Source organism: Streptomyces sp. DSM 106670 (assembly GCF_055792845.1).
Map to the genome: position 1 here is coordinate 6026005 of NZ_CM147704.1, position 57396 is coordinate 6083400.

The 57396-nt window shown below is 72.1% G+C and carries 51 protein-coding genes and 1 riboswitch (2 of these 52 cut by a window edge); of the genes, 33 read left to right on the forward strand and 18 right to left on the reverse strand.

Annotated features, from left to right (window positions below):
* Positions 1 to 949, reverse strand: the 5' portion of a protein-coding gene (locus tag ACSMXR_RS26815; RefSeq protein ID WP_473170094.1) for a S1 family peptidase. Its footprint begins 251 nt before the window's first position; 949 of the gene's 1200 nt are visible here — the first part of the coding sequence; the start codon lies at positions 947 to 949; the stop codon falls past the left edge of the window.
* Between the two features lie 184 nt (positions 950 to 1133).
* On the reverse strand, positions 1134 to 2714 hold the full coding sequence (locus tag ACSMXR_RS26820) for an ABC transporter substrate-binding protein (RefSeq protein WP_473170095.1): 1581 nt from the start codon (positions 2712 to 2714) through the stop codon (positions 1134 to 1136).
* Between the two features lie 428 nt (positions 2715 to 3142).
* On the opposite strand from ACSMXR_RS26820, the gene ACSMXR_RS26825 reads away from it, so the two are divergent.
* Positions 3143 to 3466 carry a hypothetical protein gene (locus ACSMXR_RS26825; RefSeq protein ID WP_137234518.1) on the forward strand — a complete coding sequence of 108 codons (324 nt, stop codon included), beginning with the start codon at positions 3143 to 3145 and terminating at the stop codon, positions 3464 to 3466.
* On the opposite strand, the gene ACSMXR_RS26830 is transcribed toward ACSMXR_RS26825, so the two are convergent.
* From ACSMXR_RS26830 to gcvT, 5 genes are all read right to left on the reverse strand, one after another.
* Positions 3454 to 6267, reverse strand: coding sequence for a helix-turn-helix transcriptional regulator (locus tag ACSMXR_RS26830; RefSeq protein WP_473170096.1), 2814 nt, complete (start codon positions 6265 to 6267; stop codon positions 3454 to 3456). The two genes, ACSMXR_RS26825 and ACSMXR_RS26830, sit on opposite strands and share 13 nt — an antisense overlap.
* 375 nt (positions 6268 to 6642) lie before the next feature.
* Positions 6643 to 8028, reverse strand: coding sequence for an L-serine ammonia-lyase (locus tag ACSMXR_RS26835; RefSeq protein ID WP_473170097.1), 1386 nt, complete (start codon positions 8026 to 8028; stop codon positions 6643 to 6645).
* A 168-nt stretch (positions 8029 to 8196) separates the two neighbouring features.
* Positions 8197 to 9456: a serine hydroxymethyltransferase gene (gene glyA, locus ACSMXR_RS26840; protein WP_137234521.1), complete on the reverse strand. Its 1260-nt coding sequence runs from the start codon at positions 9454 to 9456 to the stop codon at positions 8197 to 8199.
* A gap of 19 nt (positions 9457 to 9475) precedes the next feature.
* Positions 9476 to 9853: a glycine cleavage system protein GcvH gene (gene gcvH / locus ACSMXR_RS26845; protein WP_006127740.1), complete on the reverse strand. Its 378-nt coding sequence runs from the start codon at positions 9851 to 9853 to the stop codon at positions 9476 to 9478.
* 130 nt (positions 9854 to 9983) lie between these two features.
* Positions 9984 to 11099, reverse strand: a complete 1116-nt coding sequence (gene gcvT, locus ACSMXR_RS26850) for a glycine cleavage system aminomethyltransferase GcvT (RefSeq protein WP_364885475.1) — start codon at positions 11097 to 11099, stop codon at positions 9984 to 9986.
* A 176-nt stretch (positions 11100 to 11275) separates the two neighbouring features.
* Positions 11276 to 11373: riboswitch (glycine riboswitch) on the reverse strand.
* Between the two features lie 163 nt (positions 11374 to 11536).
* On the opposite strand from gcvT, the gene ACSMXR_RS26855 reads away from it, so the two are divergent.
* The 3 genes from ACSMXR_RS26855 to ACSMXR_RS26865 all read left to right on the forward strand — a co-directional run bounded on the left by ACSMXR_RS26855 (position 11537) and on the right by ACSMXR_RS26865 (position 14029).
* Positions 11537 to 12229, forward strand: a complete 693-nt coding sequence (locus ACSMXR_RS26855) for an AAA family ATPase (protein WP_137234523.1) — start codon at positions 11537 to 11539, stop codon at positions 12227 to 12229.
* Positions 12230 to 12302: 73 nt separating this feature from the next.
* Positions 12303 to 13073: an enhanced serine sensitivity protein SseB gene (locus ACSMXR_RS26860; RefSeq protein ID WP_359137035.1), complete on the forward strand. Its 771-nt coding sequence runs from the start codon at positions 12303 to 12305 to the stop codon at positions 13071 to 13073.
* A gap of 167 nt (positions 13074 to 13240) precedes the next feature.
* A complete protein-coding gene (locus tag ACSMXR_RS26865; protein ID WP_030079031.1) occupies positions 13241 to 14029 on the forward strand; it encodes an enhanced serine sensitivity protein SseB C-terminal domain-containing protein in 789 nt (262 codons plus the stop codon).
* Between the two features lie 39 nt (positions 14030 to 14068).
* Here the strand turns inward: ACSMXR_RS26865 and ACSMXR_RS26870 are convergent, their stop codons facing one another.
* Complete coding sequence (locus ACSMXR_RS26870) at positions 14069 to 14485, reverse strand: hypothetical protein (protein ID WP_137234524.1); 417 nt, start codon at positions 14483 to 14485, stop codon at positions 14069 to 14071.
* A 294-nt stretch (positions 14486 to 14779) separates the two neighbouring features.
* Here ACSMXR_RS26870 and ACSMXR_RS26875 point away from each other — a divergent pair, with 294 nt between their 5' ends.
* The 8 genes from ACSMXR_RS26875 to ACSMXR_RS26910 all read left to right on the forward strand — a co-directional run bounded on the left by ACSMXR_RS26875 (position 14780) and on the right by ACSMXR_RS26910 (position 22578).
* Entirely contained in the window at positions 14780 to 16450 is a 1671-nt protein-coding gene (locus ACSMXR_RS26875; protein ID WP_218524667.1) for an ABC transporter substrate-binding protein, read from the forward strand.
* Positions 16451 to 16535: 85 nt separating this feature from the next.
* Complete coding sequence (locus tag ACSMXR_RS26880) at positions 16536 to 17540, forward strand: ABC transporter permease (RefSeq protein ID WP_030079026.1); 1005 nt, start codon at positions 16536 to 16538, stop codon at positions 17538 to 17540.
* Position 17541: 1 nt separating this feature from the next.
* On the forward strand, positions 17542 to 18504 hold the full coding sequence (locus ACSMXR_RS26885) for an ABC transporter permease (RefSeq protein ID WP_137234526.1): 963 nt from the start codon (positions 17542 to 17544) through the stop codon (positions 18502 to 18504).
* Between the two features lie 6 nt (positions 18505 to 18510).
* Positions 18511 to 19503 (forward strand): ABC transporter ATP-binding protein, encoded by a 993-nt coding sequence (locus ACSMXR_RS26890; RefSeq protein ID WP_137234527.1) that lies wholly within the window; start codon positions 18511 to 18513, stop codon positions 19501 to 19503.
* Positions 19500 to 20723, forward strand: coding sequence for an ABC transporter ATP-binding protein (locus ACSMXR_RS26895; protein WP_473170098.1), 1224 nt, complete (start codon positions 19500 to 19502; stop codon positions 20721 to 20723). The genes ACSMXR_RS26890 and ACSMXR_RS26895 overlap by 4 nt, the downstream gene beginning before the upstream one ends.
* An 18-nt stretch (positions 20724 to 20741) precedes the next feature.
* On the forward strand, positions 20742 to 21401 hold the full coding sequence (locus tag ACSMXR_RS26900) for a trimeric intracellular cation channel family protein (protein WP_137234529.1): 660 nt from the start codon (positions 20742 to 20744) through the stop codon (positions 21399 to 21401).
* Between the two features lie 80 nt (positions 21402 to 21481).
* Entirely contained in the window at positions 21482 to 22363 is an 882-nt protein-coding gene (locus ACSMXR_RS26905) for a thioesterase family protein (protein ID WP_218524663.1), read from the forward strand.
* Positions 22364 to 22410: 47 nt separating this feature from the next.
* Complete coding sequence (locus ACSMXR_RS26910; RefSeq protein ID WP_473170099.1) at positions 22411 to 22578, forward strand: WCX domain-containing protein; 168 nt, start codon at positions 22411 to 22413, stop codon at positions 22576 to 22578.
* A 16-nt stretch (positions 22579 to 22594) separates the two neighbouring features.
* Here the strand turns inward: ACSMXR_RS26910 and ACSMXR_RS26915 are convergent, their stop codons facing one another.
* From ACSMXR_RS26915 to ACSMXR_RS26925, 3 genes are all read right to left on the reverse strand, one after another.
* Positions 22595 to 23428 carry a MerR family transcriptional regulator gene (locus tag ACSMXR_RS26915; RefSeq protein WP_473170100.1) on the reverse strand — a complete coding sequence of 278 codons (834 nt, stop codon included), beginning with the start codon at positions 23426 to 23428 and terminating at the stop codon, positions 22595 to 22597.
* Between the two features lie 29 nt (positions 23429 to 23457).
* Positions 23458 to 24342: a DUF2268 domain-containing putative Zn-dependent protease gene (locus ACSMXR_RS26920; protein WP_473170101.1), complete on the reverse strand. Its 885-nt coding sequence runs from the start codon at positions 24340 to 24342 to the stop codon at positions 23458 to 23460.
* 85 nt (positions 24343 to 24427) lie between these two features.
* Complete coding sequence (locus ACSMXR_RS26925; RefSeq protein WP_218524660.1) at positions 24428 to 25054, reverse strand: TetR family transcriptional regulator; 627 nt, start codon at positions 25052 to 25054, stop codon at positions 24428 to 24430.
* A gap of 138 nt (positions 25055 to 25192) precedes the next feature.
* Here ACSMXR_RS26925 and ACSMXR_RS26930 point away from each other — a divergent pair, with 138 nt between their 5' ends.
* From ACSMXR_RS26930 to ACSMXR_RS26940, 3 genes are all read left to right on the forward strand, one after another.
* A complete protein-coding gene (locus tag ACSMXR_RS26930) occupies positions 25193 to 25348 on the forward strand; it encodes a hypothetical protein (protein ID WP_030632692.1) in 156 nt (51 codons plus the stop codon).
* 62 nt (positions 25349 to 25410) lie between these two features.
* Positions 25411 to 25770 carry a hypothetical protein gene (locus tag ACSMXR_RS26935; protein ID WP_137234535.1) on the forward strand — a complete coding sequence of 120 codons (360 nt, stop codon included), beginning with the start codon at positions 25411 to 25413 and terminating at the stop codon, positions 25768 to 25770.
* Positions 25771 to 25947: 177 nt separating this feature from the next.
* Positions 25948 to 27117, forward strand: coding sequence for a cysteine desulfurase family protein (locus ACSMXR_RS26940; protein ID WP_137234536.1), 1170 nt, complete (start codon positions 25948 to 25950; stop codon positions 27115 to 27117).
* Between the two features lie 6 nt (positions 27118 to 27123).
* Here ACSMXR_RS26940 and ACSMXR_RS26945 read toward each other — a convergent pair whose 3' ends face one another.
* Positions 27124 to 27897, reverse strand: coding sequence for an N-acetylmuramoyl-L-alanine amidase (locus ACSMXR_RS26945; protein ID WP_473170102.1), 774 nt, complete (start codon positions 27895 to 27897; stop codon positions 27124 to 27126).
* Positions 27898 to 27958: 61 nt separating this feature from the next.
* On the opposite strand from ACSMXR_RS26945, the gene mnmA reads away from it, so the two are divergent.
* Positions 27959 to 29095 (forward strand): tRNA 2-thiouridine(34) synthase MnmA, encoded by a 1137-nt coding sequence (gene mnmA, locus ACSMXR_RS26950; RefSeq protein WP_137234538.1) that lies wholly within the window; start codon positions 27959 to 27961, stop codon positions 29093 to 29095.
* Between the two features lie 44 nt (positions 29096 to 29139).
* Here mnmA and ACSMXR_RS26955 read toward each other — a convergent pair whose 3' ends face one another.
* Complete coding sequence (locus ACSMXR_RS26955; protein WP_218524657.1) at positions 29140 to 29943, reverse strand: alpha/beta fold hydrolase; 804 nt, start codon at positions 29941 to 29943, stop codon at positions 29140 to 29142.
* A 75-nt stretch (positions 29944 to 30018) separates the two neighbouring features.
* Entirely contained in the window at positions 30019 to 30354 is a 336-nt protein-coding gene (locus ACSMXR_RS26960) for a DUF427 domain-containing protein (RefSeq protein ID WP_218524656.1), read from the reverse strand.
* Between the two features lie 133 nt (positions 30355 to 30487).
* Here ACSMXR_RS26960 and ACSMXR_RS26965 point away from each other — a divergent pair, with 133 nt between their 5' ends.
* The 16 genes from ACSMXR_RS26965 (at position 30488) to ACSMXR_RS27040 (ending at position 52211) form a co-directional block, all read left to right on the forward strand.
* Positions 30488 to 31027, forward strand: a complete 540-nt coding sequence (locus ACSMXR_RS26965; RefSeq protein ID WP_137234541.1) for an LOG family protein — start codon at positions 30488 to 30490, stop codon at positions 31025 to 31027.
* A 24-nt stretch (positions 31028 to 31051) separates the two neighbouring features.
* Entirely contained in the window at positions 31052 to 31741 is a 690-nt protein-coding gene (locus ACSMXR_RS26970; protein ID WP_364885449.1) for an SDR family oxidoreductase, read from the forward strand.
* Between the two features lie 45 nt (positions 31742 to 31786).
* Entirely contained in the window at positions 31787 to 32815 is a 1029-nt protein-coding gene (locus ACSMXR_RS26975) for a methionine synthase (RefSeq protein ID WP_137234543.1), read from the forward strand.
* A 32-nt stretch (positions 32816 to 32847) separates the two neighbouring features.
* Positions 32848 to 35079 carry an NAD-dependent DNA ligase LigA gene (gene ligA, locus ACSMXR_RS26980; protein ID WP_381789392.1) on the forward strand — a complete coding sequence of 744 codons (2232 nt, stop codon included), beginning with the start codon at positions 32848 to 32850 and terminating at the stop codon, positions 35077 to 35079.
* Between the two features lie 360 nt (positions 35080 to 35439).
* Positions 35440 to 37608: a putative bifunctional diguanylate cyclase/phosphodiesterase gene (locus tag ACSMXR_RS26985; RefSeq protein ID WP_137234545.1), complete on the forward strand. Its 2169-nt coding sequence runs from the start codon at positions 35440 to 35442 to the stop codon at positions 37606 to 37608.
* A 115-nt stretch (positions 37609 to 37723) separates the two neighbouring features.
* Complete coding sequence (gene gatC / locus ACSMXR_RS26990; protein WP_003966094.1) at positions 37724 to 38020, forward strand: Asp-tRNA(Asn)/Glu-tRNA(Gln) amidotransferase subunit GatC; 297 nt, start codon at positions 37724 to 37726, stop codon at positions 38018 to 38020.
* Positions 38021 to 38025: 5 nt separating this feature from the next.
* A complete protein-coding gene (gene gatA, locus ACSMXR_RS26995; protein WP_137234546.1) occupies positions 38026 to 39528 on the forward strand; it encodes an Asp-tRNA(Asn)/Glu-tRNA(Gln) amidotransferase subunit GatA in 1503 nt (500 codons plus the stop codon).
* A gap of 5 nt (positions 39529 to 39533) precedes the next feature.
* The gene (locus tag ACSMXR_RS27000) at positions 39534 to 39767 is read left to right on the forward strand and encodes a hypothetical protein (RefSeq protein ID WP_030078978.1); all 234 of its coding nucleotides are present in this window, start codon (positions 39534 to 39536) and stop codon (positions 39765 to 39767) included.
* Positions 39768 to 39783: 16 nt separating this feature from the next.
* Positions 39784 to 41292: an Asp-tRNA(Asn)/Glu-tRNA(Gln) amidotransferase subunit GatB gene (gene gatB, locus ACSMXR_RS27005; RefSeq protein ID WP_473170103.1), complete on the forward strand. Its 1509-nt coding sequence runs from the start codon at positions 39784 to 39786 to the stop codon at positions 41290 to 41292.
* Between the two features lie 79 nt (positions 41293 to 41371).
* A complete protein-coding gene (locus tag ACSMXR_RS27010; protein ID WP_364885563.1) occupies positions 41372 to 42631 on the forward strand; it encodes an SLC13 family permease in 1260 nt (419 codons plus the stop codon).
* A gap of 134 nt (positions 42632 to 42765) precedes the next feature.
* Positions 42766 to 44868, forward strand: coding sequence for a phosphocholine-specific phospholipase C (locus tag ACSMXR_RS27015; RefSeq protein WP_473170104.1), 2103 nt, complete (start codon positions 42766 to 42768; stop codon positions 44866 to 44868).
* A gap of 189 nt (positions 44869 to 45057) precedes the next feature.
* A complete protein-coding gene (locus ACSMXR_RS27020) occupies positions 45058 to 47298 on the forward strand; it encodes an MMPL family transporter (protein WP_473170105.1) in 2241 nt (746 codons plus the stop codon).
* On the forward strand, positions 47276 to 47833 hold the full coding sequence (locus tag ACSMXR_RS27025; protein WP_137234551.1) for a GNAT family N-acetyltransferase: 558 nt from the start codon (positions 47276 to 47278) through the stop codon (positions 47831 to 47833). Before ACSMXR_RS27020 ends, ACSMXR_RS27025 begins: the two co-directional genes overlap by 23 nt.
* Before the next feature lie 59 nt (positions 47834 to 47892).
* Positions 47893 to 48600: a hypothetical protein gene (locus ACSMXR_RS27030; RefSeq protein ID WP_473170106.1), complete on the forward strand. Its 708-nt coding sequence runs from the start codon at positions 47893 to 47895 to the stop codon at positions 48598 to 48600.
* Between the two features lie 231 nt (positions 48601 to 48831).
* A complete protein-coding gene (locus tag ACSMXR_RS27035) occupies positions 48832 to 49008 on the forward strand; it encodes a hypothetical protein (RefSeq protein ID WP_319597014.1) in 177 nt (58 codons plus the stop codon).
* Positions 49009 to 49061: 53 nt separating this feature from the next.
* Entirely contained in the window at positions 49062 to 52211 is a 3150-nt protein-coding gene (locus ACSMXR_RS27040; protein WP_473170107.1) for a helix-turn-helix transcriptional regulator, read from the forward strand.
* Positions 52212 to 52238: 27 nt separating this feature from the next.
* Here ACSMXR_RS27040 and ACSMXR_RS27045 read toward each other — a convergent pair whose 3' ends face one another.
* The 3 genes from ACSMXR_RS27045 to ACSMXR_RS27055 form a co-directional block, all read right to left on the reverse strand.
* Positions 52239 to 52589, reverse strand: a complete 351-nt coding sequence (locus ACSMXR_RS27045; protein ID WP_473170108.1) for a DUF6191 domain-containing protein — start codon at positions 52587 to 52589, stop codon at positions 52239 to 52241.
* Positions 52590 to 52627: 38 nt separating this feature from the next.
* The gene (locus ACSMXR_RS27050) at positions 52628 to 53839 is read right to left on the reverse strand and encodes a PQQ-dependent sugar dehydrogenase (RefSeq protein ID WP_308342273.1); all 1212 of its coding nucleotides are present in this window, start codon (positions 53837 to 53839) and stop codon (positions 52628 to 52630) included.
* A 139-nt stretch (positions 53840 to 53978) separates the two neighbouring features.
* Positions 53979 to 54935: an aldo/keto reductase gene (locus tag ACSMXR_RS27055; RefSeq protein WP_473172450.1), complete on the reverse strand. Its 957-nt coding sequence runs from the start codon at positions 54933 to 54935 to the stop codon at positions 53979 to 53981.
* Positions 54936 to 55189: 254 nt separating this feature from the next.
* Between ACSMXR_RS27055 and ACSMXR_RS27060 the strand changes: the two genes are divergently transcribed.
* On the forward strand, positions 55190 to 56287 hold the full coding sequence (locus tag ACSMXR_RS27060; protein ID WP_473170109.1) for a PucR family transcriptional regulator: 1098 nt from the start codon (positions 55190 to 55192) through the stop codon (positions 56285 to 56287).
* Positions 56288 to 56292: 5 nt separating this feature from the next.
* Here ACSMXR_RS27060 and ACSMXR_RS27065 read toward each other — a convergent pair whose 3' ends face one another.
* A protein-coding gene (locus tag ACSMXR_RS27065; RefSeq protein ID WP_473170110.1) for a carboxylesterase/lipase family protein crosses the window boundary here: on the reverse strand, positions 56293 to 57396 show its 3' portion. Its footprint extends 387 nt past the window's final position; only the last 1104 of its 1491 coding nucleotides appear in the window; its start codon lies beyond the right edge, outside the window; the stop codon is at positions 56293 to 56295.

The window sequence follows — 57396 nt, forward strand, 5'->3', positions numbered from 1 at the left end:
TGTTGTACGAGCCGATCGTGCCGCAGGTCCAGCCGGTGGTGGCGCCGGACTTGCAGACCGCGGCGCCGGACGAGGCGCGGGTACCGCCCCGGACGGCGACCGGGTCGGTGTTGCCCCAGGTGCCGACGCTGGTGGTGATGGAGTGACCGGAGTTGATGGTCAGGATGCCCATGTCGACGCTTCGGGTGCCGAGCGCGTAGCGGGTCTTGTAGCCCTGGGCGAACGCCGCACCGTCGTAGCGCAGGGTGTTCGTGACGCAGTGCCCGGCGGTGACCAGGTACTGCTTGCCGGCGCTGTCACGGGCGCCGTAGCCGACGGAGCACCACTGGGTGGTGTTGTTGAACGTCATCTTGCTGCCGGGGTAGATGGCGGCCTTGGCCTCCAGTTTTTCCTGGCCCCGCACGATCCGGACGGCGGAGCCGTGCTCGGCGGCCTTGGCGAGGAAGGCCCTGGCGGCGGCTCCCCGCTCGTTGTTGACCTTCACGGTCACCTGGTCGGCGGGCAGGTCCACGGACCAGGCGACCACACCGGAGGGAGTCTTCCCGGCGGCGAGGCGGTCCAGCTCGGCCTTGATTCTGTCGAGCGCGGCCTGGCCCCTGGCCGGCACGCGGGCATCCAGGCCGGCCTTCTCGATCCGGGCCGCCTCGGCCCGGTCGTCGGCGTTGACGGTCAGTCGGCCCGAGGCGTCGAAGAACGCCCCGTCGCCGGATATGCCCTGCTTCTGGAGGCCGGCGAGCTTGGCCTGCTGGGCGTCCTGCCGGTCCAGCCGGTCGACCGCCGCCCGCTCGCTCACACCGAGCGAAGCGGCCAACGCCCGGACCATCTCGGGCTGGTAGCGGGGAGTGGCCGTTCCGTCCTGCGCCTGGGCCATGCTCTGGGTTCCCAGAACCGTGGCGGCCGAGAGCAGGACGCCCGCGGCGGCAATGCTGTACTTACGTGTGTTGCGCACGCTGATTCCTTCCGGATGACAGCCAGAGACCCGTATGGGGGGTGAAGCGCCGGGCCCTGTCCGACGGCGAGTTCAGAACTCGCCGCGAGCCGAACTATTGAGGCCCGGCGTCCGGCGGGATACCCGGATCGACGCATTCACGGATACGCAGATAATGCGAGGGGATCCGCACCGGCTCCGGGGTTCAGAGCCGGCGGAGTTCCCACAGCCGCCAGATCGCGTCCTCGGCCAGGAGATGTCCGCCCAGGACGGTGGAACGCGTCACCACTTGGCGCTGTTTGTGCCAGACGGGAATCAGGGGAGCGTCCTTCGCGATCGTGTCCTGGACCGCCCGGAACCGCTGCATGGCCTTGCTGCGGTCGGTGAACCGCTGGGTGTCCCTGATGGCATGGTCGACCTCGGCCGACGTATAGCCGTTGCCCAGGACGTTGCCGGTTCCCACCAGCGGCTGGACAAAGGTGTCCGCGTCCGGGAAATCAGGTATCCACTGGTAGAGATGGACGTCGAACTCACCCTTCAGACTGCGCTTCTGATACGTGGTGAAGTCACGCTCCTCGACCAGCTCCACCCGGAACAGGCCGTCCTTCTCCCACTGCTCCTTCAGTTCGCGTGCCTCGACGGCGGCGATACCGGTCTGGTGGCCGAGTCTGATGCGCACCGGAGTGGTGACGCCGGCGGACCGCAGGCGCTCGGCCGCGTACGCGGGATCCGCCTCCGGGTAGCGGTCGAAGAACGCCGTGCTGTGTCCGACGACGCCCTGCGGGACGAGTGAGTACAGCGGCGTCACCGTGTGCTCGAACACCTCGCTCGCCAGATGCCCGCGGTCGACGAGCGCGGCCAGGGCTCTGCGGGTCGCGGGCTGCCCCAACGGCCTTTGCGGGGAGCGCATGTTGAGCACGAGGTAGTGCGCCTCGGCGCTGTCCCCCGCGGAGAGCCGTACGTCCGTGTCACCGGGGTCGATCCCGGCGAGGGTGGCGGCCGGAAGTCCCGCGTAGGCGATGTCGACCGTTCGGGCGTTCCAGGCCTCCTCGACGTTCTGCGATGTCTCGAAGTAATGGACTTCGACCGCGACTCCCCGCTTGGTCACGGCGCCTCGGTAACCGGCGTTCGGTTTCAGCGTGATGGACTTTCCCGCCGTGTAGGACGCGATGACATAGGGCCCCGACCCCGAAGCGCTCTTCTCCTCCCGCAGCCGGTGCGACGGGAATTCCGCCGGGTCGACGATGGACCCGGCGCCCGTGGCTATTTTCGACGGCCAGGTGGCATCCGCGGTCGCGAGATGGAAGGTCACCAGCGAACCCTTGGCGTCCACGGAGAGTAGGTTCGCGAACAGCGGTCCCGGACCCAGCGGATCGCGGATCCGCAGAATGCGTTCGAAGGACCGCTCCACCGCCGTCGCGGTGAGGGGATTCCCGTTGGAGAACGTGATGCCGTCACGGAGCTCGCACCGATAGGTGGTGAGTGCGGCGGAGGTGAACGCGCAGGACTCGGCCGCGTCGGGCTTCGGGGTGGGCGACCCCGGCTCGAAGGTGAGCAGGTTCTGATAGATGTTCGTGAAGACCGCCCAGGAGCCGGCGTCGTACACCCCGGCGGGGTCCAGTCCCGCCAGAACACTGGACGTCCCGATGGTGATCGGCTTTTCGTCCGCGGTCTCGGCCGGAGATAACTGGCAGCCACTGGCGAACAGCAGTGCGAAGGATCCTGCCACGATTCCGGGGCGGATGAATTTCATGGAGGTGCTCATGGGTCCCTTGGTCATGGGCATGGGCATGGGCATGGGCATGGCGATGGTGCGTCGGTGGGTGGAACCTAGTGACCGAGCGTGCGCATTTTTATCCGTAGGCGGGAATCACGGATACGGCGTTGTGCGCCCCGGCCCGCCCGCTCCGGTACGGGGCGCGCCGGGCCGGAGGCGGTGGACACGCCGCCCGCCCGCCGTCGCGGGGCTCCGGTCGCCCGGATGTACGGCGAGCGCGGCCGGGACCACCCGTGGGACGCCGGGGTACGTACCGGACGCGCACGAGATACGTATAGGTGATCGGGTCATTCCGGATATTGAGGACCGGACGCACCTCGTACGTTGGGAGAACCTGCCAGTGGTGGATCCGGCGCGGGGAAACAGGCCCGTCGGCGAGCATCCGTCGCAGCCCGCGCCGGAAGGGCAGGAAACCGCGACACCGAGGAGATGGCGTCATGGGCGAGCTCTACTTCCAGGTCAATGTCCCCACCCGGAACGCTCTGCAGCCCGAGCGGTGCGGCCTGCACGTCTTCACCGGGTGCGCGGAGACCGAGTCGGAGGCCCTGCGCATCGCACGCGAGGCGTGCGACGCGGCGGTCGCCGCACAGAAGGCGGGCTTCGCCATCCCGCGCCGGCGTCCGGACGGCTGGGGAGCGCGCGGGGTGCGGTCCGGCTGGGTGTTCGACTGGACGGCCGCGACCGTGGCCGTATGGGAGCACGACCGGAGCCTCTGGGCAGGCAGGTCCCAGCTGCCCCTGGGGTCTCGTCAGAGCCGGTGAGCGAGATCGCGGCGGGAGAGCGCGCCGGTCTTCCGCATGGCACCGGCGATGTGCTGCTCCACGGTCCGCGGGGAGAGATGCAGCGTCGCGGCGATCTCCCGGTTGGTCAGGCCGGAGGACGCGAGCTGCGCGACCTCCGCCTCCCGGGGGGACAGCTGGTCGGAGTGCGACGGGCGTCCGGGCGGGCGGCCCTTCTTGGCCGGCTGCCGGGTGCGCAGCAGGGCTCTGGCCCGCGTCGCGTCCCAGACCGCGCCCAGGTCGGTGAAGTGCTGGGCACAGGACTCCAGTTCGGCGATCGCGGACGCGGTGGAGGAGCCGTCGCCGACCGGGCCGGCCGAACCGCCCGCCGCTGACGCTCCGGCGCCGTCGGTCTCCGCGCCGCCCTCCGCATCGCCTTCGGTCGCTCCCGTACCGCCCGCCCCGTCGGTACCGCCCGCCGCGTCCGCCGCGAGCACACAGCGTCCGGCGCACTCCGTGGTCAGCGCCTGGCTGTAGGGGCGGGGCAGCTCCGCGTAGGCCGCCGCCGCCTTCCGGTACGACTCCGCGGCCGTCAGCAGACCACTCGGATTCCCCCGGGCCAGCGCCTCGCTCTCGGCGAGGACGGCCCGGCTCCAGACCAGCGCGGCCCTGGCCGCGGGCGCGTCCGCCGCCCCGAGACCCCGGGCGAAGTCGCGGACCATGGCGTGTGCGCCGGTCGTGTCGCCCGCGCGCGCCAGCGCCTCCACGGCCCACGGCGCGAGTTCCGCGGCCCAGGGCCACACCCCCTTCTCGGCCACCACCGTCCACGCGGCCCGCGCCTGTTCCGCCGCGTCCGCCACCTCCTGGCGGGCCAGCGTGAGCCGGATCACCGCGCCGGCCGCGGTCGCGCCCAGGGGCACCGGCAGATTCTCCGTCCCGAAGGTCCCCCGTTGGGACAGCCAGGACCGGGCCTCCCCCCAGTCCCCCTGGGCGACGGCCAGCAGGCCGCGTACGACGTAGGCGTCGGAGGCGAGGAACGGCATGTCCGCGGTGTCGGCGATGAATTCCTCGCACCTCCGTGCCAGGCCCAGCCACTGGCCGGTCCACCACTCCTGGAGCAGCCGGGTCCCCGAGGCGCTGTGCTCCGTGTACGGTGCGCCGCTGCGGGCGGCCAGCTCACGCCCCTCGGCCAGCAGCCGGTCCACGCGCCGGTAGAAGCCGAGCCAGACGGCGGAGTCCGCGGCGTTGCACAGACCGCGCGCCGCCTGCCGGACGCACGCGGGGTCCGTGCTCTGCACGGGCAGCCGCTCCACCAGGTCCCACGCCTCGGGATCGGCCCAACTCATTGCGAGCCCCACATGGTTGGCGAGGACGGCGGTGCGCATGGCCTCGTCCCCGCTGTCGTCCGCCGCGGCCACGGCCTTGATCAGCCACCCCCGGTGGACGTCGAGGGAGGCGCCCGGCCAGTACGGGGTGACCAGGGCCGCCATGGCGCGGGCCGCCAGCACGGACCGCACCTCGCGCAGTTCGGCGGCGGCGATCTCCAGCACCCGCCAGCCGTCGGCGAACCGGCCCATCTGGTTGGAGAGCATCAGCCCCAGGTCGAGTCGCAGCTCACCGCGTACGGCCGGGGGAAGGTCCGCGTCCTGCACGATCTGCGCGAGCACCTCCACGGTCTGGTCCGAGCGCAGCCCGGTCACCGCGTTACGGGCCAGCAGCGGCGCCAGCCGGGCCCGGGCCTGCGGCGGGATGCCGGGGGCGGCGAGCGTCCGCTCCAGGAGGGCGATCGCCTCCTGGTGCCGGCCGGACGCCGCCGCCGACCCGGCCGCCTTCTCCACCGCCCTGAGCCACCGGCGGTCGTCACCGGCCGCCCGGTGGTGCTCGCTCACGGCCGCCCAGGCCACCGGCTGCCTGCGGCTGAGCACACCGGCCGCCCGCCGGTGCAGATCCTGCCGTACGGGCCCGGGCACGGTGTCCCGTACGGCGGCGGCCGCCAGCGGGACGGCGAAGCCGTAGCGCCCCTCGCCCAGCTCCGCCAGGGCCGCGCTCTCCAGGGCCCGCAGCAGCGCGTCGCTCCCGGGTGCGGCCCCGAGCCCCGACACCGCGATCAGCTCGTCCCGGGCGGCGGGCCCGTCCAGCACGGCGGCCGCCCAGACCAGCGGCCGGTGCGCCGAGGGCAACGCGTACGTCCGGCTGAGCACCAGCTCCGCCAGGCGGGTGGGCACCCCGGCCGCGGCCACCTCGGCGGCCGTGCCGGTGAAGGCCGGCCGCTGTTCCCGCAGCATGGCCAGCAGATCGACGACCACCCGGGGAACCCCACCGGTGCGCTCGTGCAGCGTGCCCACGGCCTCGGCCGTACAGCCGCTCTCGCCCAGGACCTCCGCGGCCGCCTGCCGGACGCGTTCCTCGTCCCAGGGCGCCGGCCGGTGCGTCAGCACCGTCAGCCGGAAGGGATAGGCCATCGCCGAACCGCCCAGCGGCAGGCCGGGAACGGGGAGCTCCTCGGGCCGATAGGTCACCGCGGCCGCCGAGCCCGGCTCCAGCCCGGCCAGCACCCGGCGCAGCCGCCGCAGCTCGTCCTCGTCCGCCCGGTGGACGTCGTCCACCAGCAGCAGGGTCGGCTCCCGCCGGAACGCGCCCTCCTCCGGCTGTCCGCCGACGGCCCCGCACCGCCACCACAGGCGGGCCACATCCGGGGTCTCGGGCAGGCCGGCCAGCTCTCGCAGCAGATGACTCTTGCCCAGCCCGGCGGCGCCCTCGACGTACAACAGCACGGGACCGGCGTCCGGGTCGGCGAAAGCGCGGGCGAGCGACCGCAGGGCAGAACCACTCGTCGCGATCACGTCGCCACCCTCGCTCTCCGTCGTCCCGTGGCCCGGACCCACCACAGTGCGCCCAGGCCCATTCTGGGCGAACGACAACGGACGCACCTCTTCACGGACGGTCGCCCGCGGTCACGGTCCGCGCACGGGGAGGATGCCGGTGCCGGGCGTACGGAAGGCCCTTCGGCGGAACGGCGCGCAGCGGAGCACGCCCGGCCGACTGCCACACACAGGGCGCAGTGCCCTTCCGGCTGGGACCCCGAAGGACGACGCGCGCAGGTTCCCTCCGTAAGCCCGGTCACCGCGGCCCGAAGCTATGCCACGGCCGCGCCCCCCGATATCCGAGGAGGCGGATTCACGGATACCCGATCAATGCTCGGCACTCGACGTACAGGCTCAGCACTCGATGATGTTCACCGCGAGCCCGCCCCGCGCCGTCTCCTTGTACTTCACGCTCATGTCCGCCCCGGTCTCCTTCATGGTCTTGATGACCTTGTCGAGGGAGACCTTGTGGCTGCCGTCGCCCCGCAGCGCCATCCGCGCCGCGGTGACCGCCTTCACCGCCGCCATGCCGTTGCGCTCGATGCAGGGGATCTGGACGAGCCCGCCGACCGGGTCGCAGGTCAGGCCCAGGTTGTGCTCCATGCCGATCTCGGCGGCGTTCTCCACCTGCTCGGGGGAGCCGCCGAGCACCTCGGCCAGGGCGCCGGCCGCCATCGAGCAGGCCGAGCCGACCTCGCCCTGGCAGCCGACCTCGGCGCCGGAGATCGAGGCGTTCTCCTTGAACAGCATGCCGATCGCGCCGGCCGCGAGGAGGAAGCGCACGACGCTGTCCTCCTTCTCGGTCTCGGTGCAGCCGCCCGCCGCGAAGTTCATGTAGTAGTGCAGAACGGCGGGGATGATGCCCGCGGCGCCGTTGGTGGGGGCCGTGACGACGCGGCCGCCCGCCGCGTTCTCCTCGTTGACCGCCATCGCGTAGAGGGTGATCCACTCCATCGCGTGGGCCTGCGGGTCGCCCTCGGCGCGCAGCTGGCGGGCCGAGTTCGCGGCGCGGCGGCGGACCTTGAGGCCGCCGGGGAGGATGCCCTCGCGCGACATGCCGCGCGAGACGCAGGCCTGCATGACCCGCCAGATGTCCAGCAGCCCGGCGCGGATCTCCGCCTCGGTGCGCCAGGCCAGCTCGTTCTCCAGCATCATCGAGGAGATGGACAGGCCGGTCTCGCGGGACAGGCGCAGCAGCTCGTCGCCGGTGCGGAAGGGGTGCCGCAGGACGGTGTCGTCCGGGACGATCGGGTTCTCGCCGGCCACCGCGTCCTCGTCGACGACGAAGCCGCCGCCGACCGAGTAGTACGTCTTCTCCAGGACCGGGGCGCCCTCGGTGTCGTACGCGAGGATCGTCATGCCGTTGGCGTGGTACGGGAGCGCCTTGCGGCGGTGCAGGATCAGGTCGTCGTCGAAGGCGAACGGGATCTCGTGCATGCCGAGGAGGTTGATCCGGCCGGTGGAGCGGATCTCGTCGACCCGGCCGTCGGCCGTCTCCACGTCCACGGTCTGGGGCGACTCGCCCTCCAGGCCGAGCAGGACCGCCTTGGGCGTGCCGTGCCCGTGTCCGGTCGCGCCGAGGGAGCCGTACAGCTCGGCCCGTATCGACGCGGTGTGCGCGAGCAGGCCCTCGTTCTTCAGGCGGCGCGCGAACATCCGGGCGGCGCGCATCGGGCCCACCGTGTGGGAGCTGGACGGGCCGATGCCGACCGAGAAGAGGTCGAAGACCGAGATGGCCACGGGAGTACTCCTTGGGGTTGGAAGACGCCGTTGTCTGCCTGGGTGGTGCGGGACAAGCGGGGCAAGCGGAACAAGAAGGATCGGCGGGGACACGGATCGGGGCACCGCGCTCACTCTGTTCAGTGTGCGCGGTGCCCCGCCCGAACGTGCAGAACCGCAGGCCAGGTGTTACTTCAGGCCGGGGTACAGCGGGAACTTCTCGGCCAGCGCGACCACGCGGGCCTTGAGGTCGTCCGCGTCGTAGGACGGCTTGAGGGCGGACGCGATGATCTCCGCGACCTCGGTGAAGTCCTCGGCGCCGAAGCCGCGGGTGGCCAGCGCCGGGGTGCCGATCCGCAGGCCCGAGGTGACCATCGGGGGACGCGGGTCGTTCGGGATGGCGTTCCGGTTGACCGTGATGCCCAGCTCGTGGAGCCGGTCCTCGGCCTGCTGGCCGTCCAGCTCGGAGTTGCGCAGGTCGACCAGGACCAGGTGCACGTCGGTGCCGCCGGAGAGGACGGAGACGCCCACCTCGGTGACGTCCGGCTGGACCAGGCGCTCGGCCAGGATGCGGGCGCCGTCCAGGGTGCGCTGCTGGCGCTCCTTGAACTCCTCGCCCGCCGCGATCTTGAACGAGACCGCCTTGGCCGCGATCACGTGCTCCAGCGGGCCGCCCTGCTGACCCGGGAAGACCGCCGAGTTGATCTTCTTGGCGAGCTCCTGGGTGGAGAGGATCACACCGCCGCGCGGACCGCCGAGGGTCTTGTGCGTGGTGGTGGTGACGACATGGGCGTGCGGCACCGGGTTGGGGTGCAGACCGGCCGCGACCAGGCCCGCGAAGTGCGCCATGTCGACCATCAGATACGCGCCGACCTCGTCCGCGATCCGGCGGAAGGCGGCGAAGTCCAGCTGGCGCGGGTAGGCGGACCAGCCGGCCACGATCAGCTTCGGCTGGGACTCCTTGGCGAGGCGCTCGACCTCCTCCATGTCCACGACACCGGTCTCGTCGACGTGGTACGGGACCACGTTGTAGAGCTTGCCGGAGAAGTTGATCTTCATGCCGTGGGTCAGGTGACCGCCGTGGGCCAGGTTCAGGCCCATGATCGTGTCGCCCGGCTTCAGCAGCGCGAACATCGCGGCGGCGTTCGCCTGCGCACCGGAGTGCGGCTGGACGTTCGCGGCCTCGGCGCCGAACAGGGCCTTGATCCGGTCGATCGCGATCTGCTCGACGACGTCGACGTGCTCACAGCCGCCGTAGTAGCGGCGGCCGGGGTAGCCCTCGGCGTACTTGTTGGTGAGGACGGAGCCCTGCGCCTCCATGACGGCGACCGGAGCGAAGTTCTCCGAGGCGATCATTTCGAGGGTGGACTGCTGACGGTGGAGCTCGGCGTCGACGGCGGCGGCGACGTCCGGGTCCAGCTCGTGGAGGGAGGAGTTCAGAAGCGACATCAGGGGGTCCCTTAAGGTCTCAGTTGCCGGAGAACGCGGTGTACTCGTCGGCGGAGAGCAGATCGGCCGGCTCCTCCGCGACGCGCACCTTGAACAGCCAGCCGCCCTCGAAGGGAGCGGAGTTCACCAGCGAGGGGTCGTCCACGACGTCCTGGTTGGCCGCCGTCACCTCACCGGTCACCGGCGAGTACAGATCGCTGACGGACTTGGTCGACTCCAGCTCGCCGCAGGTCTCACCCGCGGTCACCGTGTCACCGACCTCCGGGAGCTGGGCGTAGACGACGTCACCGAGCGCGTTGGCCGCGTACTCCGTGATGCCGATCGTGGCCACGCCGTCCTCGACGGCCGACAGCCACTCGTGCTCCTTGCTGTACCGCAGCTGCTGGGGGTTGCTCATGACCTGAATTCTCCTGTACGCGGGGGAGTGCTGATGAACGGTGGTCTTACGGTGTGAGACGGAGGTACGTCACTTCTGTGACGCCTGCGTGCGGTGAGAAGGCCCGGAAACTACTGGTTCTTCCGGGATATCACTTCTGGCGCTTGTAGAACGGCAGCGCGACGACCTCGTACGGCTCGTGCGTGCCCCGGATGTCCACGCCCACGCCCTCGGTGCCCGGGGCGGCGAAGGCCGCGTCCACGTAGGCCATGGCGATCGGCTTGCCCAGGGTCGGGGACGGGGCGCCGGAGGTGACCTCGCCGATCACCTTGCCGTCGGCCACGACCGGGAAGCCCGCGCGCGGGACCCGGCGGCCCTCGGCGACCAGGCCGACCAGCTTGCGCGGCGGGGCGGTCTCGGCGCGCTCGGCGGCGGCCTTCAGCGCCTCGCGGCCGACGAAGTCGCCCTCCTTCTCGAACTTCACGACCCGGCCGAGGCCCGCGTCGAACGGGGTCAGCGCGGTCGTCAGCTCGTGCCCGTACAGCGGCATGCCCGCCTCCAGGCGCAGCGTGTCCCGGCAGGAGAGGCCGCACGGGATCAGGCCGTGCGGCGCGCCGGCCTCGGTCAGCGCCCGCCACAGCTGCTCGGCGTGCTCGGGCGCGACGAACAGCTCGAAGCCGTCCTCGCCGGTGTAGCCGGTACGGGCGATGAGCGCCGGAACCCCGGCGACCGTGCCCGGCAGGCCCGCGTAGTACTTCAGCCCGTCCAGGTCGGCGTCGGTGACGGCCTTCATGATGGCGGGCGACTCCGGGCCCTGGACCGCGAGCAGCGCGTACGCGTCCCGGTCGTCGCGCACCTGGGCGTCGAAGCCGCCGACGCGCTCGGTCAGCGCGTCCAGCACGATCTGGGCGTTGCCCGCGTTGGCGACGACCATGTATTCCGTCTCGCCCAGGCGGTAGACGATCAGGTCGTCCACGATCCCGCCGTCCTCCTGGACGATCATCGTGTAGCGGGCCCGGCCGTTGCCGACGGTGGCGATGTTGCCCACCAGCGCGTAGCTCAGGAAGGCCGCGGCCTCGGGACCGGTGACGGTGATCTCGCCCATGTGCGACAGGTCGAAGAGCCCGGCGCGGGTGCGTACGGCGTTGTGCTCGTCGCGCTCACTGGCGTACCGCAGCGGCATGTCCCAGCCCGCGAAGTCGGTCATGGTGGCGCCGAGCGAGCGGTGCAGCGCGTCGAGGGCGGTAAGACGGGGGGCAGTGCTCATGGATACGGCTCCAGGGCATGACGACGTCAGGACGGAAAATCCTCCCCATCTGTCATCGGAACCTGAGAGGTTCGCCGATAGCCCCTGACGGGGTATGCCCCTGGGGGCGCCCCTGTTCACAGGGCTCGGCTTGCACCTTGGGTGGAGCCGCAGGGCGGCTCGCTTTTCAGATCTGCCTCATCCACGCGGTACGGGGCCTGAGAGATTCAAGGGAGGATCTTGCTCCTTCGGCGCCCGGCTCACACTGTGGCCGGAACTCTCCCGCGCGGATTCGAACGGCCGGTATGCAGTTGGCGGGGTCATCATCGCACGCATCGGGGGAGAGTGGGGGGCCCGGTCCCCACCCGGGGGAAGACGGCGAGGTCGGTTGTGCCGTATTGCCTTTTCTTTACACTTCAGGAGCAGGCGTGGGTGACCCGACGGCAGGGGGATGGGCGATGACGTTGCAGCGGTCGGTACCGACCGCGGGGGTCGCGCACGACGCGATGCCCGCACAACCCGGCGCACCCGTAAGAGAGCAGCTCACACGGGGTGCGCCGGTGGTACGTGACCTGCGCGGGCGTGCCCGCTGCGCCCCGTACTGCCTCGATTTCACCGCCGGTGACGTCGTGGTCGTCTCCGGGCTCCCCGGCAGCGGGAAGTCGACCCTCATCCGGCGGGCCGTGCGCGGCCGCGCCATCGACTCCCAGAACACCCGCGACAGCTGGGCCGCGGCCCTGCCCCGCTTACTTCCCTACGCCCTCTACCGCCCCCTGGTGCGCGCCGCGCACTACCTCGGCCTCTGGAACGCCCTGCGCTCCGGCGAATCCGTCGTCGTGCACGACTGCGGCACCCAGACCTGGGTACGCCGCTGGCTCGCCCGGCACGCGGTGAGCCGGGGCCACGCCCTTCATCTGATCCTGCTCGACGTGACGCCCGAGGTGGCCCGGCAGGGGCAGCGCGAGCGCGGCCGCGGGGTCTCCGGCTACGCCTTCGCCCGCCACCGGAACGCGGTGGCCCGGCTGCTCCGCGACACCGAGCAGGGGCTGCTGCCCGCCGGCTGTGCCTCCGCGGTGCTGCTGGACCGGCCGGCGGCGGGGGCGCTCGGACGGATCTCCTTCACGGAGGCCGAGGTCGCCGCGAGCCGCTGAAGGTTAGGGTGCTGGCCGGAGCACGACGGCCGCCGCGCGCGGCGGCCGAGGGTCGAGAGAGGGCACAGAGGCAGTGGACATTCCGGCACCCGCACCGGCGCACCCCCAGCAGGGGTGGCCCGCCAACGAGCTCGAAGAGGTGCTGACGGCCTCGCTCGGCGTCCCGGACGCGGGCGGCCGCCTCGTCGAGGTGCTCGGCCGCAGCTCCGTCTGGGTGCCGCTGCCGAGTGGCGGCAGTCCCGCCAGCGCGGACCTCGACCTGCCGATGATGGAGATCGACGGCGCCGCCTTCGTCCCCGTCTTCAGCTCCGAGGCCCAGTTCCTCAGCTGCGTCGGCAGCCATATGTCCTTCGCCGTCGCGCCCGCCCGCGACTTCGCCCGGGGCCTGCCCCCGCAGGTCGGCATCGCGGTGAACCCCGGCGGCGCGGTCGGCATACCGCTTCCGCCGCCCGCCGTCGCCGAGCTCTGCCGGGCCGGGCGCACCGCCCTGGACGGGCCCGCCACCGGCGGCCGGGTCAAGCTCTACGAACCGGACTGGCAGCACGACCCGGTCGACTTCCTCACCGCCGTGTCCGAGGAGTTCGAGGCCACCGGCGTGGTGAGCACCGCCCGCCGGTCGCTGGCCAGCATCGAGGGCGGCGACCCGGTCCTCTTCGTCGGCGTCGAGTTCGCCACCTGGGACGGGGCGGGCCAGAGCGCGCCCATGGACGCCATCGGCCGGGCGCTGGGCCGGGTCCAGGTGCCCTGGCCGGTCAACCTGGTCCTGCTGGACGTGGCCCAGGACCTCGTCGGCGACTGGATGCGGGAGAAAGTGCGCCCGTTCTACCGGCGCGAGGGCCACTGATCCACCGGTACGAGGCCCGACGGCGGCGACCGGACCGGGTGCCGCCGGACCGTGGCGTCAAGTCGGTGTCAGAAGTGGCGCATAAGCTGGTTTGATGGCGTGGTCGCTCCCGTGTGCCCGGGAGCGGTGGCGCGAACGCGATGGATCGACGAGGGGCGGGACCCAGGGTGAGTGCGTCAGGCACCGCGGCGGCCGGGAAGGTCGAGCACATGCTGCGCCAGGTGACCCCCGGGCGTTACGACACCTACGAGGCGCTGCTCGCCGCGGTCGCCGAGGGCCGGATCTGGATGCTGCTCTGGCACGGCACGGCGGGCTCGCCGGACGCCCAGTACGGCAACATGGAGATCGAGGGCCTGGGGTACGCGCCCTGCGTCACCTCCGCCCAGGAGCTCTCCGCCAGTGGCTGGAACCGTTCCCACGAGCTGGTCACCGGACGCGATATCGCCCGCGCCCTCTTCCCCGACCGCTGGGGCATCTGGCTCAACCCGCACGCCCCGGGCGGCGGCGTCGGCATCCCCTGGCTCGACCTGCGGCGCATCGCCACCGGCCTGGACCGGCTGCCCGCCGGACCGCTCCGGCTCTCCGAACCCGCCATCGAGCTCCCGCAGTTCTACGCCCTGCTCACCCAGAACGCCCACCGCACCCCCGCGATCCGCTCGCTGCGCCGCGCCTGGGTGCACCCGGCGGTCGGCGTGCCGTATCTCGCGATCGGCCTGGACCTCTACGACACCGGCCGCGCCGCCGTCGAATCGGTGCGCGAGATGATGCGGCAGTCGGTCGCGGCGGTCCCCGACGGGCTGCCCGTCTCCACCGTCGCCCTGTCCGACGAGTACGACCCGGTCGGCATGTGGCTGCGCGCGAACGCCCGCCCCTTCTACGACCGCGAGGCCCACGCCCCCGCCGGCCCGCCGCCCCTCGCCGCCCCCGGATACGGCTACCCGCCCCAGCCCCGCTGAGCCCCGGAGCCGCCCTGCCGGCAACCCAGCCGGCCCCGCTCAGGGCTCCTCGACGGCGTTCAGACGGGTGACCTGAGCGGCGTAGTCGGCGGTTCGCAGCGCGGATGTGCCCGAGGCGTACAGCGCGGCGCCGGCCGTGGCCAGGGGGAGGGAGAGCAGGAAGGCGGCGAGCATCGGCCCCCAGTCGCGTTCGGCGGCACAGAGCCTGCGCTCGGTCTCGGAGTGCGACGCCTCGTCGGAGGAGGCGTCACGGTGGAAGGCGCGGGAATCGCACGCGATCGTCTCGGAGCGCACGCCGTACTCGATGGTGAACGAGAAGAAGAGCTGGTAGGCCAGCCAGAGCCAGATGAGGACGGCCACGGCCACCATTCCCCGGCCCCACCCCTGTTCGCGCACTCCGCGCCTGCGGAACTCCCTGTCGTACACCTGGGCGTGTGAACTGATGAGCGGAAGCATGAGGCGAAGCTAGCGCAGGCGGGCCGGCCCCGGACCGGGGTCGAGCGGTCGGGGGCGCCCGCCGTCTCCGTACCCGGGTGCCCGCCGTCCCCGTCCCCGGTCACCCTCCGTCGAACACCCCTCGATGTCCGGCTTGTTAACTTCCCCCGGGAGGATGTCCCGGAACTGGACGGTTTGTTAACTGTCCGGGTCTCGACTAGGTCTCACCGCTATCCGGACTGTTCTCTTGCGGTGGGCACCGTCTGTAGTGTGCGGCCATCAAACCTCACCACATGGCGAACCAGGGGTGGACCCATGCGAATATTCAAGTCCCGGGCTGTCCGGGCGATCACGACAGCGGTCGCTGTCGGTCTGATCGCCACGGGCTGTTCCAGCGAGCGGGACGAAGGCGGCTCCAAGGGGGGCGACAAGGACACCTTCGTCTTCGCCGGAGCCGGTGACCCCGGTTCCCTCGACCCGGCCCTCGCGAGCGACGGCGAGACGTTCCGCGTCACCCGCCAGGCGTTCGAGGCGCTCCTGGAGCACGAGCCCGGTGGGAGCAAGCTCGTCGGCGGCCTCGCCGAGAAGTGGGAGAGCGACCCGGCCGGCAAGGTCTGGACGTTCAACCTGCGCAAGGGCGTGAAGTTCCACGACGGCGAGGCGTTCAACGCCGCCGCGGTCTGCGCGAACTACGACTACTGGTTCAACTGGACCGGTACGTACCAGTCCAGCGCGGTCTCCTACTACTGGCAGACCATCATGGGCGGGTTCGCGAAGAACGAGGACCCCGAGACGCCCAAGGCGAACTACAAGTCCTGCACCGCCAAGGACGACAACACGGCGGTCATCGAGGTCAACGAGCCCTCGGCGAACCTCCCGGGCGGCTTCTCGCTCCAGGCCCTGGCGATCCACTCGCCGAAGGCCCTCAAGGAGTACGCGAAGCAGAACGCGACCGCCAAGGGCGACGCGATCACGTACCCGAAGTACAGCCAGGAGGCCGGCACGGTCGCCGGCACCGGCCCGTACAAGATCGTGAAGTGGAACAAGGGGAACAAGGAAGTCTCCCTGGAGCGCTTCGACGACTACTGGGGCGCCAAGGCCAAGGTGAAGAACCTGGTCTTCCGCACCATCTCCACCGAGGAGACCCGCCGCCAGGCGCTCCAGGCCGGTGACATCGACGGCTACGACCTGGTCGCGCCGGCCGATGTGACGACGCTGGAGAAGGAGGGTTACGAGGTTCCGACCCGTGACGTCTTCAACATCTTCTACGTCGGTATGAGCCAGTCGGCCAACCCGGCGCTGAAGAAGCCCGAGGTCCGTCAGGCGATCACGCACGCCATCGACCGCGAGAACCTCGTCAACACCCAGCTGCCCGAGGGCGGCAAGGTCGCGACCCAGTTCATGCCCGACACGGTCGCCGGCTTCTCGGACAAGGTGAAGACGTACCCGTTCGACACCGCCAAGGCGAAGGACCTCCTCAAGCAGGCCGGCGAGGAGAAGCTCTCCATCGACTTCTGCTACCCGACCGAGGTCACCCGCCCGTACATGCCCGCTCCGCAGGACATGTTCGAGCTGATGAAGGCCGACCTGGAGAAGGCCGGCATCACCGTCAAGCCGAAGGCCATGAAGTGGGCCCCGGACTACCTGGACGCCACCGAGGCGGGCTCCTGCGCCCTGCACATGCTCGGCTGGACCGGTGACTTCAACGACGGTTACAACTTCATCGGCACCTGGTTCGCCGGACCGGACAAGCAGTGGGGCTTCAAGGACCAGAAGGTCTTCGACGCCGTGAACGCCGCTTCCAAGGTCACCGACCCGGCCGCCCGCACCGAGGCCTACAAGAAGGCCAACGAGGTCATCGCGGAGTACGTCCCCGGCGTGCCGATCTCCTCGTCGCCGCCGGCCATCGCGTTCGCCAAGAACGTCAACCCGCCGAAGGTCTCCCCGCTGACGCAGGAGAACTTCGCCGAGGTCTCCTTCAAGTAATCGCACACCAGCGGGTCCGCCCGGCCACAGCAACCAGGTGGCCGGGCGGACCCGCATCGACGCACGTGAGAAAGGGGCATGCGGGGTGCTGCGACTCGTCGTAAGAAGACTTCTCCAGCTCATTCCCACCCTGCTCGGCCTGTCGGTCCTGCTGTTCCTCTGGCTGAACCGACTGCCCGGCGGACCCGCCTCAGCGATCCTGGGCGAGCGGGCCACCGAAGCCGAAGTAGCGAGAATCAACCGGGCACTCGGGCTCGACGAGCCGGTCCACGTCCAGTACTGGCGGTTCCTCAAGCGCATCTTCGAGCTCGACCTCGGAACCTCCACCCAGACCGGCCAGCCGGTGTGGGACGAATTCACCCTGCGCTTCCCGGCCACCGTGGAGCTCAGCGTCGCCGCCATCCTGATCGCCGTGGTCGTGGGCATCCCGATGGGCTACCTGGCGGCCAAGCACCGCGGCGGATGGCTGGACGTCGCCTCCGTCTCCGGATCCCTCCTCGGCATCTGCATCCCGGTCTTCTTCCTGGCCATGCTGCTGCGCGGGATCTTCTCCGTGGAACTGGGCTGGTTCCCGAGCCAGGGCCGGCTGACCACCGGACTCAACGCCACCGACATCACCGGATTCTCCGTACTGGACGGGTTGTTGACCGGCGAATTCGACGCGAGCTGGGACGCGATCATGCACTTGATCCTGCCCGCCGTCGCGCTGGCCTCGATCCCGCTCGCCGTGATCGTCCGGATGACCCGCGCCAGCGTCCTGGAGGTGCTCGGCGAGGACTACATCCGTACCGCCGAGTCCAAGGGCCTGGACAAGAAGACCGTGCGCGGCCGCCATGTGCTGCGCAACGCCCTGCTGCCCGTGATCACCGCGGTCGGCCTGCTGACCGGCAGCCTGCTCTCCGGAGCGGTGCTCACCGAGTCCGTCTTCGACTTCGGCGGCATCGGCTCCTTCATCCGTACCGCGATCGACGGCCGTGACTACCCGGTCCTCGTCGGATTCATTCTCTTCATCGCGATGGTGTACGTGCTCATCAACCTCCTGGTCGACCTCGCGTACAGCATCATCGACCCGAGAGTGCGGGTGCACTGACGTGACGATCATGACCAACAAAGCAGACAAGATCGACCGTCTCGCCGAGCTGACCCAGAGCACCGAGACCGTCACCGGCACCAGCCTGTGGCGCGAGGCGTTCCGCAGGATGCGCTCCAGCAAGATGGCGATCATCGGCGCGGCGATCATCGCCGTGTTCATCCTCGTCGCGATCGTCGGCCCCTGGGTCGCCCCGCACGGGCCCACCGCGCAGAACTGGCGCAGTGAAGTCTTCCCCAACCAGGGCAAGTTCGTCGGCATGCGCGGCGAGAACTGGTTCGGCCTGGACCACCTGGGCCGCGACATGTTCTCCCGCTGGCTCGTCGGAGCCCGGCAGACGCTGCTCGTCGGTGTCGTCTCCATGCTCATCGGCCTGATCGTCGGTGCGCTGGTCGGGGTGCTGTCCGGCGCCGCCGCCACCCTCGGCGGCAAGATCGGCCAGCGCGTCGACACCGTGATCATGCGCTTCACCGACATCATGCTGTCGCTGCCCTCGCTGCTGCTCGCCGTCTCCATCGCCGCGGTCCTCGGCCAGTCGCTGACCACCGTGATGATCGCCGTGGGTGTCGTCCAGATCCCCATCTTCGCCCGCCTGCTGCGCGGTTCGATGCTGGTCCAGGGCGGCGCGGACTATGTGCTCGCCGCGAAGGCGGTCGGCATCCGGCGCAAGCGGATCGTGCTCACGCAGATCCTGCCGAACTCGCTGAGCCCCGTGATCGTCCAGGCCACCCTGAGCCTGGCCACCGCGATCATCGAGGCCGCGGCCCTGTCCTACCTGGGCCTCGGCAACCCCGACCCGGCCGTTCCCGAGTGGGGCGTGATGCTCTCCCAGGCGCAGCGCTTCTTCGACAACGAGCCGATGATGGCCGCCTACCCGGCCGTCGGGATCATCATCACGGCCCTCGGCTTCACCCTGCTCGGCGAGTCCATGCGCGAGGCCCTCGACCCGAAGTTGCGAGGCTGAAGTCCCATGTCACTGCTCTCCGTTGAGGAACTCAGCGTCACCTTCACCGCCCGCGGCCGCAAGGACGCCACGGCCGTGGACGGCGTCTCCTTCGAGGTCGACCAGGGCCAGGTCGTGGGCCTGGTCGGCGAGTCGGGCTGCGGCAAGTCCGTCACCTCGCTCGCCCTGATGGGGCTGCTGCCCCGCAAGGCCGCGAGGATCGGCGGCCGTGCCGAGTTCGACGGCCAGAACCTGCTGACCATGAGCGAGCGCAAGCTCCGCGACATGCGCGGCAGCCAGCTGGCGATGATCTTCCAGGACCCGCTCTCCTCGCTGAACCCGGTCGTCCCCATCGGGATCCAGGTCACCGAGATCCTCCAGCGCCACCGCGGGCTGAAGGGCGAGAAGGCCCGCAAGGAAGCCGCGTCCCTGCTCGACCGGGTCGGTATCCCCGACCCGGACCGGCGGCTCAAGGAGTACCCGCACCAGCTCTCCGGCGGTATGCGCCAGCGCGCGCTGATCGCCATGGCGGTCGCCTGCGCCCCCCGGCTGCTGATCGCCGACGAGCCGACGACCGCGCTGGACGTGACGATCCAGGCGCAGATCCTGGAGCTCCTGAAGGAGCTGGTCGACCAGGAGGGCACCGCCCTGCTGATGATCACGCACGACCTCGGTGTCGTCGCCGGCCTCTGCGACGAGGTCAACGTCCTCTACGCCGGCCGGGCGGTGGAATCGGCGGGCCGCCGCGAGCTGTTCGCCCACCCCACCCACCCGTACGCGCACGGGCTGCTCGGCTCCATCCCGCGCCTCGACGCACCGCGCGGCGAGCCGCTGCACCCGATCCGCGGGTCCATCAACGACAAGATCGCCTGGGCCGACGGCTGCGCGTTCGCACCCCGGTGCGACCACTACACGATGGAGTGCCTCACCGGCACCCCCGAACTGACCGAACCACGCACGGCCGGACACCAGGTGCGCTGCGTCAACCCGGTCCTGCCCAAGGCGGAGGTCCCGGCATGAGCCTTCTCGAACTGGACGACGTCAAAGTCCACTTCCCGGTCAAGAAGGGCCTCTTCTTCGACCGTACGGTGGGCCACGTCTACGCGGTCGATGGCGTCTCGCTGACCATCGAGGCCGGTCAGACGTACGGCCTGGTCGGCGAGTCGGGCTGCGGCAAGACGACGCTCGGCCGGGCGGTCCTGCGGCTGAACGACATCACCGACGGCGGGGTCGTCTTCGACGGCACCGACCTGGCGAAGCTGCCGTCCGAGGAGATGCGGGCCTTCCGCCGCCGCCTCCAGATGGTCTTCCAGGACCCGCTGGGCAGCCTCAACCCCCGGCAGAACATCGAGTCCATCCTGGCCGAGGGCATGGCCGCGCACGGCATCGGCAAGGACGCGGCGGAGCGCCGGGAGAAGATCAAGGACATCCTCGCCAAGGTCGGCCTGCCGTCCAACGCGATGTCCCGCTACCCGCACGAGTTCTCCGGCGGCCAGCGCCAGCGCATCGGCATCGCCCGCGCGCTGGTCCTGGAGCCGGACGTGATCATCTGCGACGAGCCGGTCTCCGCGCTCGACGTCTCGGTCCAGGCGCAGGTCATCAACCTGCTGGAGGAGCTCCAGGAGTCCCTCGGCCTGACCTACCTGGTCATCGCGCACGACCTCGCGGTGGTCCGGCACATCTCGGACGTCATCGGGGTGATGTACCTCGGCGGGCTCGTCGAGGAGGCCCCGAGCGACGCGCTGTACGCGGGGCCCCGGCACCCGTACACCAAGGCGCTGATGTCGGCCGTCCCGGTGCCCGACCCCGAGGTGGAGGACCGCCGCGAGCGGATCCTGCTCCACGGCGACCTGCCCTCCCCGGCGAACCCGCCGACCGGCTGCCGCTTCCACACCCGCTGCCCGTGGGTGCAGGAGACCAAGTGCGCCACGGAGCGTCCGCCGCTGCTGGACACCGGCGACGGGCACAAGGTGGCCTGCCACTACACGGCCGAGATCGAGGCCGGCACGGTGAAGCAGACCCTGGCGACCGGCATCGAGGCGGTCACCGGGACGGAGACGGTGGCGGCCGAGGCGGTGGAGGTGTCGGAGAGCGACACCGCGGTCCCGGAGGCCGACAAGGCCGACAAGGCCGACAAGGCCGATAGAGCCGACAAGGAAGAGTCGGAGGAACCCGCGGCCGTACCGGCTCAGGCCGACGCGGAGGCCGCTGAGAAGGCGGAGGACAGCCGCAAGGTCTAGTACCGGCACAATTGCCCGGTGCTCACCGAACTGTTCACGCCCTCCGTCCAGCATGCGCTCGATCTCGTCGGGATCTTCGTCTTCGCGATCTCGGGCGCGCTGCTCGCCGTCCGCAAGAACTTCGATGTCTTCGGCATCGCGGTTCTCGCGGAGGTGACAGCGCTGGGCGGAGGGCTGTTCCGCGATGTGATGATCGGCGCGATCCCGCCCGCCGCCTTCACCGACCTCGGCTACTTCATCACCCCGCTCTTCGCCGCCGTGCTGGTCTTCTTCCTCCACCCGCACGTGGAACGCATCCAGGTCGGCGTCAACGTCTTCGACGCGGCGGGGCTCGGCCTGTTCTGTGTGACCGGCACGGTCAAGGCGTACGAGTACGGCCTCGGGCTCACCGCGTCGGCGGCGCTCGGCCTGGCCACGGCGGTCGGCGGCGGTGTGCTGCGCGACGTCCTGGCCAACGAGGTGCCCTCGCTGCTGCGCTGGGACCGCGACCTGTACGCGGTGCCCGCGATCGTCGGCGCGACCATGGTGGTCCTGTGCATCCGCTTCGACACCCTCAACGCCCTGACCAGCGGCCTGGCGGTGATCGCCGCGTTCGTCCTGCGGCTGCTGGCGCTGCGCTTCCACTGGCGGGCGCCGCGCGCGTACAACCGTTCCTCCGCGCGGGCCGAGGAAGCCTGAGGTCCGTCGCCGAGTGTGCCGAGTATTGCGGGACCCAAAAAGCTACCGCTCAGTAGGGTGATGGATGTACCGTGCATGCCATGGCACAGGCAGCGACTGAGGCAGTGACCGGAGCGGCGCGGACCGCACCGGCGACCATCGGCGACAGCGAGTTCGACCGGGACACCGCGGTCACCCTGCGCGAGGAGGGCGTCTACGACGCCGAGCTCTCCGCGGGCTGGACCATCATCCACGCGGTCAACGGCGGCTATCTGCTCGCGCTGCTGGGCCGTGCGCTCGGCGAGGCCCTGCCGCACTCCGACCCGTTCTCCGTCTCGGCGCACTACCTCACCGCCTCCGTGCCGGGCCCCGCCGTCGTCCGCACCCAGATCGTCCGCACCGGCCGCACCCTCTCCACGGGCCAGGCCTCCCTCTTCCAGTACGCCGAGGACGGCAGCGAGGTCGAGCGCATCCGGGTGCTGGCCACCTACGGCGACCTGGACACGCTCCCCGACGACGTCCGCACGACGGCCCTGCCGCCCGCGATGCCCGACCGCGACCACTGCCTCGGCCCGAGCGACGGCGCGCCCAGGATCCCCGGCAGCTCCGCCATCACCGACCGCCTCGACATCAAGCTCGACCCGGCGACCGTCGGCTGGGCGATCGGAGCCCCGTCCGGCAAGGGCGAGATGCGCGGCTGGTTCGGCCTGGCCGACGGCCGCGACCCGGACCCGCTGTCGCTGCTGCTCACCGTGGACGCCCTGCCGCCGACCTCCTTCGAGCTGGGCCTGACCGGCTGGACCCCCACCGTCGAGCTGACCACCCACATCCGCTGCCGCCCCGCCCCGGGCCCGCTGCGCGTCTCCATCACCACCCGCAACCTCGCGGGCGGCTTCCTGGAGGAGGACGCCGAGGTCTGGGACAGCGCCGACCGCCTCGTCGCCCAGTCCCGCCAGCTGGCCAAGGCCCCGCGCGAGAAGTAGTCGCGGCACAGAATCGCGGCAACCGGGGATCCGGCCATCATGGACCGGTGAAATCCGACCGGCTGCTCGCGGAGCTGGCCGTGTCGGAGATCAACCGGGCGCGGTCCCTCCTCGCCTTCGGGGCGGCCGTGGAGGTCCTCGACCCGCCCGAGGCCCGCACCCTGCTGGCCGAGTCCGCCGCCCGGGTCGTCGAGATGTACGCGGCCGACGGCTGACCCGGCCCGCCGCCCCTCACTCCCAGCTCGCGGACTCCGGATCGACGCCGTGGGCCCGGGCGTTCGCGGCGATCACCGCGCACAGCCAGTCGTTGAGCCCGGCGGCGATCGCGTCGTAGTACGCGGCGTACCCGGGGTCGGTGACATACGTCCGGCCGATGCAGACCTGCATGGCGTACGTGCAGTCGAAGTACGTCGAGATCTGCGCCCGGTGCCGCTCCGCGAGGGCGTTCGCCCGGTCCGAGCCGGCGGCGACGCCGGTCCGGCAGGCCTCGGCGAGGTCGGCGGTCAGGGCCTCGGTGGCCGCCGCCACGTCCTTCCACTCCTCGGCGCTCATCCCGGCCGCCCGCTCCGTGTACTGCGCCCACTGGTCCGTGCCGCCCCAGCGCTCCTCGGCCTCCTCGGCCCAGCCGGGCCGCCAGTCGGCGCCGAAGATCTCCACCTGCTCCTCGGGCGTCAGCCGGATCCCGGGTTTCGACTCCAGCAGCATCCGGTCCACCGCCCCGACCATCCGCTCCAGCCGGGAGATCCGGTCCGCGAGCTGCCCCCGCTGCCGGCGCAGATGCTCGCGCGCGTCGACCTCCGGGTCGTCCAGGAGCCGCCCGATCTCGGCGAGCGGGATGCCGATCTCGCGGTAGACGAGGACCCGGTGGAGCCGGGCGACGTCGTCGTCCCCGTACACCCGGTAGCCGGAGCGGGTGCGCCCGCCCGGCCGCACGAGACCGATCGTGTCCCAGTGGTGCAGCGTCTTCACACTGACCCCGACGAGCGCGGCGGTCCGCCCGACGGTCAGCCCGTCGGCCGGGCCCTCGGCGGGCGGCTCCCCGGGGCGGCACTCCTCGTTGCTCACCGGCCCAGTCTCCCGCAGCCGGAGCAGGGTCACACGGCGGTCGGCACGCCGGCGGCGGCCAGGATCTCCCGTGCGGACAGGGCCACACTCGCGGCGGCGGTCAGCCCGGTGGCCGCGAGGTGCGCGTCCACGAAGCGCAGCCCGGCCGCGTACCCGGCGAAGTCCGGCAGCCCGACCGGCTCCTGCCCCAGCCGCAGGGTGGTGCGGTCGCCGAACACGTACGGAGAAAGGTTCGCCATGCCCGCCACATCGATCCCGGCCGCCACCTTCACGCAGACCTCGTCCAGCTCCGGGCCGTGCAGGGAGGTCGCCCAGGGGCCCATGGCAGCCTCGCCCGCCAGCTCCCGCACGAACGCCTCGGCCAGCCCCTCGGCCACGACCTGCTCGCCCACCGTGACCGCCATCGGGTCCCAGACCACGTTGGCGTAGCGGACGTTGTGGTGCAGCTCATGGGCGGCGGCGTGCCCGATCTTGGTCAGGCCGGTTCCGGTGGGCCACATCATCAGCAGGATCGCGCCCGGGATGCCGCCGAGGCCGAAGTACCCCTGGTTGAGGCCCAGCTGCGGGTCGTCCGGGTCGCCGAGCATCAGGACCACCTGCACGGTGCCGGCGGTCCGCGCCCCGGGCGCCGCCGCGCCCAGCCGTTCCTGTGCGGCGGCGAGCGACTCCTCGACCCGCTGCCACACCCGGGCCTCCCGCATCCGCTCCAGGGCCGCAAGCAGGCGCGGGTCGTCCCGGTCGAGCGGGAAGCCGCTGCCCGAGCGGTGCGTCTCGACCAGGTCGCCGACCCCCACCGGGGACATCACCTCCTGCAACGGGGCGTACATCTCGCGCAGGGCGTCGGGTCGTTGGGCCACGGGGCGGCCGAGGAGGTCGAGCAGGGCGGAGGCGGTGTCATGGACGACGATCTTCATACCGGGGGACCGTAGAGCCTCCTGTCGCGGGAGGGTCAAGGGCCGCCGCGGCGTCTCCTGGTCTTCCGCCCGGTCCGTGCGTACGTCACCCCTCGTCCAGCCAGTGCGCCCGGCCGATGGTGACCAGCCGCAGCCGCCGCCGGGCCACCCGGACGACCTCCTTCTCACCCTCCGGTCCGGCCTCCAGCAGGGTCGACGTGGTGATCACCATGTGGTCCACATAGAGCCCGCCGAGCATCAGCAGGTCCTCCTCGCTCCACCCGGCCGACCCCGGCTCCTGGCCGAGCGCGCAGGCGACCTCCTCCGCGAACCGCCGCAGCTGGGCCGCGATGGCCTCGCGCACCGGGCCGACCCCGCCGTGCTGCTCGCGGGCGATGAACCGGAAGTGGGCGGGCTGCGCGCCGACATGACGCGCTATCACCTCCACGCTGCGGTCCAGCCGCTCCTCGCTGTCGCCCGTCTCCGCGAGCACCGCGCCGATCAGCCCGTGCAGGCTGCCCAGAGTCTCCTCGACCAGGGCGACGCCGAGCGCGGCGGTGTCCTCGAAGTGCCGGTAGAAGGCCGTCGGCGTGACCCCGGCGGCCCGGGTGACCTCCCGCAGTCCCAGGCTGCTCAGGCTCTGGTGCTCCAGCAGGACGAGCGCGGCGTCCAGGAGCGCCTGGCGGGTCCTGAGCTTCTGGGTCTGGCGGATTCCGACGGGAGTGTGACTCATGCCATTCAGTAAACAACCGTTCTCCGAGTCGAGGGAAGGGTGTGGGGTTTAGACTTTCAAGTCAGTGAACACTCGTACTCCGAATGGCGTTCGGCTCGCTTCCGGACGGCTTTCGTCGTCGCACAGAGAGGTTCCGCCGTGCTCGTCCTCGTCGCCGCGCTGCTCCTGCTGGGGATCGTCCTCGGGACGGTCGCCCATATCCCGCTGCCGCTGACCCTGGCCGCCGCGGCCGTGATCGGCTGCTGGCTGCTGATCTTCGCCGTACGCGAGCGCGCGTCGCGCCGCACCCACTGACCCGCCGCACCCGCACCCGCCGAGCCTGCCGTTTCCCGGAACGATCCGAAGGAGCTCGCACCATGACCCTCACCCTCATCGACCGCACCCGCCGCACGGACGCGGCCCCCGGCAAGCACGGCGTCGACCCGGGCGCGGCGCCGGAAGCGGGGAAGAGCCCCGACCCCGCTCCGCGCCGGGCCGCCGGACGTGAGGCGGACGGTCTCGCCGTCGCCTCGTTCGTCCTCGGCCTCGTCGGGCTGCTGGTCTTCAACATCCTGCTCGGGCCCACCGCGATCGTGATGGCGCTGCTGGCCCTGGCCCGCCGCACCCGCCGCCGGGGACGCGCCTGGCTCGGCCTCGCCCTGGGCGTCGCCGACCTCGCCGTGCTCGCCGTCCTGGTCACCGCCAACGGCACGGTCGCCTGGAGCATCGGCGGCTGACCCGCACCCCCCGACGCGGCCCCGCGAGCCGCTCACCCCGTGCCGGATCGGGCTCCGGACCGGGGCCCCGACCTGCCATCGAGCCGGTCCGCCGCGCCCCGTACGGGCGTGCGCGGGTGCCTGGCCGTGACGCGCCCGGCATGCGCCCCACCCGGGGCTCGTAGAATCGGCCCCATCATGGCCTACCTCGACCACGCCGCGACCACCCCGATGCTTCCCGAAGCGATCGGGGCGATGACCGCCCAGCTCTCCGTCACCGGCAACGCGTCCTCACTGCACGCCGCCGGACGCCGGGCCCGCCGTACCGTCGAGGAGTCCAGAGAAGCCCTCGCCGACGCCCTCGGCGCACGCCCCAGCGAAGTCGTCCTCACCTCCGGCGGCACGGAGGCCGACAACCTCGCCGTGAAGGGCCTCTACTGGTCCCGCCGCGACGCCGACCCCCGCCGTACCCGGGTCCTCGCCGGCCCCGTCGAACACCACGCCGTCCTGGACGCCGTCGACTGGCTGGCCGAGCACGAGGGCGCGACCGTCGACTACCTCCCGGTCGACCGCTACGGCCGGGTGCACCCCGAAGACCTGCGCGAGGCGATCCTCCGCAACCCCGACGACGTCGCGATGATCACGGTCATGTGGGCCAACAACGAGATCGGCACCATCATGCCGGTCCGTGAACTGGCGGAGGTGGCAGCGGAGTTCGCCATCCCCATGCACGCCGACGCGGTGCAGGCCTTCGGACAGCTGGAGGTCGACTTCGCCCGCTCCGGCCTGGCCGCGATGACGGTCAGCGGGCACAAGATCGGCGGCCCGTTCGGCATCGGCGCGCTGCTGCTGGGCCGTGACCACACCCCCGTACCCGTGCTGCACGGCGGCGGCCAGGAGCGGCATGTGCGCTCCGGCACCCTGGACGTGCCCGCCGTCGCCTCCTTCGCGGTCGCCGGGCGGCTGGCCGCCGAGCGGCGCGAGCAGTTCGCCCGCCGCGTGGGCTCGCTGCGCGACGACCTGGTGGCCGCCGTACGCCAAGCCGTGCCGGACGCCGTCCTCGGCGGCGACCCGGACCCGGCCGGACGCCTCCCGGCCAACGCCCACTTCAGCTTCCCGGGCTGCGAGGGCGACTCCCTCCTGCTGCTGCTGGACGCCCAGGGCATCGAATGCTCCACCGGCTCCGCCTGCACCGCCGGGATCGCCCAGCCCAGCCACGTCCTGCTCGCCACCGGCACCGACCCGGACCTGGCCCGGGGCACCCTGCGCTTCTCGCTCGGCCACACCTCCACCGAGGAGGACGTCAAGGCGCTCGCCGAGGCGATCGGCCCGGCGGTCGAGCGGGCGAGGACCGCCGGACTCAGCTGAGAGCCGTCACCCCGAGGCCTTCGCGGAAGAGGAAGCGGAAGCGGAGGCCGAGCCCGAGGAGGCGGGCGTGGGGGAGGGCGGCGCGGTCGCGGCCCGGCGCACCAGCTCCATGTACCGGTCCCAGTCCCAGTGCGGACCCGGATCGGTGTGGTCGGTGCCCGGCACCTCCACATGCCCGATGATGTGCTTCCGGTCGATGGGTATGTCGTGCCGGGCGCAGATCGACGCGGTGAGCCGCGCCGAGGACTCGTACATCGCCTTGGTGAGGTCCTTCGGCCGGTCCACGAACCCCTCGTGCTCGATGCCGACGGCCCGCTCGTTGAAGGAGCGGTTGCCCGCCTGGTACGCCACGTCCAGCTCGCGGATCATCTGCACCACCCGCCCGTCCTGCCCCACGATGTAGTGCGTCGCGGCCTGGTGGGCGGGGTCCTGGAACACCTTCACGGCGCTGTCGAAGCTGCCCTGGGTGACATGGATGATCACGCGGTCGATCGGGAAGTCGTCGGGCCGGTCTGCACGCCGCCAGTTCGCCTCCGAGGCGGCCACCCAGGTCGCCCCCGCGTAATCCAGCTCGCCCGGCTTCCGCGGCTTCTCGATGCCCGGCACCTGCCACCACAGCCGCTTCACCTGGTCGCGCGCGAGCACGGCGACCGTGCCGGCGGCCACCACCGCACCGCCGCCGATCAGCAGCGCGCGCCGGCCGACGCCCTCGGCGGGCTTCTTCCGCGACGGCCTGCCTGCGGGCTTGTTCGACGCCCGGGTGCTCCCGTTGTTCCCCATGTGGTCGTCAACGCATATCCGCGAGCGTTCGGTTCCCGGGGACCCGTACCCTGGAGAGGCTATGACTCAGACTTCCCAGCGCCCCCTGCGTGTCCTCGCCGCGATGTCGGGCGGCGTGGACTCCGCCGTCGCCGCGGCCCGTGCCGCCGAGGCGGGCCACGACGTGACCGGTGTCCACCTCGCCCTGTCCGCGAATCCCCAGTCCTTCCGGACCGGGGCGCGCGGCTGTTGCACCATCGAGGATTCCCGGGACGCCCGCCGCGCGGCCGACGTCATCGGTATCCCGTTCTACGTCTGGGACCTGGCGGAACGCTTCCGCGAGGACGTCGTCGAGGACTTCGTCGCGGAGTACGAGGCCGGGCGCACGCCCAACCCCTGCCTGCGCTGCAACGAGAAGATCAAGTTCGCCGCGCTCCTCGACAAGGCGCTCGCCCTCGGCTTCGACGCCGTGTGCACCGGCCACTACGCCACCGTCGTGCTCACCGAGGACGGCAGCCGTGAGCTGCACCGCGCCTCCGACATGGCCAAGGACCAGAGCTATGTGCTCGGCGTCCTGGACGAGAAGCAGCTCGCCCACGCCATGTTCCCGCTCGGCGACACCCTCACCACCAAGGACGAGATCCGCGCCGAGGCCGAGCGCCGGGGCCTGGCCGTCGCCAAGAAGCCCGACAGCCACGACATCTGCTTCATCGCCGACGGCGACACCCAGGGCTTCCTCGCGAACCGCCTCGGCGGCCCGGCCGAGGGCGACATCCTCGACGAGACCGGTACGAAGCTGGGCACCCACGAGGGCGCCTTCGGCTTCACCATCGGCCAGCGCAAGGGCCTGAAGATCGGCCACCCGGCCCCCGACGGCAAGCCGCGCTACGTCCTCGACATCTCCCCGGTGAACAACACCGTCACCGTCGGTCCCGTCGAGGCCCTCGACGTGACCTCGCTGACCGCCATCAAGCCCCGCTGGTGCGGAACGCCTCCGTCCGGGCCGGGCACGTACACCGCCCAGCTGCGCGCCCACGGCGGCGAGACCGAGGTCACGGCCGAGCTGGTCGACGGTTCCGAGCTGAACGTCACCTTCACCGAGCCGGTCCGGGGCGTGGCCCCCGGCCAGGCGGTCGTCCTGTACGACGGCACGCGTGTGGTCGGCTCGGCCACCATCGCGACGACCGTCCGCCGCGAGCGGGTGGCCGCGGGCGGCTGAGCCCGGTCCGCTGACGGCTCACGGCGCTCGGGCCCGCAGGCGGCTCACGACGCCTGTCGGTACGCGTACACGTCCCTGGCGAAGAAGTCCGTCAGCACCGGGGCGATCACCTGGGGCGCCACTTCGCGCATCTGGCCCGTCAGTGTGCGGTGCCGGCCGCGCGGCAGGGCCTCGGCCAGGGTGCGGGTCGCCGCGCGGGCCGGGGCGCTGCTGAAGCCGCCGCAGATCACCAGCGTCCGGGCGGCGACCGCCCCGAACCGCTCGGCCGGAACGGATCCGTCGCCCAGCAGCGCGTCGTCGTACGCCAGGGTGTGCGCCATCGCCTCCAGCTCCGCCCACGCCGGGGTGCGCCGCAGCAGGGCGGCCGTCTCCGCCGGGACGCCCGTCAGGGACAGGAACAGCTCCACCGCGCCGGCCCGGTCCCCGGCCGCCAGCAAGCGGTGCAGCCGGGCCGTGCAACGGGCCTTGAACAGCAGACCGGAGGCGCCCGGTGTGTAGGGCGGCTCGTACACGGCGAGCAGCTCCACCGGGAGCCCGGCGGCCGCCGCCTCCAGCGCCAGCGCCCCGCCGGACGACATCCCGAAGACCGCCGCGCCCGCCCCGGCCGCGCCGACGACGGCGGCCAGATCCTCGACCTCGCGCGCCACGGTGCAGCGCCCGGCGGCACCGCTCGCGCCCCGGCCCCGGCGGTCGTAGGTGAGCACCGTGAAACGCGGCGCGAGCAGGGCGGCCAGCGGCGCCTCGGCCGCGGCGGTGCTCAGCGCCCCGCCGACCAGCACCAGCGGCGGCCCCTCGCCCTGGCGGCGGTAGGCGATCGGCGTGCCGTCGGCGGAGAGAATCCTGTCCATGGGAGAGGAGACCGGGGCGGCCCGCGAAACTCATCGCTCCGGCGGGAAAAACTTCCGCGGACCGCCCGGAGCAGGTCAGTCGGCGACCGTCTCCGTCGCGTAGAAGCAGAAGTGGTCCTTGATCGCGGCGACTTCGGGCTTCGGGTCCGGATAGGCCCAGACGAGATCGGCGGCCCCGGGCAGCGACCAGTAGGAGGCGTCCCCCTTGAACGGGCAGTGGGTGGAGGTGTCCGACGGGGAGAGCAGCTCGGTACGGACGTCCTCGGGCGGCAGGTAGTAGCGGACCGGACAGCCGGTCTCGCGGAGCACGAGCGGGCGGCGGCTCTCGGCCAGCACCCGGCCCTCGTGCACCGCCCGCACGTGCTCGGTGCCCTGTTCGACGGTGATGCGGTGTCCTCGGGTGGCAGTCATGCCTGTTTCAGCGGCGTACGGGGCCGTCTTCTTCCCGTACGCCGATTCCGTACGCCGATCCCTTACGCCGATCCCGTACGTTGATCCGTCCCCGGAACGGGGGAGTGTCCGAGGCGGGTCGTACGGTTGCCCCATGAACATCTGCGTCTTCCTCTCCGCCGCCGACCTCGACGACCGCTACACCGTGCCCGCCCGGGAGTTCGCCGAGCTGCTCGGCAGAGGCGGCCACACCCTCGTCTGGGGCGGATCGGAGAGCGGGCTGATGAAGGTCGTCGCGGACGGCGTGCAGTCGGCGGGCGGGCGGCTCGTGGGCGTCTCGGTCGACTTCCTCGCCGCGAAGGCCCGGGAGAACGCGGACGAGATGGTGATCGCCCGCGATCTCGCCGAGCGCAAGGCGCTCCTCCTGGAGAAGGCCGACGCCGTCGTGATCATGGTCGGCGGGACCGGGACGCTCGACGAGGCCACCGAGATCCTGGAGCTGAAGAAGCACGGCAAGCACACCAAGCCGGTCGTCCTGCTCAACACGGCGGGCTTCTACGACGGGCTGCGCCAGCAGTTCCAGCGCATGGAGGACGAGGGCTTCCTGCCGCTGCCCCTGACCGACCTGGTCTTCTTCGCCAAGGACGGCGTCGGCGCGCTGGCCTACCTGGAGGAGTCCGCCGGTCTCCAGTAGAAGGCCCGGATCTAGGATCGCCCCATGGCTACCCACCTCATCACCGGCGCCGGATCCGGCATCGGCGCCGCTGTCGCCCGCCGCCTCCTGGAGCGCGGCGACGAACTCGTCCTGCTCGCCCGTGACGCGGGCCGCGCCAAGGAGTTCGCCGACCGCTACCCCGGCGCGCGCACCCTCGTCGGCGACCTCGGCAATCCGGACCGGCTGTCCTGGGCGTTCGGCCAGCAGGCCATGCCCGAGCGGATCGACACCCTGCTGCACATCGCGGGCGTCGTCGAGCTCGGCGAGGTCGGCGAGCTCACCCCCAAGTCCTGGCACTTCCAGATCGACGCCAACCTCATCGCCCCCGCCGAGATCACCCGCCTCCTCATCCCCCAGCTCCGCGCCGCCCGGGGCCACGTCCTGTTCGTGAACTCCGGCGCCGGGCTCAACGCCCACGCCGGGTGGAGCGCGTACGCCGCGAGCAAGCACGGCCTCAAGGCGCTCGCCGACTCGCTGCGCCACGAGGAGCACGCCAACGGCGTGCGCGTCACGTCCGTCTACCCGGGCCGCACCGCCAGCCCGATGCAGGCCAAGGTCCACCAGCAGGAGGGCAAGGAGTACGACGCGGAGCGCTGGATCGACCCGGAGTCGGTGGCGACCACGATCCTGATGGCGCTCGACCTGCCGCGCGACGCCGAGGTCAACGACCTCACCGTCCGCCCCGGCCGCTGACGCCCTGAGGAGCAGCCGCCCCGCCGGTGACCGTAGGCTTCCCGGGTGAGCGAGAAGAGCAAGTTCAGCGGGTGTCCGGCGACCGGCATCGGGTCGATGCCCGGGGGAGACGCGAGGGAGGCGGCGAAGACCGTCACCGGCTCCTTCGCCGACGGCCAGGGCATGCCGTACCTGGCGGAACTGCCCGCGCGCGGGCCCGGCGCCGACATGATCGGCCGGACCATCGGCATGCTCGTAGAGATGTACGGACACGTCGAGCCGAGCGGCTGGCGGATCAGCGACCGGCCCGGCCGCGACACCCGCAGGGCCCGCTCCTGGCTGGGGGAGGACCTGGACGCCCTGGAGGAGTTCACCCAGGGGTACGAGGGGCTGCTCAAGGTCCAGGCCGTCGGGCCCTGGACGCTCGCCGCCGCCCTGGAACAGCGCGGCGGCGAAGCCATGCTGGCCGACCCCGGCGCCTGCCGCGACCTCGCCGGATCCCTGGCCGAAGGACTCCGCGCCCACCTCGCGGAGGTCCGCCGCCGGATGCCCGGGGCGAAGGTCGTCCTCCAGCTCGACGAACCCTCCCTGACCGCCGTCCTGCTGGGCCGGATCCGCTCCGCCAGCGGCTACCGCACCTACCGCGCCGTCGACCGCCAGATCGTCGAGTCGGCCCTGCGCGACGTCCTCGCGGCGGCGGGCGAGGACGGCACGACGCTCGTCCACTCCTGCGCCCCCGAAGTGCCGTTCGCGCTGCTGCGCCGGGCCGGGGCCGACGGCATCTCCTTCGACTTCTCCTTGCTCACCGAGCGTGAGGAGGAGGCGATCGGGGAAGCCGTCGAGGGCTCCACCCAGCTCTTCCTCGGCGTGGTGCCCTCCACGGACGCGGCTTCGGAGGGATTGTCGGACCCGGGCGGTAGCGTCATGGGAGTCAGGACGCTGTGGAGCAGGCTGGGGCTGAATCCGGGGACTCTCGCCGAGTCCGTCACGATCACCCCGTCGTGCGGTCTCGCGGGTGCGTCGCCCGCGTACGCCCGTACCGCGCTCGCCCACAGCGCCCGGGCGGCGAGGTCGCTCGCGGACAACCCTGAGTGACGGGGACGACGGGTACACAGGAGGACGGGACGATGGCGGGCGAACAGCGGGTGGAGCAGGAGAGTTCGGTCCCGGCAGGCGTGCGGGAGACCCACGCGCTGCTGGCCGAGCAGATCGACGAGCACCGCTTCCGGTATTACGTGAAGGACCAGCCGGTCGTCAGCGACGCCGAGTTCGACCGGCTGATGCGTTCGCTGGAGGCCCTGGAGGAGGAGTATCCCCAGCTCCGCACCCCGGACTCGCCGACCCAGAAGGTCGCGGGGCCCTATGTCACGGAGTTCACCTCCGTCGAACACCGCGAGCGGATGCTCTCCCTGGACAACGCCTTCGACGCCGACGAGCTGGCCGCCTGGGCCGAGCGCGTCGCCAAGGACGTCGGCACCCCCGACCACCACTTCCTGTGCGAGCTGAAGGTCGACGGCCTCGCCGTCAACCTCACCTACGAGCACGGCCGGCTCACCCGGGCGGCGACCCGCGGCGACGGCCGCACCGGCGAGGACATCACCCCCAACGTCCGCACGATCGCCGAGATCCCGCACCGCCTGAAGGGCGAGGACATCCCGGCGCTCGTCGAGATCCGCGGCGAGGTCTTCTTCCCCATGGAGGACTTCGAGGAGCTCAACGCCCGGCTGGTCGCCGCCGACGACAAGCCCTTCGCCAACCCCCGTAACGCGGCGGCCGGTTCGCTGCGCCAGAAGGACCCCAAGGTCACCGCCACCCGCCCGCTGCACATGGTGGTGCACGGCATCGGCGCCCACGAGGGCCTGAGCATCGACCGCCTCTCCCAGGCATACGACCTCCTGCACTCCTGGGGCCTGCCCACCGCCCGGCACAACAAGGTCGTCGACTCCCTGGAAGGCGTACGGGAGTTCATCGCGTACTACGGCGACCACCGGCACTCCGTGGAGCACGAGATCGACGGCGTCGTCGTCAAGCTCGACGAGATCCCGCTCCAGGGGCGCCTGGGCTCCACCTCGCGCGCCCCGCGCTGGGCCATCGCCTGGAAGTACGCCCCCGAAGAGGTCAACACCAAGCTGGTCAACATCCGCGTCGGCGTCGGCCGCACCGGGCGCGTCACCCCGTACGCCCAGGTCGAGCCGGTCGAAGTGGCCGGCTCCGAAGTCGAGTTCGCCACCCTGCACAACCAGAACGTGGTCAAGGCCAAGGGCGTCCTCATCGGCGACACCGTCGTCCTCCGCAAGGCCGGCGAGGTCATCCCGGAGATCCTCGGCCCCGTCGTCGATCTGCGCGACGGCACCGAGAAGGCCTTCGAGATGCCGACCCACTGCCCCGAGTGCGGGACGGAGCTGCGCCCCATGAAGGAGGGCGACATCGACCTCCGCTGTCCCAACGCCCGCACCTGCCCGGCCCAGTTGCGCGAGCGGGTCTTCTACCTCGCCGGGCGCAAGTGCCTGGACATCGACCACTTCGGCTATGTGGCCGCCGCCGCGCTCACCCGGCCGCTGGAGCCCGCCGAGCCGGTCCTCAAGGACGAGAGCGATCTGTTCTCGCTCACCGTCGAGCAGCTGCTGCCGATCCGGGCGTACGTCCTGGACCAGGACAGCGGGCTGCCCAAGCGCGACCCGAAGACCGGCGAGGAGAAGATCGCGACGGTCTTCGCCAACCAGCAGGGCGAGCCCAAGAAGAACGCCGTCGCCATGCTGGAGGGCATCGCCGCCGCCAAGGACGCCCCCCTCGCCCGGATCCTCACCGGGCTCTCCATCCGTCATGTGGGCCCGGTCGCCGCCCAGGAGCTGGCCCGTCAGTTCCGCTCCGTCGACCGGATCGACGAGGCGACCGAGGAGGAGCTGGCCGCCGCCGACGGCGTCGGCCCGACCATCGCCGCCTCCGTCAAGCAGTGGTTCGCCGAGGACTGGCACCGCGAGATCCTGCGCAAGTGGCGCGAGGCCGGGGTGCGGATGGCGGACGAGGGCTCCGACGCCGACGAGGGTCCCCGCCCCCTCGACGGACACACCGTTGTCGTCACCGGCACCCTCGCGGGCCACACCCGCGACGGAGCCAAGGAGGCGCTCCAGGCCCTCGGCGCGAAGGTCGCCGGATCGGTGTCGAAGAAGACCGCGTTCGTCGTCGTCGGCGACAACCCCGGCTCCAAGTACGACAAGGCGATGCAGCTGAAGGTGCCCGTGCTCGACGAGGACGGATTCGCGATCCTGCTCGAAGAGGGACCCGAACGCGCCCGGGAGGCAGCCCTTCCCGTACCGGAATCCGAGCCCGCGGCGGCCCCGGCGGACAGCGCGGAGTAGACGCGGAGTAACCGACCGCCGGGCCGCACGTCGCCCGCTGTTCTCCGGATCGAGACGCCTTCGAGACGCTGCCCCGGCGTGGCGCGGCCCGGGCGGGGAAGGAAACGGGGCAGAGGGGTGAAGAAAGGTCGGCCGTTCCCCGAATGGCCCTGGCGCACCACCCGTTCGGGCCATTAGCAGATCGTGACGGGTGGTCGGCTCGCATTCGGGCAAGAGCTGTAGAGCGCTGCCCCTGGAAGCCTTTCGCGGCCTACTGTTGAGAGGTGTGCCCGCCGTGCACGGCTGCTCGACCGGGCCGTGACGTCACAGGAGCGGGCGCCACCGAGGGACATCGGCACCGCCGGCTGTGAGAGGGACGGAATGAAACCGACCGAGAGCGCCGCACCGGTGTCGCGGCTGCAAGGTTTCGTCGGCCTCACGCCCCCCGTGGGCGCCGCCGTCGTGGGGATCGCCGCGTTACTGCTGGTGGTCGGGTCCTACCGGACCGTCCAGCAGGGCAACGCGCTCTTCCCGGACGGGGCGGTGGGCTGGTCGCTGGCCGTGCTCACCGGCATCATCGTCGGCCATCTGGTGGCGCTCGGCCGCGACCGCTGGTGGGGCGGCACGGGCTCCGGGGCCGCCCTCACCCTCGCCGTGCTGCTGCTGTACGGCTGGCTGCCGGCCGTGCTGGTCAGCCTCGCCGTCGTGGTGCTCGTCGGGACCGCCCGCCGACACCGCTGGTGGCAGGGGCTGCTGCACGGCGGGGTCGACATGCTGGGCATCGGCGCGGCCGCCCTGGTGCTGGCCGCCTTCGGCGAGGTGCCCACCGTCGAGGAGCCCTGGCAGCCACTCGACTGGGGCATCGCGGCCGTCCCGGAACTGCTCCTGACGGCGTCCACGTATCTGCTCGTCACCCGCGTCCTGCTGTGGTACGCCCAGGCCCCGCACAACGGCGGGCTGCCCACCATCGCCCGGACCGCGATGCTGCGGCAGGGCCTCGTCGCCGTCGCGCTCCTCGGGCTCGCCCCGCTGATCTGCGCCGTCGCGATGTCCATGCCCGTCCTGCTGCCGCTCTTCGCGGTGCCGCTGATCGCCCTGGACTCCACGCTCTGGATCGCCCGCGCCCGCGCCGAGGAGCAGCTGCGCGACCCGCTGACCGGGCTGCCCAACCGCCAGTGGCTGCTGGAGCGCACCTGGTCGGCGCTGGAGGACGCGGAGTCCATCGGCACCCGCTCCGCGCTGGTCCTCATCGACCTGGACCGCTTCCGCGCGGTCAACGACACCCTGGGCCACCTGGCCGGCGACCGGCTGCTGCTGCAGATAGCGGAACGCCTGCGGCTCGCCCTGCCGCGCGGTGCGGAGGCGGCCAGGCTCGGCGGCGACGAGTTCGCCGTCCTGCTGCCGCACACCGACTCCACCACCAGCGCCCAGCAGGTCGCCCGCCATCTGGTCGCCGAGCTGTCCTCGCCGCTCGACCTGGACGGGCTGACCCTCGTCCTGGAGGCCAGCGCCGGGGTCGCGGTCTACCCCGACCACGCCCTGGACGCCGAGGGCCTGCTGCGCCGGGCGGACGTCGCGATGTACCAGGCCAAGCGGGACCGCACGGGCGTGGAGGTCTACGAGTCCAAGCGGGACAGCAACACCCCCGACCGGCTCGGGCTCCTCGGCGATCTGCGCCGGGCGCTGGACGCGGGCGAGGTCGAGCTGCACTACCAGCCCAAGGTCCGCTTCGACGGGCAGGTCGCCGGTCTTGAGGCGCTGGTGCGCTGGGTGCACCCGGAGCGCGGCCGGGTCCCCCCGGACGAGTTCATCGCCATCGCCGAGTCCTCCGGCCTGATGCCGCACCTCACGGAGTACGTCCTGGAGACGGCGCTCGCCCAGGTGGCCCGCTGGCGGGCGCAGGGCCTGTTCGTACCGGTCGCGGTCAACGTCTCCCCGCGCGACGTCCACACCCCCGGCTTCGCGGGAGGCGTCGCCGCCCGCCTCGCCCGCCACGGCGTGCCCGCGGGAGCGCTCCAACTGGAGATCACCGAGCATGTGCTGCTGGAGGATCCGCAGCGCGCCGCCGACACCCTGGCCGGGCTCACCGCGCACGGCGTGAAGATGTCCCTCGACGACTTTGGCACCGGCTACTCCTCCCTCGTCCACCTGCGCAGGCTTCCGGTCAGCGAGCTGAAGATCGACCGGTCCTTCGTGGCCCGCCTCGCCGTCGACCACGAGGACGCGGAGATCGTCCGCTGCACCATCGACCTGGCCCACTCGCTCGGCCTGGTCGTCGTCGCCGAGGGAGTCGAGGACGACGAGACCTGGGAGCGGTTGCGCGACCTCAGGTGCGACGCGGTGCAAGGCTGGCTGGTGGCGGCCGCGATGCCGCCCCAGGAGACGACGGCCTGGCTGCGGGCGCGCGGCGAGCACGGCTGGCGCAGGCCCGCCGAGCTGAAGGCCCAGGCGGCGGCCGCCGCGGGGTCGGCCACCGCCTCGGCGACCGGCTCGATGAACGGGTCGCTGAACGGCGCGGTGAACGGCGCGGCGGAGACCGACACCCCCTGAAGATCCCGGGGAGCGGAGACCGCGGAGGCGTAGCCCCATCGGGCCGGGGCACCCGTCCCCCGGAGACCCCATAGGATTGGGCCAAAACCACACACCAACCCCTGAGGATCGCTGCATGCCTGGCATCACGCGCGAGGAGGTCGCCCACCTCGCCCGGCTGGCGCGTCTGGAGCTGAAGGGCGAAGAGCTCGATCACTTCGCCGGTCAGCTCGACGACATCATCGGCGCGGTCGCCCGCGTCTCCGAGGTCGCCGACCAAGACGTACCGCCGACCTCCCACCCGCTGCCGCTGACCAACGTCATGCGCGCGGACGAGGTCCGTCCGTCGCTCACCCCCGCGCAGGCGCTCTCCGGCGCCCCGGCCCAGGAGCAGCAGCGTTTCAAGGTGCCGCAGATCCTGGGGGAGGACTAATCGCCATGACGGACATCAGCACCATCATCAAGCTCACCGCGGCCGAGATCGCCGGGAAGATCGCCTCCGGCGAGCTGACCGCCGTCGAGGTCACCGAGGCCCACCTGGCCCGGATCGACGCGGTCGACGAGAAGGTCCACGCCTTCCTGCACCTCGACCGCGAGGGCGCGCTCGCCCAGGCCCGTGCCGTGGACGCCAAGCGCGAGGCGGGCGAGAAGCTCGGCCCGCTGGCCGGCGTCCCGCTCGCGCTGAAGGACATCTTCACCACCAAGGACATGCCGACCACCGTCGGTTCCAAGATCCTTGAAGGCTGGGTCCCGCCGTACGACGCCACGCTCACGCGGAAGCTGCGCGACGCCGACGTCGTCATCCTCGGCAAGACCAACATGGACGAGTTCGCCATGGGGTCCTCCACCGAGAACAGCGCCTACGGCCCCACCGGCAACCCCTGGGACCTCACCCGCATCCCCGGCGGCTCCGGCGGCGGCTCCTCCGCCGCCCTCGCCTCCTACGAGGCCCCGCTCGCCATCGGCACGGACACCGGCGGCTCGATCCGCCAGCCCGCCGCCGTCACCGGCACCGTCGGCGTCAAGCCCACCTACGGCGGCGTCTCCCGCTACGGCATGGTCGCCTTCTCCTCCTCCCTCGACCAGGGCGGGCCCTGCGCCCGTACGGTCCTGGACGCGGCGCTGCTGCACGAGGCCATCGCCGGGCACGACCCGATGGACTCGACGTCCATCGACGCCCCGGTCCCGCCGGTCGTCGAGGCCGCCCGCAACGGCTCCGTCCAGGGCATGCGCGTCGGCGTCGTCAAGCAGTTCCGCGGCGAGGGCTACCAGGCCGGTGTGCTCCAGCGCTTCGACGAGTCGGTCGAGCTGCTGAAGTCGCTCGGCGCGGACGTCGTCGAGCTGGACTGCCCCTCCTTCGACCTGGCGCTCTCCGCGTACTACCTGATCGCGCCCTCCGAGTGCTCCTCCAACCTGGCCCGCTTCGACGCCATGCGCTACGGCCTGCGGGTCGGCGACGACGGCACGAAGTCGGCCGAGGACGTCACCGCCCTCACCCGCGAGGCCGGCTTCGGCGACGAGGTCAAGCGCCGCATCATCCTGGGGACGTACGCGCTCAGCTCCGGCTACTACGACGCGTACTACGGCTCCGCCCAGAAGGTCCGCACCCTCATCACCCAGGACTTCGCGAAGGCCTTCGAGCAGGTCGACGTGATCGTCTCGCCGACGACCCCGACCACCGCCTTCCCGATCGGCGAGCGCGCCGACGACCCGATGGCGATGTACCTCGCGGACCTGTGCACCATCCCCACCAACCTGGCCGGCAACTCCGCCATGTCGCTGCCCTGCGGCCTGGCCCCGGAGGACGGTCTGCCGGTCGGACTGCAGATCATCGCCCCCGCCATGAAGGACGACCGGCTCTACAAGGTCGGAGCGGCCGTCGAGGCCGCGTTCGTGGAAAAGTGGGGGCATCCGCTGCTTGAGGAGGCTCCGTCGCTGTGAGTGCCATGGCAAAGAAGGCCAAGAACTTCAAGAAGTCCAAGACGGGCGCGTACATCGCGATGGGCAGTACCGCGTTCGGCGCCATCAGTGTCGTCAAGCAGGCGAAGCTCGCCCGCAACGACAACGACATCCTGCGCCTCGTCGACGCGGCCGTCTCCGCGGCCGCCATCGTCACCGGACTCGCGATCCTCTATCGCGAACTGAAGCGTCTCGGCGACGACGACGTCCTGCTGGGCTGAGAGGGAAAGTTTCACCGTGACTGTCACTGACCTGGTGTCGTACGAGGACGCGCTCGCGTCCTACGACCCCGTCATGGGCCTCGAAGTCCATGTCGAGCTCGGCACCAAGACCAAGATGTTCTGCGGCTGCTCCACGGAGCTGAAGCAGGACGCCAACTCCCAGACCTGCCCGGTCTGTCTCGGACTGCCCGGCGCGCTGCCGGTGGTCAACGAGATCGGCGTGGAGTCGGCCATCAAGATCGGTCTCGCGCTCAACTGCGAGATCGCCGACTGGTGCCGTTTCGCCCGGAAGAACTACTTCTATCCGGACATGCCGAAGAACTTCCAGACCTCCCAGTACGACGAGCCGATCGCCTTCAACGGCTATCTGGACATCCAGCTGGAGGACGGCGAGATCTTCCGGGTGCAGATCGAGCGCGCCCACATGGAGGAGGACACCGGCAAGTCGACGCACGTCGGCGGCGCCACCGGCCGTATCCACGGCGCGTCCCACTCCCTGCTCGACTACAACCGGGCCGGCATCCCGCTCATCGAGATCGTCACCAAGCCGATCGAGGGCGCCGGCGCCCGTGCCCCTGAGGTCGCCAAGGCGTACGTCGCCGAGCTCCGCGAGCTGATCAAGGCGCTCGGGGTCTCCGAGGCGCGCATGGAGATGGGCCAGATGCGCTGCGACGTGAACCTGTCGCTGCGGCCCAACGGCACCGAGACCTTCGGTACCCGCTCCGAGACGAAGAACGTGAACTCGCTGCGCTCCGTCGAGCGGGCCGCGCGCTTCGAGATCCAGCGGCACGCCGCCGTGCTGTCCTCGGGCGGCACGATCGTGCAGGAGACCCGGCACTTCCACGAGGAGGACGGCTCCACCACGGCCGGCCGCATCAAGGACAACGCCGAGGACTACCGCTACTTCCCCGAGCCGGACCTGGTGCCCGTGGCGCCGGCCCGCGAGTGGGTCGAGGAGCTCCGCAAGGGCCTCCCCGAGCTGCCCCGGCTGCGCCGGGCGCGGCTCAAGGAGGAGTGGGGCGTCTCCGAGCACGACATGCAGTCCATCCTCAACGCGGGCGCGGTCGACCTGATCGTCGCCACGATCGAGGCGGGCGCCCCCGCGGACCAGGCCCGCAAGTGGTGGATGGGCGAGCTGGCCCGTAACGCCAACGAGACCGGCCGCGGTCTGGACGAGTTGCCGATCACCCCGGAGCAGGTCGCCCGGGTGGCCGCGCTCGTCGCCGAGGGCGACCTCAACGACAAGCTGGCCCGCCAGGTCATCGAGGGCGTCCTCGCGGGCGAGGGCGACCCGGACACCGTCGTGGAGAAGCGCGGCCTGAAGGTCGTCTCGGACGAGGGCGCGCTGTCCACGGCCGTGGACGAGGCCATCGCGGGCAACGCGGCCATCGCGGACAAGATCCGCGGCGGCAAGGTCGCGGCGGCGGGCGCGCTCGTCGGCGCGGTCATGAAGGCCACCCGCGGTCAGGCCGACGCGGCGCGCGTGCGCGAGCTGATCCTGGAGAAGCTCGGCGTCGAGGGCTGATCACCCCGATCACCACCCGGAGGGGCGGTGCACCCGTGACACGGGGGCGCCGCCCCTCCACCCGTCCGGAGAGAACCCGCTGAACACCGTCACCGCCGAACTCGTCTCCTTCGCCCTGCTGCTGGGCGTCCTCGCCTTCGCCGTCGTACGCCCCCGGGGCCTGCCGGAGGCGACCGTCGCCGTGCCCGCCGCCGTGCTGGTCGTGGTGGTCGGGGCGGTCTCCTGGCCCGAGGCCCGGGAGCAGGTGGGCGAGCTGCTGCCGGTCGTCGGCTTCCTCGCCGCGATCCTGGTGCTGGCGCAGCTCTGCGCCGACGAAGGGCTGTTCCGGGCCGCCGGTGACTGGGTGGCCCGCGCCTGCCGGGGGCAGACCCGGCCCCTGCTCGGCGGCGTCTTCGTCGTCGCCTCGATCGTCACCGCCGTCCTCAGCCTGGACGCCACCGTCGTCCTGCTCACCCCGGTCGTCCTCGCCACCGCCGCCCGGGTCGGCGCACGGCCCCGCCCGTACGTCTACGCCTGCGCGCACCTGGCCAACTCCGCCTCCCTCCTGCTCCCCGTCTCCAACCTCACCAATCTGCTGGCGTTCACCGCGAGCGGTCTCTCCTTCACCCGGTTCGCCGCGCTGATGGCGCTGCCCTGGCTCGCCGCCATCGCCGTCGAGTACGCCGTGTTCCGCCGCGCGTTCCGGGCCGATCTGGCCGCCGGGGCGCACGCGCCGGATCCCGAGGCGGAGCGCACCCCGGTTCCCGTCTTCACGCTGGTCGTGCTGGCGCTGACCCTGGCCGGGTTCGTCGTGACCTCGTTCGAAGGGGCCGAGCCGCTGTGGGCGGCGCTGGCGGGGGCCCTGGTGCTCGCCGTCCGGGCGCTCGCCAAGCGGGAGACCACACCGCTCGCCGTCGTCCGCTCGGCCAACCCGCTGTTCTGCCTCTTCGTCCTCGCGCTCGGCGTCGTCGTCAAGGCGGTCGTCGACAACGGCCTCGGCGACGGCATCGCCGCCCTGCTGCCCGCCGGCGACACCCTGCCCGCCCTGCTCGGCGTGGCCGTGGTCGCCGCCCTGCTGGCCAATCTGATCAACAACCTGCCCGCGATCCTGGCCCTGCTGCCGATCGTCGCGGCGGCCGGGCCGGGACCGCTGCTCGCCGCCCTGATCGGGGTGAACCTCGGGCCGAACCTCACCTACGTCGGCTCGCTGGCCACGCTCCTGTGGCGGCGCATCCTGCACGCCCACGGGGACGCCCCGGAGCTGGGCCGCTTCACCCGGCTGGGGATCGCGACCGTACCGGCGACGCTGCTCGCCGCCACCCTCGCGCTGTGGGGGTCGCTGCACCTCATCGGGGTGTGAGGAGGACGTCACTCCGGGTTGGACTTTCGGACCGGACCTCTTGGACGTTCACCACCGGGCCGTACGCAGTCCTTCCCGACGCCACCCGGTCTGACTAGCTTCCCGGCTGTAACCACCGGAACCAGGAGGCTCTTTTGACCACGGACATGTCACGGCGACGGCTCTTCGCGCTGGGCGGCGGCGCACTCGGCGCCGCTGCGGCCGGATCGTTCCTGCCGCCGTCGCTCCAGGCCGCCATCGCCGCGCAGCCCGCCCACGCGGGGTCCGGCGGGCTCGGGTCGATCAAGCATGTGGTGATCCTGATGCAGGAGAACCGATCCTTCGACCACTACTTCGGCACCCTGCGCGGGGTCCGCGGCTTCGGCGACCGTAACGCCATCGAGCTGCCCACCGGCTCCACGGTGTTCGAGCAGCCCGACGCGGCCGGCTCCGCCGTGCTGCCCTTCCCGGTGCGCGGCGCGGCCGAGGAGCAGAAGAAGGACCTCCAGTACATCGGCGCCCTCGACCACTCCTGGAACGGCGGCGCGAAGGCCTGGGGCGGCGGCTGGATGAACGGCTGGATCAGCGCGAAGACCGCGGCCACGATGGCGTACTACGACCGCCGTGACATCCCGCTCCACTACGAGCTGGCCGACACCTTCACCGTCTGCGACGCCTACCACTCCTCGATCCACACCTCCACCAGCCCCAACCGCAACCACCTCTGGAGCGGGAAGACCGGGTTCGAGGCGAACGGGAAACGGGCCGTCGGCAACGACGCGTACAGCGAGGGCACCCACCCCGGCTACGACTGGTCCACCTACGCCGAGCGGCTGGAGAAGGCCGGGCGCAGCTGGCGCACGTACACCGAGTGGGAGAACTTCACCGACAACCAGATCGAGTTCTACGCCACCTTCAAGGCGATCGCCCGCAAGGCACTGGCCAAGACCGGCGGCCACACGTACATGGAGGCCTTCTACGCCAAGGTCCGGGGCGCGTCCGAGGCCGAGCGCACCCGGCTCCTCGGGCTGCTGGAGGAGGGCGTCGCCACCCTCACGAAGCAGGAGCGCAGCCTGTTCGAGCGCGCGCTGCGCCGGGTGCCCACCGGAACGCTGGCGGACGAGTTCGCCAAGGACGTGGCGGCCGGGACACTCCCGGAGGTCTCCTACCTGGTGCCCTCGGCGATCGACTCCGAGCACCCGAGCACCTCGTCGCCCGTGCACAGCGCCACCATCGTCTACAAGATCCTCGACGCGCTCGGCAAGCACCCGGACGTCTGGCGGCACACCGCCGTACTGATCAACTACGACGAGAACGACGGCTTCTTCGACCACGTCCCGCCGCCCGTCGCACCGCCCGAGGTCACCGACGAGCAGTGGGAGGGCCGTCCCACCGGCCTCGGGATCCGGGTGCCGCTGCTGGTCGTCTCGCCGTGGACCGTCGGCGGATACGTCTGCTCCGAGGTCTTCGACCACACCTCCGTCATCCGCTTCCTGGAGCGCTGGACCGGGGTGAAGGAGCCCAACATCAGCGACTGGCGGCGGCGCGTCACCGGCGACCTCACCTCCGCCTTCGACTTCACCCGGGCCCGGCGGCAGCCCGCCGTGGAGCAGCCCGGCGCGATCCCGCCGGTCAGCGGACGCTGGCAGCCGAAGCCGCCGGCGGTCCAGCGGCTGCCCGAGCAGGAGCCCGGCGCACGCCCGGCGCGCCCGCTGCCCTACCGGCCGGACGCCCGGGCCCGGCGGTCGGGCGACGCGCTGCGGGTGGAGCTCGACAACACCGGCCGCTCCTCGGCGCACTTCGCGCTGTACCCGTACGCAGGCGAGTTCCCGGCCCCGCAGCACAAGGACGTCCGGGGCAGCGCGCACTGGACCGTGCCGCTGACCGGCGAGGCGTACCGCTTCACGGTCACCGGCCCGAACGGCTTCCGGCGCGAGTTCGCCGGACCGGCCGACGGGGGAGCGGAGGTCGCCAGCCGCATCGACCACCGCGACCGCGACATCCACCTCACCCTGCGCAACACCGGCCGCCGGCCCCTGACCTTCCTGGTGCGGCCGCTCGGCTACGTCGACGAGGACGACGTACGGGACTGGGCCCGCCGGGTCACGGTCAAGCCGGGCCGCGGCCGGTCGCTCGTGCACTCGGCGGCCGACGCCCGCGGCTGGTACGACATCGAGGTCACCGTCGACGGGGAGGACGGCTTCCGGCGACGGCTCATGGGGCACATCGAGAACGGCCGCGCCAGCGTCTCCGGCTGACCGGATCCGAGGGTCGCAGGGCCTGATCCATCCCATGTAGGGAGCAGATCAAGCCCTGTGACCATGGCCACGAAACGGACAAAGGATCACGTTCTGCTGACAGAGTGACGGTCTCAGGTCATGAGACGTTTGCGGGCAGATCACGTTATCTGCGGGTAAAGGTCCACGAACCCGCAGGGAGCTCATCCGTTGGCTGCCATCGCCCGCTGGTGCATCAGGCACCGCCTCGTCGCCGTCCTCATCTGGCTCGCCGCCCTCGGCGGAACCACCGCCGCGGCGGGCTTCGTGGGTTCGGCGTACTCCAACGACTACGAGGTCCCCGGCACGGAATCCGGCCGGGCCACCGAACTCCTCTCGCGCGGCTTCACCGACCTCGGCGGCGACACCGACACCGTCGTCTGGCACACCACCGGCTCCACGGTCCGCGCCGCCGACGTCGAGCAGACCATGACCCGCACGCTCCACGCGATCGAGGGCCTGCCCGGCGTCGGCGGGGTCACCGGCCCCTACGGAGCCGCCGGCCCCGGCCAGATCAGCGAGGACGGCCACACCGCCTACGCCACGGTCACCTTCGACAAGCCCGCCGACGAGATCCCCGCCGCCCAGGCGCAGGCCCTCGTCGACACCGCGAAGGCCGCCGAGGCCGACGGGCTCCAGGTCGAGCTGGGCGGCACCGCCGTCGCCCTCACCGAAGCGCCCTCCGTCCACCTCGCCGAGGGCATCGGCGTCGTCGTCGCGGCCGTCGTGCTCTTCCTCGCCTTCGGCTCGCTCGCCGCCAGCCTGCTGCCCATCGCCACCGCCCTGGTCTCCGTGGGCACCGCCTACGCGGGCATCGTGCTGCTCGGCCATGTGATGACCGTCGCCGACTTCGCCCCGATGCTCGGCATGCTCATCGGGCTCGGCGTGGGCATCGACTACGCGCTGTTCATCGTCACCAGACACCGCAGAGGCCTCCGGCGCGGGATGTCGGTCGACGAAGCGGCGCAGAACGCGGTCACCACCACCGGCCGGGCCGTCGTCTTCGCCGGGGCGACCGTCTGTATCGCCCTGCTCGGCATGCTGATCCTGCGGCTCGGCTTCCTCAACGGCGTCGCCATCGCCGCCTCGCTCACCGTCGTCCTCACCGTGATGGCCTCGGTCACCCTGCTGCCCGCCCTGCTCTCGCTCATCGGGATGCGGGCGCTCAGCCGCCGCGAGCGGCGCGAGCTCGCCGAACACGGACCGCGCCCCGAGCTGCCCACCGGCTTCGCCGCCCGCTGGTCCGCCTTCGTCGAGCGCCACCCCAAGCTGCTCGGAGGCATCGCGGCCGTCGTCATGGTGGTGCTCGCGCTGCCCGCCCTCGGCCTCCACCTGGGCACCTCCGACCAGGGCAACAACCCGGCCACGGCCACCACCCGGCAGGCCTACGACCTGCTCGCCGACGGCTTCGGGCCCGGGGTCAACGGCCCCCTCACCATCGCCGCCCAGCTCGACGGCGCGGACGACCGGCTGGCGCTGGACTCGCTGCCCGAGAAGCTGCGCTCCACCGAGGGCGTCGCCTCCGTCAGCCCGGTCACCTACAACGCGGGCGGCGACACCGCCTTCCTCACCGTCGTACCCGACTCGTCACCGCAGTCGCAGGACACCAGCGAGCTGGTCGACCGGATCCGCGCCGACGTGCTCCCGACGGTCCAGGACGCGACCTCGCTGGAGGCCCATGTCGGCGGGGTGACGGCGAGCTACGACGACTTCGCCGAGATCATCGTCGGCAAGCTGCCGCTCTTCGTCGGCGTCGTCATCGGACTCGGCTGCCTGCTGCTGCTCCTGGCCTTCCGCTCCATCGGCATCCCGCTCAAGGCCGCCGTGATGAACGTGGCCGCCGTCGCCTCCTCCTTCGGCGTCGTCGTGGCCGTCTTCCAGTGGGGCTGGGGCAGCGAACTGCTCGGCCTCGGCAGCGCCGGGCCCATCGAACCCTTCCTGCCGGTGATCATGGTCTCGGTCCTCTTCGGCCTCTCCATGGACTACCAGGTCTTCCTGGTCGGACGGATGTACGAGGAGTGGCTGGAGACCGGCGACAACCGGCGGGCCGTCCGGGTCGGTCTCGCCGAGACCGGCCGGGTGATCAACTCCGCCGCCGTGATCATGATCTCCGTCTTCCTCGCCTTCGTGCTCAGCGGCGACCGGGTCATCGCCATGTTCGGCATCGCGCTCGCCACCGCCGTGGCGCTGGACGCCTTCGTCCTGCGCACCCTGCTGGTGCCCGCCCTGATGCACATGCTCGGCGGGGCGAACTGGTGGCTGCCGGGCTGGCTGGAGCGCCGGCTGCCCAGGATCAGCATCGAGCCGCCCGACTGCGTACCGCTCCATGCGAAGATCCCGGGGGCGCGCGCCACGGAGGAGGGCGCCGCGCACGCCGAGGAGGAGCACGATGTTCGCCATTTCGCTGGGTGACGACACCGCGGAGCTGCGCCCGCTGGAGCCCTGGCAGGCCGTGGAGTTCCTGGCCCACATGGACCGGGCCCGGGAGCTGCTCGACCCGTGGATCCCGTTCGCCTCCTACGCCACCGACCTGGACTCGGCGCGCGCCCTGCTCCAGAAGTACGCGGACAAGCAGGCGGCGGACACCGGACGGCTGTACGGGATCTGGCTGGCGGGCACCCTCGTCGGCGGCGTCCTCTTCCCGTCCTTCGACGCCGAGCGGGGCAACTGCGAGGTCGGCGTCTGGCTGGAGCCCGCAGCCCAGGGCCGCGGGCTCATCACCCGCGCCGCCGAGCGCCTGATCGACTGGGCGGTGTACGAACGCGGCATGCACCGCGTGGAGTGGGACGCCTCTCCCGGGAACACCCGGTCGATCGCGGTGGCGAAGCGGCTCGGGATGACCCGGGACGGAGTGCTCCGGCAGAGCTACTTCTACCGGGGGGAGCGCCACGACTCGGAGATCTGGTCCGTCCTCGCCCCGGAGTGGAAGGCCCGCGCGGGGCGCTGAGGCCCGGCGCACGCCCGGCGTTAAGGGGGCTCTCATCCGGGCCCCCTAGCGTGCGGCGCATGAACACCACCCCCTCCAAGACGACGACCCCGTCCACGACCACCCCGCCCGCCGGGACGACCGACCCCGCCGAAGGCGCCGCCGACGCCGTTACGGAGGACGCGACCGGGCACGACACGACCGGGCAGGACGCCACGGCGAAGGACCCGCTCGCGAAGGACGCCACCGGTACGCCGTCCGACGCGGCCGACGCCACGACCGCCTCCGACGACCTCGCCGACCGGACCGCCGAGGCCGAGGCCGAGGCCGACGACGCCGACGAGGACCTGGAGCCCGACCCCTTCACCGAGGCCCGGCACGGCGTCGGCGCGGGCGCGGCCGCCGTCGTCTCCGCCGCCCTGGGCGTCGTCGCCCTGACCGGCGCGTGGACCGGCCGGGTCGCCGCCGAGCGCGAGACGCTCATCGGCCAGATCAAGACGTCCGGCGGCGGCAGCGCGGCCCAGCAGATCTCCGAGATCTACGGCGACGCCTGGCACACCACCGCCCTGGTCAACGGCGTCTTCGCCGTCCTGGCCCTGCTCGTCGGCGTCTTCGTCCTGGTCCGCCCCGCCTTCGGCGTCCCCTCCGAGAGGCCGCAGCCCGCCTGGGTCCGCGCGGTCGCCCTGGCCGGTGTCGCCCTCGGCGCGCTCGGCGTCCTGATCTCCGTGGGCATGTACTTCGACCTCTTCGCCGCGCTGCCCACCGCGGGCGCCCCGGCCGCCGGCTGACCCGGGCCGCCTCGTACGGCCCCGTACGGCACACGTCTAAGGCCCCCGCTCATCCCTCGGACACGGGGTGGGCCCGCCTAAGGCCCCCACCGCCGCGAAGATGCGGAACTCGCCCGATGCGGCACCCCCTCCTGGCCGACGACAGTGGAGACACAGCGAACACAGGGCCCCGGCCGACCGGCCGGGCACCCCTCCGGTCCGCTGCCACGACCAGGAACCAGGGAGTACCTCATGTACGCGTACGAGCTCTACCGCTACACCTCCGCCGAGCTGATCCGCCGGGCCGACGCCGAGCGCGAGATCGGCCGGGCCCGCCGCCTCCGCCGCGCCGCCCGCCGTACCGGACGCGGCGATCCGGGAGGGAAGGTGATGGAGGCCGACCGCACCCGCTTCGCCCCGGCCGCCTGACCGTGTCCGGGCCAGGGAGGACCGCCGAGCCGGCACCGGACCGCGCCCGGAGCATGATCACCGTCGGCGAAAAACATCCCGCCGCCTCGTACGCGTATGCGATGCTCGGCGGCGTGGAGACCAGGTCAGTGAGCCCCGTGTTCGTCGGGCGCGCCGAAGAGCTCGCCTCGCTCACCGAGGCGCTCGGGCGGGCCGCGTCCGGCGACCCCCAGGCGCTGCTGATCGGCGGCGAGGCGGGCGTCGGCAAGACCCGGCTGGTCGAGCAGTTCGTCACGGCGGCCGAGCGGCGTGACGCCGTGGTGGCCGTCGGGTCCTGCGTCGAGATCGGGGCCGACGGACTGCCGTTCGCCCCCTTCCCGACCGCCCTGCGCGCCCTGCGCCGGGCCCTGCCCGAGGAGATGGCCGCCGCCGTCGCCGGGCAGGAGGGCGAACTGGCCCGCCTGCTGCCCGAACTGGGCGAGGCCCACCGGGACGCGACCGACGAACACAGCACCGCCCGCCTCTTCGAACTCACCGTCCGGCTGCTGGAGCGGATCTCCGCCGACCGGGCGGTCGTCCTCGTCCTGGAGGACCTGCACTGGGCGGACGCCTCCACCCGGCATCTGCTCGCCTATCTCTTCCGCACCCTGAGCACCGGCCGCCTCATGGTCGTCGGCACCTACCGCGCCGACGACATCCACCGCCGCCACCCGCTGCGCCCGCTCCTCGCCGAGCTGGACCGGCTGCGCACCGTCACCCGCGTCGAACTCGACCGGTTCAGCCACGACGAGGTCGGCCACCAGCTCGCCGGCATCCTCGCCGAGACGCCCGAGGCCGCACTCGTCGACGAGATCTTCGACCGCTCCGACGGCAACGCCTTCTTCGTCGAGGAACTGGCCCGCTCCCTGGAGTGCTGCGGCGACAGCTCCGGGCTGACCGAATCGCTCCGCGACCTCCTGCTCGTCCGCGTGGAGGCGCTGCCCGAGCACGCCCAGCGGGTCGCCAGGATCGTCGCCGAGGGCGGCTCCTTCGTCGAACACGAACTGCTCGCCGCCGTCGCCGGCCTCGGCGAGGACGAGCTCGACGAGGCCCTGCGCGCGGCCGTCGGCGCCAACCTGCTGCAACCCGCGCCCGACAGCGACGGCTACCGCTTCCGGCACTCGCTGGTCCGCGAGGCCGTCAGCGACGACCTGCTGCCCGGCGAACGCACCCGCGTCAACCGCCGGTACGCCGAAGCCCTGGAGGCCGACCCCTCCCTCGTACGGGACGACGAACGCGCCACCCGCCTCGCCAGCTACTGGTACGCCGCCCACGACGCCCCCAAGGCCCTGCCCGCCGTCCTCCGGGCGGCCGTCGAGGCCCGCCGCCGCTACGCCTACTCCGAGCAACTGCGGCTCCTGGAGCGGGCGATGGAGCTGTGGGACGACGTTCCCGACGCGGTGCGCGCCACCCTGCGCCCCTTCGACTACGCGGAGGTCTACCCGGCCTCCGCGTGCGACCCGGAGAACACCCCGCTGCGCTACCTGGACGTGATGGCCGAGGCCACCGTCGCCGCCCACTTCGGCGGCGACCGCAAACGCGCCCTGGCCATCTCCAAGAAGGCCATGCGGGTCCTGGCCTCCGAGTCCGACCCGCTGCGCGAGGCCTGGTTCCTGGTGCAGCGCAGCCGGCTGGCGCAGGCCCTCGACAAGGGGGACGGCTGGGAGGAGCTGGCCACCGCGCAGGAACTGGTACGCGGACTGCCGCCGTCCCCCGTGCAGGCCGACGTCCTGACCAACGTGGCCAGTTGGAAGGCGCTGCACCGGCCGGGCCCGGAGGCGCTGGCCGACAGCGACCGCGCGGTGGAGTACGCCCGGCTCGTCGGCGACGAGTACATCGAGCTGCACGCCCGCCTCACCCGGGGCTGGCTCACCGCCGACGCGGGCAGCGTCGAGGACGGCCTCGCCGAGATGTACGCCGTCCGCGACCGCGCAGAGAAACTGCACCTGATGAACCTGCTGGGCCGGGTCAGCGTCAACCTGCCCTCCTCGCTGGAGGCGATGGGCCGCTCGCTGGAGGCCGTCGCCGCCGCCGACCACGGCATCCGGATCTGCCACAGCCACGGTCTGGCCGACTCCGGGGCCTGGGTGTACGCCAACCAGTCCCAGTCCCTGTTCTCCCTCGGCCACTGGACCCAGAGCGAGACCGCCGCCGCCTCCGCCGCCCGGCTGGCGCTGGGCCCCAGGGGCAAGGGCCTCGCCGCCCTCCGCCGTACCGAACTGGCCGTCTCCCGCGGTGACTTCGCCGAGGGCGAGGAGCTGCTCGCCCAGGTCCGCAAGCTCTTCGGGCACCGCGATCCGCAGCACCAGCATGTGATCGACCCCGTCCGGCACGGCATGGTGCTGGCCGCCCTCCAGGGCAGGCTCGCCGAGGCCAGGACCGCGTTCGAGGAGCTGGCCTCGGCGGGCTTCCCGCCCGGCACCCAGCGCTACGCCCTGCCGCTGCTCCAGACCGCCGCCATGATCGAGGCGGACGCCCGCGGGCTGCCCGCCGCCGAACCGGACCGTCCGAGGCTGCTCGCCCTGATCCGCCGGTGCGTCAAGAACCTCCCGATGCTCGTCCCCGTATGGGCGGCCCACGGCGTCTTCATCGAGGCGGAGCTGGCTCGGGCGGAGGGCACGGACACCCCCGGCCACTGGGCCCGCGCCGCCGAGGCCTTCGGCCCGCTGTGCCGCCCGTACCAACTGGCCCAGATCCACCGCCGCTGGGCGGAGTCGCTGCTCATCGCCCCCGGCGACCGGTCCACCGCCACGGCCCTGCTGCACCGCTCCCTGGAGACCGCCCGCCGGCTCGGCGCCCGCCCGCTCGCCGAGGCGGTCGAACAACTGGCGGCCCGGGCCCGCATCACCCTGGACGGCTCCGGCGCGGCGCCCGGCCACGACGACGGGATCCACCCGGCCGTCCTGGCCGCCGAGCCGGGCGAAGCGGGCCGGGAGCGGGCGCCGGGCCAGGAGCAGGACCCGGCCGTCGCCGCCGTGGCGTCCTTCGGGCTGACCCCGCGCGAGCAGGATGTGCACCGGCTGGTCGCGGCGGGGCACACCAACCGCAGGATCGCCGAGGAGCTGTTCATCTCGCCGAAGACCGCGAGCGTGCACGTCTCCAACATCCTGGCCAAGCTCGGCGTCTCCAGCCGGGGCGAGGCGGCCGCCCTCGCCCACCGCCTCCGGCTCTACCCGGCCGCGTAAACCCGGTCAAGATCCGCCGCAAACACCCTAGCCCTTGGGATCGTCCTCGGCCCGGCGCTCCGGCCCGCTCACCGGCTTCCCGGCCCGGGGCCGGTCCAGCACGGCGTCCTGCTCGGGCGCGACCGGCCGCATACGCCCGTTCCGGTGCTCGGCAGCATCGTCCCGGGCCGGCTCACCGGCCAGGACCGGCGCACTGTCCAGCACCGGGTCACCGTCCAGCACCGGGGCGCGCACGGTCACCTTCCCGGAGGTCAGGTCTATCGGCCCCCGGTTCGGATCGCCGATGCCGAGGTCCACCCGGCTCAGCTCCAGCCGCTTCTGCTCGTCGGAGACGTGTTTGCGTCCCGGGGCGAAGAGCTCCTCGAAGAAATTGAACACCGGCCGTGCTCCCTCCGACATGCCGCGCGGGCGAGCGGCTACTCCACTTCCACCAGGAGGACCCTGTCGTCCCCGGGCTTCGGCGTACCCCGTCCGTCCGTGTTGCTGGTGACCAGCCACAAGCGGTCGCTCCCCGCACTCACCACAGTGCGCAGGCGGCCGTGCTTCTCATCCAGGAACGACTGGGGGTCGGCATAAGGTTCCGCCGCCTTCTCGCCCGCCAGCGGAATCCGCCACAGCCGCTCACCGCGCAGCCCGGCCATCCAGATCGAGCCCTCCGCGTACGCGATCCCGCTGGGGGAGGCCTCCGAGGTCTTCCACTGCGCCACCGGGTCGATGAACCCGTCCTCGCCCTCCCGGCCCTCGACCTCGGGCCAGCCGTAGTTCCCGCCGGGCTCGATCAGATTCAGCTCGTCCCAGGTGTTCTGGCCGAACTCGGCGGCCCACAGCCGCTTCTGCGCGTCCCAGGCGAGCCCCTGCACATTGCGGTGCCCGTACGAATACACCACCGAGTCCGCCTCCGGATTGCCGTGCACCGGCTCGCCGTCGGGGGTCATCCGCAGGATCTTGCCCGCCAGCGACTCCTTGTCCTGGGCCAGCCCGGTGTCCCCGGTCTCGCCCGTGCCCGCGTACAGCATCTTGTCCGGGCCGAAGGCGATCCGGCCGCCGTTGTGGATGCTGCCCTTGGGGATGCCGCGCAGGACGGTGTCCGGAGCGCCGAGCTGCTGCCCCGCCGGGCGCTTCTCGTCGTAACTCATGCGGACGATCCGGTTGTCGGACGTGGTGGTGAAGTAGGCGTACACCAGCTGGTCCGCGCCGAACGTGGAGGAGACGGCGAGCCCGAGCAGCCCGCCCTCGCCGGCCGGGGCCACCCCGGGCACCGAGCCCAGCAGCGTCTGCTTCCCGCTCTCGCCGTCGATCCGGTGCACCGTGCCCTCGTCCCGCGAGGACACCAGCAGATCACCGCCCGGCAGCGCGGCCAGACCCCACGGCGACTTCAGCTCCTCGGTCAGCGTCGAGACGACCTTCGCCGACCCCTTCGCGGGCGGCAGATCGGCCGAGCGGCTCGGCGAGGCCGGCGGAGCGGAGCCCTCCGAGGCGGTCGGGGAACCCGCGGGCCGCCCGGACGCACCCCCGTCCCCGTCGGCGGAACACGCGGCCGACAGCAGCAGGGCGGCCGACGCCAGCGCCGCCACCACCCCCCTGCGCATCGCCCGGGGCTGCACAGGTCCGAACTGAGCACCACGCACGGAACCGATTCCTTTCGACGCTTGCCCGACTACCTGCTCCCGCACCCTGTTCCTACACCTCGGCAGGCCCAGGAGTTCCCGATCCGCCCATTCTCCCGCCGTACGGGCCGCGCCGCCCGGTCCACCGGACCCGCCCCTCTCAGTCCCACGATTCACGGGCGGCGGGCAGAGCGTCGATCTCCGCCAGGTCCCGGTCGTCCAGGACCACCCGCGCCGCCCCGGCGTTCTCCACCGCCCACCGCTCCCGCTTCGCCCCCGGCACCGGCACCACATGCGGCCCCTGGCGCAGCACCCACGCCAGCGCCACCTGGGCCACGGTCGCCCCCCGGCGCTCCGCGACCCGCCGCAGACCGGCCACCACCGGCTGGTTCGCCGCCATCACCTCCGCCGTGAACCGCGGATGCCTGGCCCGCAGATCCTCCGGCTCGAAACCCTGGCCCGGCTTCAGCGTCCCGGTCAGATAACCGCTGCCCAGCGGCATCGCGGCCAGCAGCCCGACCCCGCGCGCCACACACCACGGCAGCAGCTCCGCCAACGCCTCGCGCGACCACACCGACAGCTCCGCCTCCACGGCGCTGACCGGGAAGACCTGCTGGATCCGCTCCAGTTGCCGGATCGTTCCCTCATGCGGCCCCTCGCCCGAGCGGCGCGGGGCCCGCGCCCCCACCGCACACAGTCCGAGCGAGCGCACCTTGCCCGCGGTCACCAGCTCCGCCAGCGCACCCCAGGTCTCCTCCACCGGCACCTCGGGGTCGGCCCGGTGCAGCTGGTACAGGTCGATCACATCGGTCTGGAGCCGCCGCAGCGAGGCGTCGCAGGCCCGGCGGACGTACCCGGGACGGCCGTTGGCGACGATGTGCTGATCGCCCATCAGCAGCCCGCACTTGGTGGAGACGAACGCCTCCTGGCGGCGGCCCTTCAACGCCCGCCCCACCAGCAGCTCATTGGTGAACGGGCCGTACATGTCCGCGGTGTCGAGCAGCCGGACGCCCGCGTCCAGAGCCGCGTGCACCGTCCGCACCGAACGGTCGCCGAGCTGCTGCGACGCGCTGTAACCCCAGCTCATCGGCATACAGCCGAGACCGACCGTGCCCACGGCAAGCCCCGCCGCCCCGATTGTCCTGCTCTCCAACTCCCCGAACCCTTTCCTGGACGAGCCGTTCCGCCTTTCCCCTCCGCCGCGGTCCACGGGCGGCTCCTCCGGGAACGGCGCGAGAACGCGGTCCCGGACCCGGACGGCCACGCCCGTCCGATCCACGACGCAGGTCCCTGTCGGGGGAGTTCGGGGAGTGATTGACGGAAGCGTTTGGGCGATGTGACGATACGCCGATGCCCGCCCTACACGCACGGATGGCTGCTCGCAGCGGCGACCTCACCGCTGCCGTGGTCGCCCGGTGCACGGCGGAGATCCCGTTCTACGGGGAGTTGCCGCGCCACACGCTGGAGGGCGAGGTGACCCGCTCGGTCACGGCCGTGAACGATCTGCTGCTGCGGGCGCTGCGCCAGGACGGTGTGATGAGCCCGGGCGAGCTGACCCGGCTCATCGAGTGGTCGGGGCGCCGGGCCGAGGAGCGGGTGCCGCTGGAGGCGGTGATCGCCGCCTACCTCGTCGGCGCGGAAGTCTGGTGGCAGGCGCTGGCCGAGACGGCGGAGCCCGAGGAGCTGACCGGCGCCGGAGCCAAGCTGCTGGCCTGTCTGCACGCGGCGATGCCCGCCGTCGTGCTCGCGCACCGCACGGCCCAGGAGGACATCCACAGCGAGGACAAGCGGGTGCGGCGGGCGCTGCTGACCGCGCTGCTGGCCGGCCGGCCGTACGCGGAACTGGCGGAGGCCGCGGGGGTCACGGTGGCCGGTGGCCACGAGGTGCTCGCCCTGGCCTTCGCGTCGCATCCGCCGGCCCGGCTGGTGCAGTCGTCGATCGAGGCCCACGCGGGCGTCCCGGTGCTGATGGACCATGTCGCCGGTATCGCGCTGCTGCCGGGCGGCCGCGATCTGTCCGGCCTGCCGGAGGCGCTCGGGAAGGACATCGGGCAGCGGGTGCTCGCGGCCGCGGCCCCGGCCGCCGGACCGGAGGCCGTTCCCGGGGCGGCGCAGGAGGCCGGGCGGGTGCTCGAACTCGTCCGGCGGCTGGGCCGCCCGCCGGGGCTGTACCGGCTCGACGACGTGCTCCTGGAGTACCAGCTCGCGCGCCCCGGCGATGCGTTGCGGCGGCTGGCCGCCAAGCTCGACCCGCTGGACGACCATCCGTACCTGCTGGAGACGCTGCGGGTCTTCGTGGACCACGGGCACCACCGCAGCCGGAGCGCCGCGGAGCTGTGCGTCCACCGCAACACGCTGGACTACCGGCTGCACCGGGTGAGCACCCTGACCGGTCTCGACCCGAACGTGCCCGCCGACGCGCGGCTGCTCCAGGCCGCGCTGGTCGCCCGGGCCCTGGGGGATGACTGACAGCGCTACAGCCAGGCCCGCAGCTCCTCCTGTCGCGGCGCGAGCACCGTGGACGTACCGGGGTGGTCGAAGACCCTGACCGGCCGCCTGCTGTCCCAGGCGGCCCAGCCGGGGTCGCCCGTGGCGGCGAAGCCGACCCAGGCCCGGTGCATGGCGTCGGCCAGCGGCTGCGGGGCGTCCGGGCCGGTCAGCGCCTCGCCGTACCGGAGGTTGTCGAAGACGAAACCGATCTCCAGCGCATGGCAGGCGCCCAGCTCCAGGACCGGCGAGCGCCAGGCGAACTCGTAGAAGAACGTCCGGGCGGGCCGGGAACCGGAGATCGCGGGGCCGCCGGGCGGGGAAGCGGCCGTCGGGGAGCCGCCGGTCCCGGCACCGGAGACCCCGGGGCCGGGCAGCCGGGAGTCCGCCAGCCGGTTGAGCGGCCCCCGGAGCAGCAGGTCGGTGGCGATCTCACCGAGGATCACCCCCGGCTTCGCGCCCGGCCGGCCGGCCCGGTACAGCCGCGCCACCCGGCCGGGGATCCGGAACTTCAGCAGGGCCAGCCGCAGCGTGAGCGGGCCGACGCGGTCCACCGCCCCGCTCGGCACGAACCACAGCCGGTACTCCTCCCGGTTGCAGCCCAGCAGCAGATCGACCGAGGGAGGCGGCGGAGCGGCCGGCACCACGTCGTCGTCGACCACGATGTGGAAGCCGGGACCACCGCTGATCGGATCGGCCCCGCCGACCACCTCGTGCTGGGCGTCCAGCAGCCGTTCGCGGTCCACCGCGGCGAACGCCTCCGCCGTGGCCGGCACCCGTAGCGTCTTCGCCATCGCGCGCACGGTCCGCGCGCCCCGCTCACGTGGCACGGTGTGCGGCGGGCCGCTCTGCAGGACCGCCCGGTGGAACAGACCGGCCGCGCGAGGGCTGGTCAGCAGGGCGGCGATGCTGATCGCTCCGGCGGACTCGCCGCACACCGTCACGCACGCGGGGTCTCCGCCGAACCCCGCGATGTTGTCCCGTACCCAGGTCAGGGCGGCGATCTGGTCCAGCAGACCCCGGTTGTCGGGTGCGTCGGGGAAGACGCCGAACCCCTCGACCCCGAGCCGGTAGTTGACCGATACGAGGAC

Bases quoted from the DNA above. Each gene is read 5' to 3' on its own strand.
- ACSMXR_RS26820 (WP_473170095.1), bottom strand. From the start codon at position 2,714: ATGCCCATGACCAAGGGACCCATGAGCACCTCCATGAAATTCATCCGC.
- ACSMXR_RS26825 (WP_137234518.1), top strand. From the start codon at position 3,143: ATGGGCGAGCTCTACTTCCAGGTCAATGTCCCCACCCGGAACGCTCTG.
- glyA (WP_137234521.1), bottom strand. From the start codon at position 9,456: ATGTCGCTTCTGAACTCCTCCCTCCACGAGCTGGACCCGGACGTCGCC.
- gcvH (WP_006127740.1), bottom strand. From the start codon at position 9,853: ATGAGCAACCCCCAGCAGCTGCGGTACAGCAAGGAGCACGAGTGGCTG.
- gcvT (WP_364885475.1), bottom strand. From the start codon at position 11,099: ATGAGCACTGCCCCCCGTCTTACCGCCCTCGACGCGCTGCACCGCTCG.
- ACSMXR_RS26855 (WP_137234523.1), top strand. From the start codon at position 11,537: ATGACGTTGCAGCGGTCGGTACCGACCGCGGGGGTCGCGCACGACGCG.
- ACSMXR_RS26870 (WP_137234524.1), bottom strand. From the start codon at position 14,485: ATGCTTCCGCTCATCAGTTCACACGCCCAGGTGTACGACAGGGAGTTC.
- ACSMXR_RS26875 (WP_218524667.1), top strand. From the start codon at position 14,780: ATGCGAATATTCAAGTCCCGGGCTGTCCGGGCGATCACGACAGCGGTC.
- ACSMXR_RS26890 (WP_137234527.1), top strand. From the start codon at position 18,511: ATGTCACTGCTCTCCGTTGAGGAACTCAGCGTCACCTTCACCGCCCGC.
- ACSMXR_RS26895 (WP_473170098.1), top strand. From the start codon at position 19,500: ATGAGCCTTCTCGAACTGGACGACGTCAAAGTCCACTTCCCGGTCAAG.
- ACSMXR_RS26905 (WP_218524663.1), top strand. From the start codon at position 21,482: ATGGCACAGGCAGCGACTGAGGCAGTGACCGGAGCGGCGCGGACCGCA.
- ACSMXR_RS26920 (WP_473170101.1), bottom strand. From the start codon at position 24,342: ATGAAGATCGTCGTCCATGACACCGCCTCCGCCCTGCTCGACCTCCTC.
- ACSMXR_RS26925 (WP_218524660.1), bottom strand. From the start codon at position 25,054: ATGAGTCACACTCCCGTCGGAATCCGCCAGACCCAGAAGCTCAGGACC.
- ACSMXR_RS26935 (WP_137234535.1), top strand. From the start codon at position 25,411: ATGACCCTCACCCTCATCGACCGCACCCGCCGCACGGACGCGGCCCCC.
- ACSMXR_RS26940 (WP_137234536.1), top strand. From the start codon at position 25,948: ATGGCCTACCTCGACCACGCCGCGACCACCCCGATGCTTCCCGAAGCG.
- ACSMXR_RS26945 (WP_473170102.1), bottom strand. From the start codon at position 27,897: ATGGGGAACAACGGGAGCACCCGGGCGTCGAACAAGCCCGCAGGCAGG.
- mnmA (WP_137234538.1), top strand. From the start codon at position 27,959: ATGACTCAGACTTCCCAGCGCCCCCTGCGTGTCCTCGCCGCGATGTCG.
- ACSMXR_RS26955 (WP_218524657.1), bottom strand. From the start codon at position 29,943: ATGGACAGGATTCTCTCCGCCGACGGCACGCCGATCGCCTACCGCCGC.
- ACSMXR_RS26960 (WP_218524656.1), bottom strand. From the start codon at position 30,354: ATGACTGCCACCCGAGGACACCGCATCACCGTCGAACAGGGCACCGAG.
- ACSMXR_RS26965 (WP_137234541.1), top strand. From the start codon at position 30,488: ATGAACATCTGCGTCTTCCTCTCCGCCGCCGACCTCGACGACCGCTAC.
- ACSMXR_RS26970 (WP_364885449.1), top strand. From the start codon at position 31,052: ATGGCTACCCACCTCATCACCGGCGCCGGATCCGGCATCGGCGCCGCT.
- ligA (WP_381789392.1), top strand. From the start codon at position 32,848: ATGGCGGGCGAACAGCGGGTGGAGCAGGAGAGTTCGGTCCCGGCAGGC.
- ACSMXR_RS26985 (WP_137234545.1), top strand. From the start codon at position 35,440: ATGAAACCGACCGAGAGCGCCGCACCGGTGTCGCGGCTGCAAGGTTTC.
- gatC (WP_003966094.1), top strand. From the start codon at position 37,724: ATGCCTGGCATCACGCGCGAGGAGGTCGCCCACCTCGCCCGGCTGGCG.
- gatA (WP_137234546.1), top strand. From the start codon at position 38,026: ATGACGGACATCAGCACCATCATCAAGCTCACCGCGGCCGAGATCGCC.
- ACSMXR_RS27000 (WP_030078978.1), top strand. From the start codon at position 39,534: ATGGCAAAGAAGGCCAAGAACTTCAAGAAGTCCAAGACGGGCGCGTAC.
- ACSMXR_RS27025 (WP_137234551.1), top strand. From the start codon at position 47,276: ATGTTCGCCATTTCGCTGGGTGACGACACCGCGGAGCTGCGCCCGCTG.
- ACSMXR_RS27030 (WP_473170106.1), top strand. From the start codon at position 47,893: ATGAACACCACCCCCTCCAAGACGACGACCCCGTCCACGACCACCCCG.
- ACSMXR_RS27035 (WP_319597014.1), top strand. From the start codon at position 48,832: ATGTACGCGTACGAGCTCTACCGCTACACCTCCGCCGAGCTGATCCGC.
- ACSMXR_RS27040 (WP_473170107.1), top strand. From the start codon at position 49,062: ATGATCACCGTCGGCGAAAAACATCCCGCCGCCTCGTACGCGTATGCG.
- ACSMXR_RS27060 (WP_473170109.1), top strand. From the start codon at position 55,190: ATGGCTGCTCGCAGCGGCGACCTCACCGCTGCCGTGGTCGCCCGGTGC.